Annotated in this window: 44 protein-coding genes (2 of these 44 only partly in view); 12 read left to right on the top strand and 32 right to left on the bottom strand. The window is 63.1% G+C overall.

All coding sequences use genetic code 11. The features are described from left to right. Both FA94_RS12330 and FA94_RS12335 read right to left on the bottom strand, forming a co-directional pair. Positions 1-930, bottom strand: partial view of a 2-hydroxymuconic semialdehyde dehydrogenase gene (locus FA94_RS12330; protein WP_035551382.1) — the 5' portion only. 570 nt of this gene lie to the left of the window's left edge; the window shows 930 of its 1,500 coding nt (coding positions 1-930); the start codon lies at positions 928-930; the stop codon falls past the left edge of the window. 124 nt (positions 931-1,054) lie between these two features. Further along, positions 1,055-2,032, bottom strand: coding sequence for a LysR family transcriptional regulator (locus FA94_RS12335; RefSeq protein ID WP_035551384.1), 978 nt, complete (start codon positions 2,030-2,032; stop codon positions 1,055-1,057). Positions 2,033-2,236: 204 nt separating this feature from the next. Between FA94_RS12335 and FA94_RS37950 the strand changes: the two genes are divergently transcribed. Continuing rightward, positions 2,237-2,398, top strand: coding sequence for a DUF1328 domain-containing protein (locus FA94_RS37950; RefSeq protein WP_035551387.1), 162 nt, complete (start codon positions 2,237-2,239; stop codon positions 2,396-2,398). A 153-nt stretch (positions 2,399-2,551) separates the two neighbouring features. Here FA94_RS37950 and FA94_RS12345 read toward each other — a convergent pair whose 3' ends face one another. Continuing rightward, entirely contained in the window at positions 2,552-3,181 is a 630-nt protein-coding gene (locus FA94_RS12345) for a GNAT family N-acetyltransferase (protein ID WP_035561954.1), read from the bottom strand. 80 nt (positions 3,182-3,261) lie between these two features. Then, positions 3,262-4,134 carry a LysR substrate-binding domain-containing protein gene (locus FA94_RS12350; RefSeq protein WP_035551390.1) on the bottom strand — a complete coding sequence of 291 codons (873 nt, stop codon included), beginning with the start codon at positions 4,132-4,134 and terminating at the stop codon, positions 3,262-3,264. Positions 4,135-4,242: 108 nt separating this feature from the next. Between FA94_RS12350 and FA94_RS12355 the strand changes: the two genes are divergently transcribed. Continuing rightward, on the top strand, positions 4,243-5,130 hold the full coding sequence (locus FA94_RS12355; protein ID WP_035551393.1) for an EamA family transporter: 888 nt from the start codon (positions 4,243-4,245) through the stop codon (positions 5,128-5,130). Between the two features lie 48 nt (positions 5,131-5,178). On the opposite strand, the gene rfbC is transcribed toward FA94_RS12355, so the two are convergent. Next, complete coding sequence (gene rfbC, locus FA94_RS12360; RefSeq protein WP_035551396.1) at positions 5,179-5,730, bottom strand: dTDP-4-dehydrorhamnose 3,5-epimerase; 552 nt, start codon at positions 5,728-5,730, stop codon at positions 5,179-5,181. 120 nt (positions 5,731-5,850) lie between these two features. Then, positions 5,851-6,846: a GlxA family transcriptional regulator gene (locus tag FA94_RS12365; RefSeq protein ID WP_035551399.1), complete on the bottom strand. Its 996-nt coding sequence runs from the start codon at positions 6,844-6,846 to the stop codon at positions 5,851-5,853. A 181-nt stretch (positions 6,847-7,027) separates the two neighbouring features. Between FA94_RS12365 and FA94_RS38580 the strand changes: the two genes are divergently transcribed. The 7 genes from FA94_RS38580 to FA94_RS12395 all read left to right on the top strand — a co-directional run bounded on the left by FA94_RS38580 (position 7,028) and on the right by FA94_RS12395 (position 16,150). Beyond that, positions 7,028-7,261 carry a hypothetical protein gene (locus FA94_RS38580; protein WP_156126618.1) on the top strand — a complete coding sequence of 78 codons (234 nt, stop codon included), beginning with the start codon at positions 7,028-7,030 and terminating at the stop codon, positions 7,259-7,261. A 345-nt stretch (positions 7,262-7,606) separates the two neighbouring features. After that, positions 7,607-7,981: a hypothetical protein gene (locus FA94_RS12370; RefSeq protein ID WP_035551401.1), complete on the top strand. Its 375-nt coding sequence runs from the start codon at positions 7,607-7,609 to the stop codon at positions 7,979-7,981. A 324-nt stretch (positions 7,982-8,305) separates the two neighbouring features. Next, positions 8,306-9,229, top strand: coding sequence for a LysR family transcriptional regulator (locus FA94_RS12375; RefSeq protein WP_035551403.1), 924 nt, complete (start codon positions 8,306-8,308; stop codon positions 9,227-9,229). Positions 9,230-9,245: 16 nt separating this feature from the next. After that, positions 9,246-9,920 carry a response regulator transcription factor gene (locus tag FA94_RS12380; protein ID WP_035551406.1) on the top strand — a complete coding sequence of 225 codons (675 nt, stop codon included), beginning with the start codon at positions 9,246-9,248 and terminating at the stop codon, positions 9,918-9,920. Between the two features lie 243 nt (positions 9,921-10,163). After that, entirely contained in the window at positions 10,164-13,421 is a 3,258-nt protein-coding gene (locus FA94_RS12385; protein WP_035551409.1) for an efflux RND transporter permease subunit, read from the top strand. Then, a complete protein-coding gene (locus FA94_RS12390; RefSeq protein ID WP_035551412.1) occupies positions 13,411-14,613 on the top strand; it encodes an efflux RND transporter periplasmic adaptor subunit in 1,203 nt (400 codons plus the stop codon). Before FA94_RS12385 ends, FA94_RS12390 begins: the two co-directional genes overlap by 11 nt. Positions 14,614-14,650: 37 nt before the next feature. After that, complete coding sequence (locus FA94_RS12395) at positions 14,651-16,150, top strand: efflux transporter outer membrane subunit (protein WP_035561956.1); 1,500 nt, start codon at positions 14,651-14,653, stop codon at positions 16,148-16,150. Between the two features lie 139 nt (positions 16,151-16,289). Here FA94_RS12395 and FA94_RS12400 read toward each other — a convergent pair whose 3' ends face one another. Next, positions 16,290-17,468, bottom strand: coding sequence for a porin (locus tag FA94_RS12400; RefSeq protein WP_035551415.1), 1,179 nt, complete (start codon positions 17,466-17,468; stop codon positions 16,290-16,292). A 326-nt stretch (positions 17,469-17,794) separates the two neighbouring features. Here FA94_RS12400 and FA94_RS12405 point away from each other — a divergent pair, with 326 nt between their 5' ends. Then, positions 17,795-18,073: a DUF4148 domain-containing protein gene (locus FA94_RS12405; protein WP_051980545.1), complete on the top strand. Its 279-nt coding sequence runs from the start codon at positions 17,795-17,797 to the stop codon at positions 18,071-18,073. A 324-nt stretch (positions 18,074-18,397) separates the two neighbouring features. Here FA94_RS12405 and FA94_RS12410 read toward each other — a convergent pair whose 3' ends face one another. The 4 genes from FA94_RS12410 to FA94_RS12425 all read right to left on the bottom strand — a co-directional run bounded on the left by FA94_RS12410 (position 18,398) and on the right by FA94_RS12425 (position 23,346). After that, positions 18,398-19,495: a porin gene (locus tag FA94_RS12410; protein ID WP_176058420.1), complete on the bottom strand. Its 1,098-nt coding sequence runs from the start codon at positions 19,493-19,495 to the stop codon at positions 18,398-18,400. A 1,007-nt stretch (positions 19,496-20,502) separates the two neighbouring features. Beyond that, positions 20,503-21,222, bottom strand: a complete 720-nt coding sequence (locus FA94_RS12415) for a response regulator transcription factor (RefSeq protein ID WP_035551421.1) — start codon at positions 21,220-21,222, stop codon at positions 20,503-20,505. A gap of 35 nt (positions 21,223-21,257) precedes the next feature. Then, on the bottom strand, positions 21,258-22,655 hold the full coding sequence (locus tag FA94_RS12420; protein ID WP_051980547.1) for a sensor histidine kinase: 1,398 nt from the start codon (positions 22,653-22,655) through the stop codon (positions 21,258-21,260). Positions 22,656-22,668: 13 nt separating this feature from the next. Next, positions 22,669-23,346: a response regulator transcription factor gene (locus FA94_RS12425; protein WP_035551424.1), complete on the bottom strand. Its 678-nt coding sequence runs from the start codon at positions 23,344-23,346 to the stop codon at positions 22,669-22,671. Between the two features lie 383 nt (positions 23,347-23,729). Here FA94_RS12425 and FA94_RS12430 point away from each other — a divergent pair, with 383 nt between their 5' ends. After that, complete coding sequence (locus FA94_RS12430) at positions 23,730-24,095, top strand: DUF4148 domain-containing protein (RefSeq protein WP_051980548.1); 366 nt, start codon at positions 23,730-23,732, stop codon at positions 24,093-24,095. Between the two features lie 122 nt (positions 24,096-24,217). Here the strand turns inward: FA94_RS12430 and FA94_RS12435 are convergent, their stop codons facing one another. The 16 genes from FA94_RS12435 to FA94_RS12510 all read right to left on the bottom strand — a co-directional run bounded on the left by FA94_RS12435 (position 24,218) and on the right by FA94_RS12510 (position 45,310). Next, positions 24,218-27,427, bottom strand: a complete 3,210-nt coding sequence (locus FA94_RS12435; protein WP_035551425.1) for a multidrug efflux RND transporter permease subunit — start codon at positions 27,425-27,427, stop codon at positions 24,218-24,220. A gap of 12 nt (positions 27,428-27,439) precedes the next feature. Further along, positions 27,440-28,009 carry a GNAT family N-acetyltransferase gene (locus FA94_RS12440; RefSeq protein WP_035551427.1) on the bottom strand — a complete coding sequence of 190 codons (570 nt, stop codon included), beginning with the start codon at positions 28,007-28,009 and terminating at the stop codon, positions 27,440-27,442. Continuing rightward, positions 28,006-28,575, bottom strand: a complete 570-nt coding sequence (locus tag FA94_RS12445; RefSeq protein ID WP_353611440.1) for a GNAT family N-acetyltransferase — start codon at positions 28,573-28,575, stop codon at positions 28,006-28,008. Before FA94_RS12445 ends, FA94_RS12440 begins: the two co-directional genes overlap by 4 nt. Positions 28,576-28,618: 43 nt before the next feature. Then, positions 28,619-29,980, bottom strand: coding sequence for a TldD/PmbA family protein (locus tag FA94_RS12450; protein ID WP_051980549.1), 1,362 nt, complete (start codon positions 29,978-29,980; stop codon positions 28,619-28,621). Then, positions 29,980-31,416 (bottom strand): TldD/PmbA family protein, encoded by a 1,437-nt coding sequence (locus FA94_RS12455; protein ID WP_035551431.1) that lies wholly within the window; start codon positions 31,414-31,416, stop codon positions 29,980-29,982. Before FA94_RS12455 ends, FA94_RS12450 begins: the two co-directional genes overlap by 1 nt. 31 nt (positions 31,417-31,447) lie before the next feature. Continuing rightward, entirely contained in the window at positions 31,448-33,097 is a 1,650-nt protein-coding gene (locus FA94_RS12460) for an ABC transporter ATP-binding protein (protein WP_035551432.1), read from the bottom strand. Next, positions 33,094-34,209, bottom strand: a complete 1,116-nt coding sequence (locus tag FA94_RS12465; protein WP_035551433.1) for an ABC transporter permease — start codon at positions 34,207-34,209, stop codon at positions 33,094-33,096. Before FA94_RS12465 ends, FA94_RS12460 begins: the two co-directional genes overlap by 4 nt. Beyond that, positions 34,163-35,215, bottom strand: a complete 1,053-nt coding sequence (locus tag FA94_RS12470) for a microcin C ABC transporter permease YejB (protein ID WP_035551435.1) — start codon at positions 35,213-35,215, stop codon at positions 34,163-34,165. Before FA94_RS12470 ends, FA94_RS12465 begins: the two co-directional genes overlap by 47 nt. A gap of 8 nt (positions 35,216-35,223) precedes the next feature. Next, positions 35,224-37,104 (bottom strand): extracellular solute-binding protein, encoded by a 1,881-nt coding sequence (locus FA94_RS12475; RefSeq protein WP_051981215.1) that lies wholly within the window; start codon positions 37,102-37,104, stop codon positions 35,224-35,226. Positions 37,105-37,419: 315 nt separating this feature from the next. Further along, entirely contained in the window at positions 37,420-40,155 is a 2,736-nt protein-coding gene (locus FA94_RS12480; protein ID WP_035551437.1) for a TonB-dependent receptor, read from the bottom strand. A 378-nt stretch (positions 40,156-40,533) separates the two neighbouring features. Beyond that, positions 40,534-41,109, bottom strand: a complete 576-nt coding sequence (locus FA94_RS12485) for a helix-turn-helix domain-containing protein (RefSeq protein ID WP_035551439.1) — start codon at positions 41,107-41,109, stop codon at positions 40,534-40,536. A gap of 302 nt (positions 41,110-41,411) precedes the next feature. After that, positions 41,412-42,617: a tetratricopeptide repeat protein gene (locus FA94_RS12490; protein ID WP_035551440.1), complete on the bottom strand. Its 1,206-nt coding sequence runs from the start codon at positions 42,615-42,617 to the stop codon at positions 41,412-41,414. A 9-nt stretch (positions 42,618-42,626) separates the two neighbouring features. Continuing rightward, the gene (locus FA94_RS12495; protein WP_035551441.1) at positions 42,627-43,055 is read right to left on the bottom strand and encodes an ExbD/TolR family protein; all 429 of its coding nucleotides are present in this window, start codon (positions 43,053-43,055) and stop codon (positions 42,627-42,629) included. A 163-nt stretch (positions 43,056-43,218) separates the two neighbouring features. Next, the gene (locus FA94_RS12500; protein ID WP_035551443.1) at positions 43,219-43,641 is read right to left on the bottom strand and encodes an ExbD/TolR family protein; all 423 of its coding nucleotides are present in this window, start codon (positions 43,639-43,641) and stop codon (positions 43,219-43,221) included. A 12-nt stretch (positions 43,642-43,653) separates the two neighbouring features. After that, a complete protein-coding gene (locus FA94_RS12505) occupies positions 43,654-44,571 on the bottom strand; it encodes a MotA/TolQ/ExbB proton channel family protein (RefSeq protein WP_035551446.1) in 918 nt (305 codons plus the stop codon). A gap of 76 nt (positions 44,572-44,647) precedes the next feature. After that, positions 44,648-45,310: an energy transducer TonB gene (locus FA94_RS12510; RefSeq protein WP_051980550.1), complete on the bottom strand. Its 663-nt coding sequence runs from the start codon at positions 45,308-45,310 to the stop codon at positions 44,648-44,650. 538 nt (positions 45,311-45,848) lie between these two features. Between FA94_RS12510 and FA94_RS38585 the strand changes: the two genes are divergently transcribed. After that, the gene (locus FA94_RS38585) at positions 45,849-46,175 is read left to right on the top strand and encodes a hypothetical protein (RefSeq protein WP_156126619.1); all 327 of its coding nucleotides are present in this window, start codon (positions 45,849-45,851) and stop codon (positions 46,173-46,175) included. Between the two features lie 227 nt (positions 46,176-46,402). Here FA94_RS38585 and uvrA read toward each other — a convergent pair whose 3' ends face one another. The 5 genes from uvrA to FA94_RS12535 all read right to left on the bottom strand — a co-directional run. After that, positions 46,403-52,300, bottom strand: a complete 5,898-nt coding sequence (gene uvrA, locus FA94_RS12515) for an excinuclease ABC subunit UvrA (protein ID WP_051980551.1) — start codon at positions 52,298-52,300, stop codon at positions 46,403-46,405. Between the two features lie 287 nt (positions 52,301-52,587). Continuing rightward, positions 52,588-54,216 carry a cysteate racemase gene (gene cuyB / locus FA94_RS12520; protein WP_081935885.1) on the bottom strand — a complete coding sequence of 543 codons (1,629 nt, stop codon included), beginning with the start codon at positions 54,214-54,216 and terminating at the stop codon, positions 52,588-52,590. A 160-nt stretch (positions 54,217-54,376) separates the two neighbouring features. Further along, positions 54,377-55,690, bottom strand: a complete 1,314-nt coding sequence (locus FA94_RS12525; RefSeq protein ID WP_035551451.1) for an MFS transporter — start codon at positions 55,688-55,690, stop codon at positions 54,377-54,379. A gap of 70 nt (positions 55,691-55,760) precedes the next feature. Beyond that, positions 55,761-57,032 carry a CaiB/BaiF CoA transferase family protein gene (locus FA94_RS12530; RefSeq protein WP_051980552.1) on the bottom strand — a complete coding sequence of 424 codons (1,272 nt, stop codon included), beginning with the start codon at positions 57,030-57,032 and terminating at the stop codon, positions 55,761-55,763. After that, on the bottom strand, positions 57,032-57,671 hold the 3' portion of the coding sequence (locus FA94_RS12535) for an acyl-CoA dehydrogenase family protein (protein ID WP_035551453.1). 1,124 nt of this gene lie beyond the right edge of the window; only the last 640 of its 1,764 coding nucleotides appear in the window; its start codon lies beyond the right edge, outside the window — the gene reads right to left on this strand; the stop codon is at positions 57,032-57,034. The genes FA94_RS12530 and FA94_RS12535 overlap by 1 nt, the downstream gene beginning before the upstream one ends.

Raw genomic sequence — 57,671 nt, forward strand, 5'->3', positions numbered from 1 at the left:
CCGCTCGACGTACACGCGCTCGCTGCACAGACACACCTGGCCCGCATTCGTGAAGCTCGACTTCAGCACGCCCGCCACGGCTTCATCGAAGTCCGCATCGGCGAACACCACGGCCGCGTTTTTACCGCCGAGTTCGAACGAGATTTCCTTCACGCCGTCGGCAACCGTTTTCATGATCGTGCTGCCGGTGCGCGATTCGCCGGTGAACGTGATCGCGCTGATCTCCGGATGACGCGTCAGGAATTCCCCCGCCGCATTCGGCCCATGACCGTGAATCAGATTGAACACGCCAGGCGGCAGACCAATGTCGTGCATCACTTCGGCCAGCAACGTGGCCGAAGTCGGCGTTTCCTCCGAAGGCTTGGCGACGACGCAATTACCCATGGCGAGCGCCGGCGCGACTTTCCACGTGAACAGCAGCAACGGCAGATTCCACGGCGAAATAATGCCGACCACGCCGAGCGGTTTGCGCGTCACGTAGTTGATCAGTTCGCTGCCGTCGGCGGCGTGGGTTTCGAAGAACTCGCTATGGGCGGTGCGGATCAGATCGGCAAACGTGCGGAAGTTCGCGATGCCGCGCGCGATATCGAGCTTGCGAGCCTGTTCGAGCGGACGGCCGGTGTCGGCGACTTCGGCGGCGACGAAGTCGTCGAAACGCGCCTGGATACCGTCGGCAATCTTGTGTAGCCAGTCGGCGCGCTGCGCCGGCGTGGTGTTGCGCCAGCCGGCGCGTTGCGCGGCGACGGCGGCACGCACGGCGGCGTCGACCGTGGCGGCGTCGGCCTCGCAGACCTGCGCGAGTTCGCGGCCGTCGACCGGACTGATGTTAGGAAAAGTGCTTGCGGTGGCGACGAATTCGCCATTCACGTAATGGCGAAGTAACGCACCTGAAGATTGAGCGCGCTGCGCGGCGGCCGGGGTGAAGGTCACAACGTCTCCTGCTCGATTGAAGTATTGGCAGGAGTCTAAGGTCGAGGCCTCGCGCGGCGGTAATCAAAGATTGGGTGGTGGGTATGCTAAAGGGGAATACCAGAAACAGGCCGTTCAGGCCGGCTCAAACCGCCGCATCGGCCACGGGCGCGGCCACGCTGACGGCCTCGCGCAGGCATTCCACGAAGGCCTGACAGGCGGCGCTCTGCTCCTTGTGCGAGCGCACCGAGAAGCCGACCGTGCCGAATGCGCCGCTCTCCGGCAGATCGAGAATCCGCAGCAAACCGGCGTCTTCGAACTGCTGCGCCGCAACGCGCGGCATCAGCGCGATACGCGGCGTGTCGAGCAGCAGACCGATGTTCGTCAACAGCGACAGCGACTCGACGATATCGGTCGGCAACGGCAAGCCGGCCGCGCGAAACAGATGTTCCGCCGACAGCCGCGCGGGCGAATCGGGCGTGGGCAGAATCCACGGCGAGCCGACCAGCGCCGCCAGATGCGTGACGCCCGCCGGCGCCGGGCCATAGCCCTTGCCGACCACCACGCACAGGGATTCGTCGAACAGCGCCTCGTGCGTCAGCGGAAACGCGCTGGCAATCGGCAATTCACGCTCGGGCAGGCGGCCGACCACGATATCGAGGTCGCCGGTGGCCAATGCCGGGAACAGATGCGCGGTAGTGCCTTCGCGCACTGTTATCAGCACGTTCGGCGTGCGCGCCTTCAGCATTGCGATGGCGGTGGGCAAGAGCCGCGCCGACGCCGAAATCAGTGTGCCGACGATCACATGACCACTGGTGCCGAGGCGAAAATCGTTCAGCTCGTCGGTCATATAGCGCAGTTCTGCCATCAGCGATTTGACGCGCCGCCCGAGCAGCAGGCCGAGATCGGTGGGCACCACGCCGCGATTCGAGCGCGCGAACAACGCGCCGTCGAAACAGGACTCGAGTTCGTGAATGACCTTGGTGACGGCTGGTTGCGTCAGGCGCATTTCATTGGCCGCACGCACGACGGAACGCGTTTCCAGCACACGTTCGAAGATCATGAGCTGATTGAGCTTCAGCTTGCGGATCAGGGAAATCTCGCTGAGCGGATTGGATTGCATGGCGAAGGAGCGCGGAAATCGACGATCCGCGATGGTAACAGCACAAAACCACGCGGCCGATCCGGGGCAGCCCCTGGTTCGACAACGCTGGGCACATCTATTGCTCTATTCCGCTCGCCGGCACACACCCCGTCAAAGCACGTCGTGCCCACAACGCGTGGCCGTTTTCGAGTTCAATCCAGCAATCCATCGGTGGGAGGCCCCATGCTTCGATACGCTGTCATCTTCTTCATCATCGCCATCATCGCCGCAGTGTTCGGTTTCGGCGGCATTGCCGCCGGCGCCACGGAAATTGCCAAGGTGCTGTTCTTCATCTTCGTGGTGATCTTCCTCGTCACCTTGCTGATGGGCGTGATGCGGCGCTGAGCGCCCTTAGCCCATCGGCGTCCGACTCTTCAGGTCGGATGACCCCGCCCCGGTGCGCGCGTCAGCGCTCGTTGCGGCTTCATTGCAATAATTGCCACACGGTATTGCAATAGTTGCTGCGCGCACCGGGGCTTATTCTTTTCAGCGCATCGTTCAAGCGGCGCGCGCGACCGGCGCCGGCACACTCAATCGATGCGACCAGTTAGCCAGCGTACGCGTCGCCACCGGCGGCTTGCTCAGGATCGCGCTGTCGTACTGCTTGCCGTCGAAGCGCACGAAATCGACGATCCGAAACCCCTGCCCACGATAGAACGCGATCAGATGCGCGGCCGGCTGCGGCGTATCGAGCGCGAGCTCCGCATAACCGCGCGTCGCGGCCCAATGATCGGCGAACGCAATCAGCAAGGTGCCGATACCGCGCGCCTGCCACGCGGGTTCCACGGCGAACTGCCGCAAGCTGGCGATATCGTCGCGCCGGTAGAGCTCGCAGGAAGATTCACGCTCCGGCGCATAGAGCGTCATCGTGCCGACGAGGCGGCCCTCGCACACCGCGACGTAGCAGTCGCCGCGCGTGGCGCGCGAGCGGGTGGTGTCGACCGTCTGGTTTACACAGGTGCAATTGAGACCGGCCTGGCCTAGCGGTGCAAAGGCGCGATGCAGCAACGCCGTCAACGCGACAAATGAATCGCGCGCCGGATCGAAGCGGCGCAATTCGACACGGCCGACGCCGTGATACACGTAGTCGATACGAACGGATTGCTGCTGCGTTGCACGTCGCTTCACGGTGAGCACCTCAGGCTTGTCAGGATGCTCGAAGTGTAGATTTGGGGTAGCAGCGTCTCAAGAAAAAATGTCGTAAAAACTCACTGAGGACCGAGATGCAACTCCTCGCATAGAAACGTGTGCAAGGTTTGAACCGCGGCCGCATGCTTGCCCGGCACTTGCCGCATGAAGAGCCCAAAGTCCGCCGTGGGCGCATCGGGCAAACCGTCGGCCTGACCGAGCACGCGCATCGACTCCGGCCGGATATTGCCGTCGAGCAGCACCGACACGCCCAGCCCCGCCTCCACCGCCGACTGCACCGCGGGCAAACTGGTGCTGGTGCAGACAATGCGCCACGCGATCCCCGCGCGCCGCAGCGCGGTCAGCACCAGTTGCTGCCACAGACATGTGCCACCAAACGCCACCACCGGCAACAGCGCGTCCGGCTCGCGACTGAAGCCGCGCGCACCGACCCAGAAGAGCGGCTGGGTCCACGTGAGCAGCGGCGTCGCATCGATCAGCGCGGGATCGCCGACCACCACGTCGAGACCGCCCTCGCCGAGCCGGTTCGACAACGCCTCGCTACTGTCGACGACAATCTCCAGCGCCACCTGCGGATACGCCGTCGAAAAGCGCCGCAACGCGCGCGGCAGACGTCCGACCGCGATGTCTTCAAGCATGCCGAGGCGCACGCTGCCGGAGACTTGCCCCGCACTCAACGCGCGCCGTGCATCGGCGCCCGCCCCGAGGATGGTATGCGCGTACGGCAACAACACATGCCCGGCCTCGGTGAGTTGCACGCCACGCGGCGAGCGGTCGAGCAAACGCTGCCCAAGCTCCTCCTCCAGCCGTTTCAACTGCATGCTGACGGCCGCCTGGGTGCGCGCGAGACGTGCGGCCGCCACGCCCACCGCGCCGGTTTCCGCCACGGTCACAAACGCGCGCAGCAGACTGCTGTCCAGATCTCGGGTCATCAGCTTTCCTGAAGTGGGCATAAGAAATATCAACTTATCTTAATACCCGCCACGCCGCTAAGATAGCGGCCACGAACCCGAACCAACGGCGATAAGCGACCTACGACGATGCAGGACACCACCCTCCAACCGGCGCTGAGCCCCGCGCAGCCCGCGCTAAAACCCGCCGGCTCCCCGTGGGCCGCCTTGCTGTGCATGCTGTCGATGGCGAGCGTGCAGTTCGGCGCCGCGCTCTCCGCGCCGACCATGGCCGCCTACGGATCGCTCAGCACGACGTGGCTGCGACTGAGCTGGGCCGCCCTGGTGTTGGCTTTGCTGGTGCGCCCGCGCCTGCTGAGCTACTCGCGCGCGCACTGGTTCGCGGCCGGCGCGCTCGGCGCGGCGATGGCCGGCATGACCTTGTGTTTCTTCTCGGCATTGCAGCGCATTCCCTTGGGACTGGCGGTCGCGATCGACTTTCTCGGACCGCTCGCCGTCGCCACCTTCGCGGTGCGCCGCCTGCGGGCGCTGCTGTGGCCATTGCTGGCAATTGCCGGCGTGGTGCTGCTGTCGCGCGATCGCGGCGGCTGGATCGGCGAGCCGCTCGGCGTGCTGCTCGCCTTCGGCGCGGCGCTCGGCTGGGGCAGCTACATCGTGCTGATGAAGAAGACCGGCGCGTTATTCGCGGGACTAGAAGGACTGTCGGTGTCGCTGCTTGCCGCGGCGCTGATCGCCACGCCGTTCGGCCTGGCGCAAAGCGGCGGCCACATCGCCGGCGCGCAGATCGCCGCCACGGCGGGGCTCGCGTTGCTGGTGCCGTTGCTGCCGTACGCACTGGAAATGGTGGCGCTGCGGCGCATGCCCGCCGCGTCATTCGGCATCCTGATGAGCGTCGAACCGGCGATCGGCGCGGTGGCCGGCTTCGTCGTGCTGCATCAGCCGATGGGAGTCTTGCAGATCGCGGGGACGCTGCTGGTCGTCACCGCGAGTGTCGGGGCGGTGGTGGCCACGGGTTGAAGGTGAAGGCCTGTGCCGTCGCGGTCACGATCGCGGCTACATTCCCTTTCACGCGATGTTTTCCGCTTCATAAAGCCGCCGGCCCGCGGCGTCTTTCGTGCCTAGCGTCGGCGCGAAGTCGATCGGCCAGTCGATGCCGATATCCGGATCGTTCCACACGATGCAGCGCTCGAGTTCGGGAAACCAGTACTCCGTGGTCTTCCACAGACACTCCGCCGCCTGCGACAGCACCACGAAACCGTGCGCGAAGCCCGGCGGCACCCACATCTGCCGATGATTCGCCGCGCTCAGATACGCGCCAGTCCATTTGCCGAAGTTCGGCGAATTGAGCCGCACGTCGACGGCGACGTCGAACACCTCACCGACCGTCACGCGCATCAGGCGGCCTTGCGGACGCTGCACCTGATAGTGCAGTCCGCGCAACACGCCACGCACCGCGCGCGAATGCCGGTCCTGCACGAACGTGAAGCCGGGCGCGACGTCGTCGGTAAACTCGTCGGTGCTGAAGCTCTCGAAGCAGAAACCGAACTCGTCGCAAAACACTTCGGGCTCGATGAGCTTCACCTCCGGCAATGCCGTCGCGATGACCTTGTTGCCCATTGCCGCTGTACTCGTAAAAAGCCTGCCCGGCGCGATGACGACCGCCGTTGCGGCCGCGCCAACCGGTCATGAGGCGCACCGCCGGCGCGCCTACCCTCGCTTGCGCGAGTTGAAAGAACGCTAGACCTCCGACGCCACCCGGCTACGCGCGCGATATTCGGTCGGCGACAATGCCATCCGTTTGCGGAATATTTTGGCGAGGCGATCGCCGTTGCCGGTGCCGCTGCGCCGCGCGATCTTGTCGACCGGCAATTCGGTTTCGGTCAGGAAATTGCAGGCAATCCGTAGCCGCACCTGCAACAGATAGTCCGACGGCGTGAGCTGCATTTCGTGCTTGAAGCGCCGCAGGAAATTGCGCTCGCTCATGGCGGCCACTTGCGCGGCATCCGCCACCGAGACCGGGCGATCGCAGTTCGCTTCCATCCAGCGCGCCGCCGCGCGGATCTTCTCGGCCACGCTGAGCGTGCCGCCTTCCGCGGGTAACGGCACCCACGTTGCGGCCATGCCGGGCATGACGCGGTCGGCGACGCTGCGCGCCAGTTCCGCGCCCAGGTCGCGCTTGATGAACATCAGCGCGCTGCGGGCGCAGTCGTTACGATCACTGGAGGCGCCGAAGGCGCTGTCGGCCGACGCGCCCGCAGGGAAGCGATTGAGTTGCGGCCCGGTGGATTCGGTCGGCCCGGCGGCGTCCAGCACAAGCCGTCCTTCGCCGATCGCTTCGATGGTCCGGGTACGCGTTTGCACCGAACGCAGCCAGCTGAGCAGCCGCTCGTCGTGCGCGGCCGTCTGCGCGCCCTGGCCACCGGCGATATACAGCACGTCGAAGCCGCTGCCGTAGCGCGTGTCGATACGGTCGGTCCAGATCCGCACGGACGACGAACTGGCGACGCTGCCGCCGTCCATGGACAGAAACTGCACCTCGTAGGGCGGCTCCTCGCCGGCTCGCGAACCCGCGAGTTCATTGGCGGTCTGGAACATTTCGATCACCGTGCCCGGCCCGAGCAGCCAGAAGCCGTTGAACAGCACCACGCCGATTCGCCGCGCCGCACTACGCACGTTCAATGTCGGCGTATGGAGCCAGGTGATCCTCGCGGTATCCAGGTGCATCTGCGGCATGATCTTTCCCCAAACTAGCCTACGTTGTGGACCCCGATGCCCCGTTAGCGCCCATATCAGCAAAATGCGTTATTAAGATTGAAACCGCCGATAACGCCGCTTAACGGATTAAGCGTGATGTTAGCGGAATGCTTCGCTATAGTAAATTTGAAAAACAAATCCGTATCGAGAAACGCAAGGTATGAAGAAAAACATTATCTGGCGTTTCATCCGGCAGACGGCCTGTCGCGGCGTGGTGGCGTGGCGAAATCCCGGTGCGATTTTGCCGTCTGCCTGCGCAGCCGCGTGCAGACTCGCATTTCAGCCGCTTGGCCGCCGGCTGTACGCAAGCCAGCGTGGGTTTGATTTACCGTCCGGGGTGATTCACGATGCGGCGAAAAGTGTTTCAAACCTGAACTCGACACTTCGCGAATAATGACAATCCAATCGCATTTTTATTCGCAAACCGGGAATTTATCTACGCTTCCATTGATACCGGCCCCGATATCATACGAATCCGTTCTTTAAGCATTTTTCAGTCCATTTCTTACCGACAGAAAATGTTTCGATATTGAAACATCCGGCGCCTTTACGTCTGACTTAAACGGCTTCCAATCCCCACGGCTCAAGAAAAAACCTCAGACGATTGAACCCTGCGGCGACGGGCAGGTCGTGCGGCGTTCTTAAACAAAGTTTCATGCCCCGATCGTGCACTTTAAGGATCGTCTAAGAATCGCGGGGCCATAATTTGGGCATCGTGATAGCCGCAAGGAGCAGAGCCATGACGCGCCCCATGAACATCGAAAGAGTCAACGAGTATGGACAGCAGGCGATCCGCATCGACATTGAAGGTCGCGCGGTGCTGCTCGACGTGTCCGATCTGGACGCCATGATCGAACATCTCGGCGCACTGCGCGCGATGATGCGCCCGGAAGTGCCGAAAGAGCCGTTGCGCACACATCAATATGTGGTCGAGGTCGATCCCTGCTGGCACACCGAGAAGCATCCGCTGCACGATGGCGCCGTGGTGTTCCTGCGTCATTCAGGACTCGGCTGGGCCGGCTTCGCGCTGCCGACCGACAGTCTCGCCAAGTTGCATCACGCGCTGACGCAACATCTGGAAGCCTCGCTCGAAGTACACGGCATGCTCAACTGAATATTGCGCTGCGCGCACAACAGCGTTTCAGAATGCGCGCGCAACGCGCCACCCATCCCACCTATACTGTGCCCAGCCGCGTGGCAGCGGCTACTTTCTTTCAAGTCTTTTTTCCGAAGCGCGGCTCCGTCCGCGCTCTTTTTTTGTCCGCGCTTTCCCATTACTTAGGTTTCCAGATGTTTTCACCCAGGCATGACGGTCCTGCGTAATCTGCATTGTTCATGAACATTTCATAAAATTAAAAAAGACTTAATCCACCTAGCTGTCCGGTTTTACTCGCCATCGCCGATGATGCATCCCATCGCCCTTCTCTACTGTTCCACTATGAACCAGCTACAAGCGATGCGTGTCTTCACACGAGTAGTCGATCTCGCCAGCTTCAATCTTGCGGCAAGACAGTTAGGCATGTCCGCGGCCGCGGTCACACGCAGCGTCGGCACGCTGGAGGCGCATCTGAACATGCGTCTTCTGAATCGCACCACGCGCAGTCTGTCGCTGACCGACGTGGGCCGCGAGTATCTCGACGGTTGCCGCGCGATCATCGAAAAGCTCGACGAGATGGAATCGACGCTGCTGGAAACCACCCGCGACCCGCAAGGCACGCTGCGCATCGCGACGCCCATGACGTTCGCCAGCGCGGGCCTCGGCGCACTGCTGGCCTCGTATCGCACGCTGCATCCACGGGTGGACTTCGACGTCACGACGTTCGACACGCACATCGACCTGGTGGAAGGCGGTTTCGACGTCTGCTTCTCCGACGACCGCCGGCTCACCAACTCCACGCTGGTGAGTCGATTGCTGACCAGCGTCGACGAAATCACGGTAGCGTCCCCCACGTATCTCGCGCGCAACGGCACGCCGCGCGATCCGGCCGCGTTGAACCGACATGGTCTGCTGACCGTGTCCGACGGTTCGTCGCGCACCTGGGAGTTCACCGACGCCGACGGCCTTTACCGCGTCAACACCGGCAGCGCGCTCACCGCGACGAGCAGCGCGATGGTGCGCGTAGCGGCGTTAAACCATATGGGTATCGCGCTGCTGCCGTTGCCGATCATTGCCGACGACCTCGCGCGCGGCGCGCTCGTGCCCGTGCTCGAACAGTTCGAGATCAACGGCGGACCTCGCCTGGTGTCGATTCTCTACTCCGGCCGCAACTATCTGTCGATGCGCGTGCGCAGCTTCATCGACTTCGCGGTCGGCCAGTATCGCGCGCCGGACCGTCAGGTCGCTTTGCGCGCGGTCGCCTGAACCGGGCTCGCGCATCATGCCCAAAATATTGACCATAGAAGATGACGAGCTGATCGCCCACGACATCGTGCGCACGCTCACCGCCAGCGGCTTTTCCGTCGAGGTGGCACGCACTGGCCGCGAAGGCATGGCGAAGGTCATGGCGGGCGACTACGACGTCGTGACGCTCGACCGCATGCTGCCCGATCTCGACGGCCTGACGATCGTCGCGACCATGCGCGGCGTCGGCATGGAAACGCCCGTGCTGGTGATGAGCGCCATGTCCGACGTCGATCAGCGCATTCAGGGTCTGCGTGCCGGCGGCGACGATTATCTGACCAAGCCCTTCTCGCCCGAAGAAATGTTCGCGCGCGTCGAAGTATTGTTGCGACGCCGCCCACGTCACGCGAAAGCCGAGACGCTGCTGCGCAGCGGCGCGCTGGAACTCGATCTGGTCCGCCGCAAAGTCATGCACCGGCAACGCGAACTCGACCTGCAACCCACTGAATTCCGCGTACTCGAATTCATGATGCGTCACACCGGCCAGGTGCTCACGCGAACGATGATTTTCGAAGCTGTGTGGGGCTGCCGTTTCGATCCCGGCACGAACCTGATCGACGTCCATGTAGGCCGCTTACGCAAGAAAGTGGACACGCCCGGCGAGCGTCCGTTGATCCGCACGATTCGCGGTTCGGGTTATCTGTTCGGCTGACGCATTCCAACCGTTGCGGTGAACGAACTTTAGCGCTGCCTGCAGCGCTAAAGTCGTTGCGGCACGCGTGCCGATGCGATGACGGACCACGCGCCGCTTCCTAAAACTAGTTTCATTTGATTAGTCCACGCCTGTTAGGCCCCGCTCTCCAGAATGCCGGTACCGGGTCGCGCCATCAGGGCGAGCCCCACTTGACACACGCCCGCGCAGATTCAATCGCGCCTCTGAACGGAGCAGCCTTCGATGTTAAAAATAGTCCGGTTGGCTTTAACCCGGCCCTACACGTTCATCGTGCTGGCGCTGCTGATCCTGTTGATCGGCCCGCTTGCCGCGTTGCGCACGCCGACGGATATCTTTCCCGACATCCGCATTCCCGTGATCAGCGTGGTGTGGAACTACGCCGGCCTGCAACCGGACGACATGTCCGGGCGGATCGTCAGCTACTACGAACGCACGCTCGGCACGACCGTCAACGACGTCGCGCATATCGAGTCGCAATCGTTTCGCGGCTACGGCATCGTTAAGATTTTCTTCCAGCCGACCGTGGATATCCGCACCGCCACCGCGCAGGTCACCTCCGTGTCGCAGACGGTGCTCAAGCAGATGCCGCCCGGCACCACGCCGCCGCAAATTCTCAACTACAACGCGTCCACGGTGCCGGTGCTGCAACTGGCGCTCACCAGCAATACGCTCGACGAACAGAAACTCGCCGACTACGCGACCAACTTCATTCGTCCGCAATTGCTCAGCGTGCCGGGCGTGGCGATTCCGACGCCGTACGGCGGCAAGACCCGTGAAGTACAGATCGACCTCGATCCGCAGGCCTTGCAGGCGAAAAAGCTCTCGGCGAACGACGTTGCCACGGCGCTCGCGCAGCAGAACCAGATCATTCCCGCCGGCACCGAAAAGATCGGCCGCTTCGAATACAACATCAAGCTGAACAACAGTCCGCTCGCGCTCGACGAGCTCAATGCGCTACCGATCAAGACCGTGGATGGCGCAACCATCTACATTCGCGATGTGGCGCACGTGCGCGACGGTTATCCGCCGCAAAGCAACGTGGTCCGCGTGGACGGGCATCGCGCGGTGCTGATGAGCATTCTGAAGAACGGCTCGGCGTCGACGCTCGACATTATCGCGGGCGTCAAGGCGCAACTGCCGCGTATCGAAGCAACCTTGCCGCCGAGCCTGAAGCTCGTCACGATGGGCGATCAGTCCACCTTCGTGAAAGGCGCGGTCAGCGGCGTGGCGCGCGAAGGCGTGATCGCCGCCGCGCTGACCTCGCTGATGATTCTGCTGTTCCTCGGTAGCTGGCGCTCCACGGTGATTATCGCGGCGTCGATTCCGCTCGCGGTGCTGGCCGCGATTGCCGGCCTTGCCGCGATGGGCGAAACACTCAACGTGATGACGCTCGGCGGCCTCGCGCTGGCGGTCGGGATTCTGGTCGACGACGCCACCGTCACGATCGAGAACATCAACTGGCATCTGGAACAAGGCAAGGACGTGAGGAGCGCGATTCTGGACGGCGCCGCGCAGATCGTCGCGCCTGCGTTCGTGTCGCTGCTGTGTATCTGTATCGTGTTCGTGCCGATGCTGCTGCTGAACGGCATTGCGCGTTTTCTATTCGTGCCGATGGCCGAAGCCGTGATCTTTGCGATGATCGCGTCGTTCATTCTGTCGCGTACGTTTGTGCCGATGATGGCGCAATACCTGTTGCGTCCGCATGCATCGGGCGGCCACGCGTCGGGCGAACTCGCCGCCGTGATGGACCCGCACGGCGGCCACTTCCACGCGCCGCCGTCGCGCAATCCGCTGGTGCGTTTCCAGCGCGGCTTCGAACATCGTTTCGAGCGCGTGCGTGGCGTGTACCGGATCGTGCTGGGTCTCGCGCTCACCCACCGCAAGCGCTTCGTGACGGGGTTTCTGATCGTGGTCGGCGCGTCGTTCCTGCTCGCGCCGTGGCTCGGCCGCAATTTCTTCCCCAATATCGACTCGGGCGAAATTGCGATCCATGTACGCGCACCGATCGGCACACGGATCGAAGACACGGCCGCGCAATTCGATCAGATCGAAAACGCGGTGCGCCGCGCGATTCCGCCGGATCAACTGCGCAGCATCGTCGACAACATCGGCTTGCCGAACAGCGGTATCAATCTGACCTATAACAACAGCGGCACGACCGGCCCGCAGGACGGCGACATTTTCGTTTCGCTGAACGAGGACCATCAGCCGACCGCGGACTACGTGCGCACCTTGCGCGAAACATTGCCGCGCCAGTTTCCGGGGACGACGTTCGCGTTCCTGCCGGCCGATATCGTGAGTCAGATTCTGAATTTCGGTGCGCCCGCACCGATCGATCTGCAGGTCGCCGGGCCGAACCAGGCGGCGAATCATCGCTACGCCAACGAAGTGATGCGCCAGATGCGGATGATTCCCGGCATCGCCGATACGCGGATCCAGCAAGCTTCCACCTATCCGCAATTCACCGTCTCGGTGGACCGCTCGCGCGCCGATCAGCTCGGCATTACCGAACAGGACGTCACCAACTCCGTGGTGGCGAGCCTGTCCGGCACGAGCCAGGTGTCGCCGACTTACTGGCTCAATCCGAAGAACGGCGTGTCGTATCCGATCGTGGCGCAAACGCCGCAATACCGGATGACGTCGCTGTCGAACCTCAGCAATCTGCCGGTGACCAGCAAGGCCGGCCAGGCGCAGATTCTCGGTGGCATTGCGACGATCACACGCGGCGTGGGCGATGCGGTCGTGTCGCACTACAACATCGAGCCGCTCTACGACGTGTTCGCGACGACGCAAGGTCAGGACCTCGGCGCGGTCGCCGCGAAGATCCAGACCATCGTGCACGCCACCGCGAAAGACGTGCCGAAGGGTTCGATCGTCACGCTGCGCGGCCAGGTGCAAACCATGAACAGCGCGTTCCTCGGTCTGTCGCTCGGCCTGCTCGGGGCGATCCTGCTGATCTTTCTGCTGATCGTCGTGAATTTCCATTCGTGGAGCGATGCGTTCGTGATCGTCACCGCGTTGCCCGCGGCACTGGCCGGCATCGTCTGGATGCTGTTCACCACGCACACGCCGCTCTCGGTGCCGGCGCTGACCGGCGCGATTCTCTGCATGGGCGTGGCGACCGCCAACAGCATTCTGGTGGTGAGCTTTGCGCGCGAACGGCTGGCGGTGACCGGTAATGCGCTGGTCGCCGCAATGGAAGCCGGCTTCACGCGCTTTCGCCCGGTGCTGATGACCGCGCTCGCCATGATCATCGGCATGGCGCCGATGGCGCTCGGCCTCGGCGACGGCGGCGAACAGAACGCCCCGCTCGGTCGCGCCGTGATCGGCGGTCTGATCTGCGCGACGTTCGCCACGCTGCTGTTCGTGCCCGTCGTCTTCAGTCTCGTGCACCGGCGCGATGCCGCCGGGCACGATCATTCGCCCGCTTCTTCTCACGACCACTCTTCATCCGAACCCGGAGCCCATCATGTCCACTGAGATCGAGATCAATTCGCCCAAACGGCTGCGTCATCTGAGGCTCGTCGGTATCGTCGCGCTGCTGGTCGCGGCGGGCATCGTGGCGAGCGGTATCGCGAGTCGCGTCCACGCGAAGCAGGAGTTGACCACCTGGTCCGCGCAGCAAGCCGTGCCGACGGTGGTTGCGTACACACCCAAACACGACGCCGACGCGCAGGCGCTGGTGTTGCCGGGACGTCTGTCCGCCTTCGTCAACGCGCCGATCTATGCGCGTGTGTCCGGCTATCTGCACGCGTGGTACGCGGATATCGGCACGCATGTCAAAGCCGGCCAATTGCTTGGGGTGATCGACACGCCGGACCTCGATCAGCAGTTGCAGCAGGCGCGCGCCGATCTGCAGAATTCGGTGGCCAATGAAAAACTCGCGGCGTCCACCGCGCACCGCTGGACGGAGATGCTGAAACAGGACTCGGTTTCGCAGCAGGACGCCGATGAGAAGACCAGCGACCTCGTCGCAAAGCAGGCCACGGTCGCCGCGGCCCAGGCGAATGTGGGCCGCCTGGAAGCGCTCGAATCGTTCAAACGCATTACCGCGCCGTTCGACGGTGTCGTCACCGCACGCACGACCGATATCGGCGCGCTGATCAACGCCGGTGGCGGCAATGGGCCGGAGCTGTTCTCGGTATCCGACGCGCGCCAGTTGCGCGTCTATGTCAGCGTGCCGCAGGATGAAGCGGCCGCGATCCAGCCCGGCATGAGCGCGACGCTCACCGTGCCGGAACGTCCGGGCGTCAAGTTCAACGCCAAACTGGTCGATACCGACGACGCGATCACGCCGTCGTCCGGTACGTTGCTGGTGCAACTATCGGTCGACAACAAAGACGGCGTGTTGATCCCCGGCGAGTACACCGAGGTGCATTTCGATTTGCCGACCAATGCCCACGCGTTGTCGATTCCCGCGAGTTCGCTGATTTTCCGGCAACACGGCTTGCAGGTCGCCGTGGTCGGCAACGACAACCGCGCGGTGCTGAAACCCGTATCGATCGCAACCGATCTCGGCACGCACGTCGAGATCGCGTCGGGTCTGAACCCGAGCGACCGCGTGATCGACAACCCGCCCGACTCACTCGCCTCGGGCGATGAAGTGCGGCTGCAAGGCACCCCGGGCACGGCGCTGGCGGAGCGCCGCGCGGCGGAGAGCACCCATGGATAAACGCCGCTTGCGCGTTGCGAACGTGGCGAACGTTGCAATGGTTGCCTTAGCTGCCGCGCTGCTGGTGAGCGGCTGTTCGTTCGCACCGGTCTACCATGCGCCGGCCGCCAGCATTCCCACCACGTTCAAGGAAGGCGGCGCCTGGCAACTCGCGCGGCCGGCCGACCGCGTGCCGCGCGACGCGTGGTGGACCGTGTATCGCGATCCCGTGCTCGATCATCTGGAACAACAGGTGGCAGCGGCCAACCCGAATGTCGCGGCCGCGATGGCGCGTCACGACGAAGCCACTGCATATCTCGCGCAGGCCCGCTCAGGATTGTTGCCAACGATCGGCGCGGAAGCGTCGGTCGAACGTCAGCGGCAGTCGGATAACCGCCCGCTGCGGGGCGCGGGACAGCCTTCGGTGTACGGCACCAATAACGTCGACGTCGGCATCAGCTACGACCTCGATCTATGGGGCAAGATCCGCAACGAAGTGGCCGCGGGCAACGCGGCGGCGCAGGCCAGCGAGGCCGATCTCGAATCGGTGCGCCTGAGCTTGCAGGCGGATCTGGCTAACGCGTATTTCAATCTGCGCGGGCTCGACGCGCAACAGCAGTTGCTCAACGATACGATCGCCACCTACCAGCGCGCCCTCACCCTCACCATGAGCCGCCATGCCGGTGGGATTGCGTCGGACCTCGACGTGTCGCGCGCGCAGACGCAACTGGACACCGCGCGCGCCTCCGCCGACGATATCGCCGCGCGCCGCGCGCTCTACGAACATGCGATCGCCAGCCTGACCGGCCAGCCCGCGTCGATTTTCGCGCTGGCGCCGGTGACGGCGACGACCTATCTGCCGTCCATTCCGACCGGCGTGCCGGCCGCGTTGTTGCAGCGGCGGCCCGATATCGCGGCGGCCGAGCGACGCGTCGCGCAAGCGAACGCGCAGATCGGCGTGGCCAAGGCGGCGTTCTTCCCGGATATCTCGCTCGGTCTCGACGGCGGTTATCAAAGCGACACGCTTTCGCCATGGTTGATGGCGCCCAACGAAATCTGGTCGGTGGGTCCGAGTCTCGTCCTCACGCTGTTCGACGGTGGCCGCCGTGAAGCGATGACCGATCAGGCGCGCGCCAAGCTCGCCGAGAACGGCGCGAAGTACAAGGCGACCGTGTTACTCGCGTTCCAGCAGGTGGAGGACAACCTCGCGCAACTGCATCATCTCGGCGATGAAGCCACGCAGCAGAACGCCGCGCTGATCGCCGCACAACGCACGTTGACGCTGTCGATGTCGCGCTATCGCGACGGCGTGGTCAGCTATCTGGACGTGGTGACCTCGCAGACCACCGAGCTGACCACGCAGATCGATGCGTTGAACCTCGAAACGCGGCGTTTGCTGGCTTCCGTGGGCTTGATCGAGGCGTTGGGTGGCGGCTGGTCGGCGGACGGCGCCAAGGCCGCGCCTGAGGTTGAGGCGATGCCACTTCGGGCGATGCCGGTTGCCGTGGGCGCTTCCAGTACTTCTGGCGCCTCTGCCGCAGTCGCCTCCGCAGGTTAAACGAGCGACTGCCTTCAACAACGTTTTGTCGCAAACCGTTGCGGCCGCAAACAAAAAAACGTCGTGGGTTCTCTGAACCCGCGACGTTTCTTTTTCTTCTTTCAGGCGCGCCCCTTCAGAGCCGCGCCTGTGGCACGCCTTAGAACCGGTGCCGCACGCCCACCGCCACGACCGCTTGCCGGTCGCTCGACGAAGCCGCCAGCGAATAGATCGACGCATTACCCAGCACCGCGATCCCATCCGCGCCCGTCACGTGCTGATAGGTGCCTTCCAGATACAGATCGGTGCGGCGCGACAGCGCGTAATCGGCCTGCAGCATGAACTGGTTCCACTTCGGCGAGTAGCTCTGGCCGCCCGTGCTGAAGTGGCCATCCGTGAACGTATACGAGCCCCCCAGCGTGAACGCCGGCGTGATCGCGTAGCGGGCGTTCAACTCATAGTTGTTGAAGGTCAGCAGATCGCCGTTGAGCGTCGAATACGCGCCGCCCTGCGTGATCTGATGCGGGTCGTTGAGCATGGTCCGCGTGAAAACGAGGCCAAGCGTCGCCGCGCCGAACGTATAGCGTCCCGCCGCGCCGAGCACGCGCTGACGCGCACCGGTGAACACCGCGTCGCCGTCGCTGCTGCTCACCGCGCCGCCGGTATTGGCCGGCTGGTTGACGCCGCCCGGCTGGTTGATCTGCAGGTACGCGACCGCCAGGTTGAACGGACCGCCCGCCCACTGCGCGCCGAGGCTGTAAGCGTTGTTGTTGCTGAAGCCGCCCGCCGCATTGCTGAACGCGTACGCGCCGCCGACGGTGACCCCGTAGTAGGTCGCGCTGCGGTATTTCACCGCGTTGTTCATGCGCAGGTCGTTGTTCAGGTTGTCGTTATCGAACGGATGATCGGCGATATTGCCGCCGAAGCCCGAACCGGTCGCCGACAACGGCGCCACGAAGTCGACCAGGAAGTCGTATTGACGGCCCAGCGTCACCGTCCCCCACTGCTTGCTCGCGATCCCGACCCACGCCTGACGACCGAACTCATCTCCGCCGTTGGAGAACTTGCCGCTGTCGATATTGAAACCGTTCTCCAGATCGAAGACCGCGCTCAATCCGCCGCCCAGATCTTCGTTACCGCGCAGGCCCCAGCGGTCGGTACTCACGTTGCCGCTTTCCATCATCCAGTTGCTTTTGCCGCCGTTAGCCGACTTCTGATTGCTGATGTAGTCGAGGCCGGTGTCGAGCGTCCCGTAGAGCGTCACGCTGCTTTGCGCGTGTGCCGCCGCGCCGAGGGTGCTGGCCAGCGCGACGAGTGTGGTTGCGAATGCTTTATTCATGTTTGATTCCGGGTAAGAGAAGGCACCGGTCCGCGCAAGAACGGACTGGTCCCGCACACCGTACGGGTAGCCGCAATGTAAATAGCGGCGGTGACACACCCGTGATCAAAACCGGTCGTTTCATGAAACGTTTTTTATGTTCATGACATGTCCGCGACGGACCGATGAATCAGCGCCTCGCCGACGCTCCAGCAGATAAATTTCTTTTCATGCACACACGGCCGATCCGCTAACGCCGCTTGACTATCCTTCTCATCAACCGATCCACGAAACCCTTGAGGTTCGCGCATCGGTGCCACCCAACCTGATTTATGAGGATTACGAACATGAAATCTCTGACGCTCGCCATCGCTTTCATCGGTGCAACCGCAACGGCTTCCGCCTTCGCTCAATCGACCACTGCGCCGACGCAACAGAACGCCGCGCCGGCCATGCAAGTGGCGGCGAACACCACCAGCACCACCGGCAACGTGACGGGCTCGTGGGTCGCGCCGTACGGCCAGGCCACGCCCGGCAAGACTCGCGCTCAGGTTTATCGCGAACTGGTGCACGCCGAGAAGGACGGTCAACTGGCGTATCTGAATTCGACGATTTACGCGCACTGAGATGCTTCTGCTGAACCCCAGCCGACGGCGCGCCATGTGGCCGCTGTCGTCTGGACTCGCTTGACTGCCCATCGCAACGCTCTGTATTGACACCCCCATATCGATGACTCTTCGCACCGCGATCAAACGAACCGCTTCGTTCGCCGTCGCCGCCGTGGCTGCTGGACTGCTGTTATCCGGCTGCGCGACGAGCACCACACCGACCTCCGCCGACAATTGCGTCGGGCCGCCCAGTTACTGCAACATTTACTTTGGTTCATGAAAAAAGAGAGCGCTACCCTTTCGGGCAGCGCTCTCTTTCATTTGGTGCGAGTACTTTGTGTTTTAGAACGAGTGACGCAGACCGACGCGGCCCACCACCTGCTTACCGTTCGACGATGGATCGAAGCCGGCGATTTGCGCGACCGCGCCGCCACTGGCTTTTTGCAATGCCGCGAGTGCGTAGACGGCGGTGCGTTTCGACAATTCGTATTCCGCGCTCAGGTTGAGCTGCTGGTACTTCGGTTCCTGGTTGGTCGCGTGATCGCGGCCATCCGTGTACGTGTAACCGGCCGCGAGATTGAGCTGGCTGGTGGCGGCGAAGGTGCCCGCGAATTCATAGTTCTGGAACTTGACGTCCTGACCGGCATCGCCTTGCTGGAAGTCGACGTTAGTGAAGTTGCCCATCAGCTTGAACTTGTCGAACTGATAGGACGCACCGGCCGCGAAGATGCCCTGGCTGCGCGCATTGGCCAGGTAGTTGCCGTACACCGCGTTGGTGAAGCCCGAGCCGTTCTGATAGCTCTGGACAGCCTGTTCCGGGTCGTTGACACGCAGATAGCCGGCGCCGATCGAGAACGGTCCGTTCGTGTACGACGCGGCCGCGCTATAGGCGGAGTTATTCGAGAACTGGCCGGCCTGGCCGCCGAACGAATAGAGTGCTTCGCCGGTGAAGCCGCCGATAGTGGGACTCGTGTACTTCACGGCATTGCTGATGGCGAAGCCGTTATCGAGGTTGTCCATATCGTTCGGGTGGGAGAAGTACCAGCCGCCGTAGCTGTCGTTGAGCGAGTACGGCTCGATCAGGTCGACGAGCGGATCCCATTGACGGCCGAGGGTGACGGTACCGAACGTCTGGCTGTCGAGACCCACGTAGGCATTACGGGAGAAGGCGAGGCCGCTGCCGAGGTTGCCGTTGCTCGAGTTGAAGCCGCTTTCCAGATCGAAGATCGCGTCGAGGCCGCCGCCCAGATCTTCTTTACCTCTCACGCCCCAGCGGCTGCCGGCGCTGACGCCGCTGGCCATCTGATAGAGGTGGTTGCCGTTGACGTTGCTGGCGAAGTCGATACCGGTATCGAGAATGCCGTAGAGCGTGACGCTGCTTTGCGCGTGCGCGGTGGTTGCCAGGCCGGCGCATAGCAGGGCTCCGAGCAAGTGTGCCAGCTTCATCTTCTGATTCATGAATCACCTTTCGTTTAAATAGGATGCCTGATAGCTGTGGGGGCTTGTTTTTTCGCTGCCACGGGGGTGAATATAGCTATGCTGGAAAGCGGTGCCGCTGTAAGACAGAATTTCACTTTGTGCGTTGGGTTTTTCATTAATTGATCATTGACCATGGGGTTTTGCCAGGTTTTGGTTTTGGGTTTTTTGCTTGGTTTGTTGGTCTTTTTTTTGGCCTTTCCTTGTGTTGGTAGTGGTCTATTAGCGATCCCCCTGTGCGGGGGGCACCTACTTTTCTTTGCCTGCCGCAAAGAAAAGTAGGCAAAAGAAAGCGGCTCACACCGCTAATTCTGAAGTGGGTTTCGTGGTCCACCACCGGGAGTGGCGCATCTGGAATCCGTGCTCTCGCACACTCCGCTTTCGTGACAAAGGCGTCATTCATCCCGCCTCGCGCAATGCGCTCGCCGGAACGGTCGGCATTGAACCGGACGCTTCGCTTTTGTGTGGTGGGAGTCGTCGGCTTCGCCTCGGCGAAGCGGCAAGAATGGACCGGCATGGCCCGAAAAGTACTACCGGCTTCGTGAACGACCGCGACGGCGCGCGTAGCGCCGCCGGAAGAATGACTGCTGTGTCACGAGGGCGGAATGTGCGAGAACACAGATTCCAGATGAGCCACTACCGCGGCTGCGCGGGAGACCCGCTTAGCAGGGGCCATGCTTGAACGACCGCCGCGGCGCGCGCAGCGCCGCCGGAAGAATGACGCCTTTGTCACCGGCGCGGAATGTGCGAGAACACGGATTCCAGATGAGCCACTAACGTGGCTGTGCGAGAAACCCGCTTAAGAGTTAGCGGTGTGAGCCGCTTTCTTTTGCCTACTTTTCTTTGCGGCAGGCAAAGAAAAGTAGGTGCCCCCCCGCACAGGGGGATCGCTAATAGATCACTACCAACACAAGGAAAGGCCAAAGCAGCAGAAACCAAACCCAGACCGCCGAGCAGGCCAAAAAGCCCCATCAAGCACCAACAGAAACCTGATACCCAAACCGACTAACAGTCTCAATCCGAACCTCAGGCACAACCCCAAGAATCTTCCTCCGAAGCCTGGACACAACAAGATTAACGCTAGAAGGATCAACATCATCCTTCTCCGGCCACGCATAGCGAATCAGCTGATCCCTGGCAACAGGCGCATTCACCTGCCGCAGCAGGCACTCCAGCAAAAGAAACTCCCGCCGCGTAACCGCCACCCTACGCCCCCCAAAAACAAGTTCCCGAGTTGCAGCATCGAGCGAAGGCACTTCAACAGAAGAACCCCCAGCGACAGACATAGAAGCCCCGGAAGCCGAGCCCCCACCAACACCGCCACCGCGTCCCACCCTCTGTAAAGCCTGCATCCGCTCATGCATTTCAATAAACGAATAAGGCTGACAGAAACACGCATCCGCACCAGCCCGCAAAATCTTCGTCCGATCCTGCGCAGAAGCACCCCCCAAAACAGCCACAATCGCCGCCCCGCTCCCCGCACCCGCAAACTCCGCCACATACTCAAGCAGCGCAGAATAAGCGCCCCCATCCAGCACCATCAAAACAATCGCGTCGAACGACTCCTGCCCCGCAAGAAAAACCCCATCCCGCAGATCGTCGGCGCGCTGCAAACTATGCGCACTCTCCTGCAGCGCCTTGAAAAGCCACGCCGCTTCCGGATGCGACGGCCCCACAAACAGGACGCGCATTCACCCCCCCGTCATGACAAGAAAAGCACGCAAGCTCATGCCAACGTCCTCGACCAGCATTCGATGGAAATCTTCGCGCCCGGCTCCGCATTGCCGATCTTCATCGTGAAGTCATGCACCCGCATCACCGCGGAAACAATGCTCAACCCAAGCCCCGATCCGGACAGATGCCGCGTACTCTCGCCACGATAAAATCGCTGCAACACCGCGTCGCGTTCATCGGCGGCGATGCCCGGACCGTTATCGATAATATCCACCTGCGGCCCCGCGGACGTCTGCCGAAGCTCCATCCGCACCACACCCCCTGCGGGCGTGAACTTGATTGCGTTGTCCACCAGATTGCTCAACGCTTCGAACAGCAACGCACGATCGCCATGAATCGCTTCAACCGGTTGCGCATGCACCGAAAGTTGAATCGCCCGGCTCTCCGCGAGCGGCTCGTAAAGCTCGCCGACTTCCTGGATCAACGTCTCCAGTTGCACTTCACCAAATCCGCCGCGCCGCTGCAAGGTGCCAATCTCGGAGATCCGCAACATCGCACGAAAGCGGTCGAGCAACGCGTCAGTCTCGGTGCGGGCGCGCTCCACCAGCGTCGACAATTCGGCGTCGTCGAGCGTTCCGGTGTGCTCCGCCGCGTGCGCGAGCAAGGTCCGCACATGCGCCAATGGCGTGCGCAGATCGTGCGCGATGCCATCGCAAGCGCCCTTCACTTCGTTCATCAGGCGCTCGACTTCGGCCAGCATATGGTTCACCAGATGCGCGAGCATATCCACTTCGTCGCGCCCGCCAATCGGCAAACGCTGCGCGAGATCGCCCTGCGCAATACGCTGCGTGACGCGGCGAATCGCCTTGAGCCGGCGCATTTGCCGCACGCTCAACGCCAGGCCGCCGGCCACGCCTGCAAGCAGACAGACAATCCCGCCGCTCACCAGCGCGTCGATCACCGCCTCGCGAATCCGCAGAATATGCGTGAGATCGCGCGCGATCACGAGCGTCGAACCGTCCTTGCGTCGCTCGGCCATCGCGCGCACAACCGGCGCCTGATCGTTACGCCCCATCGAGAGCGCCAGATCGAGCGTCTTGCCTTTACGCGTGGTGGGCAACTGCGTCGGATACACCAGTACGTCGCCGGCAATCAATTGACCGTCCGGAGCGAACAGGCCGTAGTAATTCGTGTGCATGCGCTCGTGCTCGATGCGCCGGTGGATCGCATCGGCGATACCGGTGTCCGGCAGCGAGTCGAAGTAGATCAGTTGCCAGTCCATCACCACATCGGTTTCGCGCTCCATATCGCCGGTCACGGCCCAGCCGATGAAGCCCAGTAACAGCATCACCGAAAATGAAAAAATGACCGCGTAAATGGAGAGCAGGCGAAAGGTGGTGGAATGCCAGCGCCGCCCGAGCGCAGATTGAGCGGGGAAGGTTGTGTCCATCAGGAAGATTGGTTCATGCGAGGATATAGCCCGAGCCGCGCACGGTCTGGATCATTTGCGTCACGCCAGGTGGGTCGATTTTTTTGCGCAGACGGCCCATATGCACATCGATCAGATTGGTGCCCGGATCGAAGTGATAGCCCCACACCGCCTCGAACAGCATGGTGCGCGTAATGGTCTGGCCGGCATGGCGCATCATGAATTCGAGCACGCGGTACTCGGTGGGCAGCAGCACGATCTCTTCGCCGTCGCGCTGTACCTTGCGTGAAATCAGATCGAGTTCGAGCGGGCCGACCCGTAGATGAGTCTCGAGTTGCGCGGCCGGCGTTTGACTGCGGCGCAGCAGCACTTCGAGGCGCGCGGTCATTTCTTCGGGATCGAACGGCTTGGTCAGGTAATCGTCGCCGCCGGCACGCAGACCGCGCACCCTTTCGTCGACGTCGCCCAGCGCGCTCAGCATCAGCACCGGCGTTTGAATGCCGATGCTGCGCATGGTGGTGAGAATCGTCAGACCGTCCACGCCGGGCAGCATGCGGTCGAGCGTGATCACGTCGTAGTCTTCGCTGATCGCGCGCGCCATGCCGTCGCGGCCGTTGGCCACCCAGTCCACGGTGAAGCCGCGGCTTTTCAACTCACCGACAATTTCATTCGCGGTAATTTCGTCATCTTCGATCGTGAGTACTCGCGACATGATCAATGCATGCGCCGCAGCCAGCTCTACCGATGCAAGCGGCGGGCGCGACCGGTTATCAGTAGGAGGACATGATGCCATATTCGGCTTGCGCATTCAGTGCACGGGCGTGCGCTTCGGCGGCTGCCGACGCTAGCCGCGAGTGCATCCCAGCAGGCTACGCGGGGTCGCATGGCGGATGAATATCCGCTTCATGAAGAAATATTTAAGTTTGGCCGCAAGAACGCCGAAGGCGCTTAAACGCGGTTGAAACCTGCCACGCGCCTCGATAAAACATATTTCATTTTGCCGACGCCGCTTCGGTATACCGCCTCCACTAGCCTACAGCCATCCCGCCGATCGTACTGGCGGTCCGACTCGATCCTTCTCGTGGATGGTAAAAAATGAAACTCGCAACGAAGACCCTGCTCGCCTCCCTGTTGCTGATCGGCAGCGCATCGGCCATGGCCGCGCCCGGACTCACGCAGCAGCAATGCAACGATTATCCGTTCACCCAGCTAAAAAGCGAAGTGACGCACAAGCAATTGATGAACGAGCTGGGCGAACTCGAAGCGGTAGGCTACAGCCCCAGCAACGACGACGACGACTATCCGAGCGACCTCGAAGCCGCCCAGCAGAAGCTGCAAGCCGAATATCGCGCGGACTGCATGCCGGCCGCGCCGCATGTGTCGGCCAGCGCAACGCAGTCGCCGGTTGGCACGGCGACGCCCGCAGCGGCGCAGGCGGTGGCGAATCAGCCGGCGGGCTGAGCGTCGCATGAGGCGACGCCGTGTGGTTCAACGCATGGAACGCCTGGCGAAAGGCCTGAAGCTACACGAGCATCACGAGCTACATGAGACGTTGCGAACTGGTTGAGCCCGCAACGTCTCCGTCAACGCCCGTTCGTGAACTGCGCGCGTTCGTTCTCACCCGAACGCGCGCGCTGCGCACGCCTTTCGGCGCGCTTGCGATGCAGCGCTGCCAGCCGCTTTTTGCCGTGCGTGAGCGACGCGATCGCATGGAACGCGACCGGCGCGAACACCAGCCCGAACACCGTGGCCGCCAGCACGCCGCCGAACACGCCGGTGCCGATCGACCGGCGGCTCTCCGCCCCCGCACCGCTCGACAACACCAGCGGCACGACACCGAGCAGAAACGCCGCCGACGTCATCACGATCGGCCGGAAGCGCGCGCCCGCGGCTTCGGTCACGGCCCGCGACAACGGCATGCCGCCCTGATACAGATCGCGCGCGAACTGCACGATCAGAATCGCGTTCTTCGCCGCCAGGCCGATCACGGTGATCATGCCGACCTTGAAGTACACGTCGTTGGGCATGCCGCGCAACAGCACCGCGCTGACCGCGCCGATCACGCCGAGCGGCACGACCATCAGCACCGCGAGCGGGATCGTCCAGCTTTCGTACAGCGCGGCAAGCGCCATGAACACCGCCATCAGCGACAGGCCGATCAGCATCGGCGTGAGCTTCGCGGCCGCGGTTTCCTCGCGCGCCGCGTCGACCCAGTCGTAGCTGACGCCGACCGGCAACGACCCGGCCAGCCGCTCCATCTCCGCCATTGCCGCGCCGGAGCTATAGCCGGGCGCCGCGTGGCCGCTCACGTCAAGTGACGGGTAGCCGTTATAACGCGTCAGCATCACCGGGCCGATGGTCCAGTGACGCGTTGCGATCGCCGACAACGGCACCATGCCGCCCGTCGTGTTCGGCACGGCGAGCGCGAGCAGATCGTCTTCGGTCATGCGGGTGGCGGCGTCGGCGGAAATCACCACGCGCCGCATCCGGCCGCCGGCTGGAAAGTCGTCGATATAGGTGGAGCCGAAGGTGCTGCCCAGCACGTCGGAGAGGCGTTCGAACTGCACGCCGAGCGCGTACGCTTTGGCCCGGTCGATGATGAGCTCGACGCGCGGCGCGTCGGGCAGATCTTCCGAATGCACCGAGGCCAGCATCGGACTCGCCTTGGCCTGCGCGAACAGTTGCTCGCGCGCGGCCTTCAGCGCGTCGAGCCCCACCCCACCGCGATCCTCGAGCCGGAACACGAAGCCGTCCGAATGGCCGATGCCCGGCACCGCGGGCGGCAATTGCGCTTCGACGTCGCCGTCCAGAATCTTGTCGAACTTTTCGTTGAGACGGTCGCGCAACACCAGCGCGTCGGTGTCGCGCTTGTCCCAGTCCTTGAGCTCGACGAAGCCCATGGCCACGTTCTGCCCACTGCCGGCAAAGCTCCAGCCGATCACACTGGTGACGTTCGCAATTGCCGGCTCGGCATGGAGAATCGCTTCCATACGCTTCACCACGGCCAACGTACGCTCCTGCGTGGCGCCCGCGGGCAATTGCACCATGACCTGCAACTGACCTTCGTCCTCGCTCGGTAAAAAGCCGCCGGGCATGTGCCAATACAGCGCGCCGCACACGCCGACCAGCACGACATACACGGCCAGCATCGGCCCGATCCGGCGCAGCATGCGCGCGGTCAGCCCGCGATAGCCGCTCGCGGCGCGATCGAAACCAGCGGTGAAACGGCTTGCCGCGCGCGCCGCGAAGCCGAGCAGGCCACGCCGCGCCTCGCGCTGGTGCACCGACTTCGTGTGTGCCTTCAGCAAGTTCGCGCACAACGCGGGCGTCAACGACAACGCCATGAACGACGACACCAGCATCGACGCGATCATCGCCACCGCGAACTGCCGGTAAATACCGCCGACGCCGCCCGGAAAGAACGCCATCGGCACGAACACCGCGGTCAGCACCGCGGTCACGCCGATAATCGCGCCGCCGATCTGCGACATCGCCTTGCGGGTCGCCTCGCGCGGCGGCAGGCCCTCTTCTTCCATCACGCGATGCACGCTCTCCACCACCACGATCGCATCGTCGACGAGAATGCCGATCGCGAGCACGAGGCCGAACATCGTGAAGACGTTGATCGACAGGCCGCACGCGTACATGGCGAGAAACGCGCCCATCAGCGTGACCGGAATCACCACGGTCGGCACCAGCGTGTAGCGCAGATCGCGCAGAAACAGCCACATCACGAAGAACACCAGCACCACGGCTTCCGCGAGCGTGACGAGCACTTCATGAATGGCGATCTGCACGAAGTGCGCGTTGTCGAACGGAATTTCGACGGCGACGCCGCTCGGCAAGCCCTTCGACAATTCCGCGAGCCGCGCGCGAATCGCATTCGAGGTTTCGAGCGCGTTACCGCGCGGTCCCAGTTGAATGCCGACCGTGGCCGATGCCCTGCCGTTCAGTCGCGAATAGAACGTGTAATTGTCGCGCCCGAGTTCGACCCGCGCGACGTCGCGCAAACGCACCGCCGAACCGTCGGGCCGCGCCTTGATGACGATCTGGCCGAATTCCTCAGGCGAGATCAGTTGCCCTTTGACGCTCACCGAGGCTGTTAGCTGCTGCCCCGGCACGAACGGCGCGTCACCGATCGCGCCCGCCGTGACGGTGGCGTTCTGCGCGCTGATCGCGGCGTTCACCTCGGTCGGGCCGATGCCGTACTCGCGCAGTTTCATCGGATCGACCCACACGCGCAACGCTTCGTCGGCGTCCCACAGTTCGGCCGCGCCCACGCCCGGCGCGCGCTTCAGTTCGCGCAACACGTAGCGGCTCAGATAGTCGCTCAATTGCACCGAGTCGCGCGTGCCGTCCGTGGACGTGAGCGCGACCAGCATCAGGAACGTATTGGCCGCCTTGAAGACGCTGATGCCCTGCTGCACGACCTGCTGCGGCAAACGCGGCTCGACCTGCTTGAGACGGTTCTGGATGTCGACCAGCGCCAGGTCCGGATTGGTGCCGGGTGAGAAGGTCGCGTCGATTTCGAGGTTGCCGAGGTTGTCGCTCGTGGTCTCGTAGTACAGCATGTTGTCCGCGCCATCGAGACTCTCCTCGATGATGCTGCCGACGTTCCCATCCACCACCTCGGTCGACGCGCCCGGATAGCTCGCGGAAATGACGATGCGCGGCGGCGCCAGACGCGGATACTGCGCCACCGGCAGTTGCGGAATCGCGAGCGCGCCTGCCACGACAATGGCAAGCGCGACGATCCACGCAAACACCGGACGGTCGATAAAGAAGAAAGGCACGCGTTAGTCCTTTCAGGGAGGCGTGATTGGCGTGACAGGCGCGAAAGCGGGCGCCTCGGCGAGGCGCGCCATATGCAGCACATCGGCCAGCACGCCATCGCGCAGCGCATAGCCACGCGAACGGCCTTCTTCGACAAAGCCGAACTTGCGATACAGCGCGATGGCCGGAGCGTTGTCCGCGTACACCGTGAGTTCGATGCGACGCAACCCGAGCGCGCCGTCGGCGCTGTCGACCAGCGCCCGCACCAGCGCCGTGCCGACGCCCCGCCCATGATACGCGTCGTGCACGCAGATCCCGAGCTCCGCGCCGTGCGCGCGCGCGCGCGGGTAGACACTCAGCCCGGCGTGGCCGACCAGTTGCCCGTCCAGCCATGCGCCGACCGTCACGCCCTTGCCGAGGCGCCGCTCGTGCCACGCGGTGATCTGCTCGACGCTGCGATAGCCGAGCTGCAATGTACCGCGCCGTACGCCGGGCTGGCTCATGATCGCGGTGAACGCTTCCATGTCGGACGGCTCGCAGGCTTTGATCGCGATGCGATTGTCGAGCGCCGTGGCGTCGCTCTGCAACGTGTCGTTTGTCATGGCTTCGCTCCGTTGCTGTGCGTGGCGTCCGCTTTCAAAGCAGACGCAGCCGGGCCGGACATCAGCGGCGCGGGTTCCTGAAAACGCGCCATGATGAGACTGTCGATCAACACGCCGCGCCGCAGAACCACACCACGCTGACGCGCTTCGATCTCGAAGCCGAACTTGTGATACAGCGCCAGCGCCGCACGGTTATCGGCAAACACGTTCAGTTCGAGACGGCGCAGGCCGAGCCAGTTGTCGGCAAGATCGAGCAGTTCGACCATCAGGCGGCGGCCGATACCGCGCCCATGCCACGCGTCGTGCACGCAGAGGCTGAACGAGCCGACATGTGCGCGGCGTCCTTTCATGGGCGACAGTTGCGCCGACCCAACCAGCGTGTCGCCGACCGTGGCCACCATGGCAATCGTAGTGGGATCGATTTTGCTGATCGACTCGCGCGTCTGCGCGAGCGACTCGAACGGTACGTGCGGGTTGCCGTCGACCACCGCCGGCAACTGCAGCAAGGCGTGGTATTGCTCCGCATCGGTGGGACGCAACGCGCGCAGCGTCAGTCCCTCGGGCAAGCTCTCAGAATCTGATTTTGTTTTTGAGTGTTGATCCATAGGCCTATAACGTCAATTCAAAGGACCTCACCAGAATGCCGGGCAGTTGCATGCCGCCCGTCGCGCGCTCGCCCCACGTCGAGTCGCTCAATAGCAGTTCGGCCTGCGCGCCGAGTTGTTCGAGTTCGCTGCCGAGCAGCCGGTACAGACTGTCGTCGAAACGCATGGCTTCGAGCGGTGCGACGATCTCGCCGTTTTCCACCCAGAAGGTCGCGAAACGCGTCATGCCGGTCAGGCGGCAATTCATCCGGTCCGAGAAATTCACGTACCAGAGATTGCCGATATAGAGGCCGGTGCCGAGTTTCGCCAGCACGTCTTCTTCCGGCAGGTCGCCCGCTTTCATGGACAGCGCGACCGGCGACTCGCTCGCCAACGCGCCGTTCGGCGTTAAACCGTATTCGCGCGCGCTGCGTGCGTTGGTCAAACGTTCGGCGCTATGGCCGGCTTCGATCAGCGGGACGCTGTCGCGCAGATAGCCGTCGTCGTTGAAGCTGGGCGTAATGCCGAGACTCAGATCTTCGCTGATCGAAACGCGCGGGTCGACTACGATTTCTCCCACATGCAGTTTGTACAGCTCGCTGCGCGAACTCGCCTGCGCGCGTGCGGAAAAACCGCTCCACGACGCGACGCCGAGCAATTCGGCGAGCGCGGCGGGTGCGATCCACGCGCGGTAACGGCCCGGCTCCAAAGCGCGCGGTGTGCGCGCAAGCACTTCGAGACGCGCGGCGGCCTGCTCCACCTTGCGGTTGAACACGGCGTCGCTCCAGTCGTCGCCGGCATAACTCGTTTTGATCGCGCGGCCGCTCGGGTCGTACAGCGACCAGCTAAAGTTGAAGTTGTCGACTTCGTACCAGCCGCGGCTGCCGCTCGTGGATGCGAAGCCGCGCACGATCGTGCCGCCCGCGTAAAAACCCACGAAATCGAGGCCTTCCGCCGCTTGCGCGACAGTGCGCAACAAGCCGTCCGGTTCCGGCAATTTGCCGGAGCGTTGCGTGGCGCGCGACCATTTCGAGGTATCGAACAGCAGATGCGGATCGTCTGCGGCATCGCGCAAGCCTTCGCGCAACGTGGCGAGCGCGGCGCTCACTTCGTCGAGATCCTGTTGCAGATCGCCGCACACGGTCAGCGTGGAATACGCCTGACGCGCGCCGTCGATCAGGCGCAAGGTCAGCTTGCCTTGCGACACGCTGCCGGTCTGCCGCACTTTGCCCGTGTTGAAGCGGATAAAGTCGGACTGTTCACCGGCAAACGAACTGAGCGTGGTTTCGCCGTCTTGCTGCAGGCGCTCGATCGCGTCCGCCAGCGACGTGAAATGCGACTGCCAGTCGACCGACGTCGTGGCGCGCGAAGCAATGAACTGGTTCATCAGGCGCCTCCGAACACGTCGATATCGCTAAACACGCAAGCCGGTGAGGCATGCCCCACGCGAATGATCTGCGCCGGTTCGCCTTTGCCGCACATCGACGTGCCATACACCTCGCGCGTGCCGGTATTGCCGACCGCGCTCAGACTGCGCCAGAAATTCGCCGAGATGCCGCGATAATTCGGCTGCTTGACCACCTGCGTGAGCTTGCCGTTCTCGATCAACTGGCCGAATTCGCAGCCGAACTGGAATTTGTTGCGATGGTCGTCGATCGACCAGGACGTGTTGGTGCGCATCAGAATGCCGTGTTCGATATTGCCGATCATCTGCTCCAGCGAACTCTCGCCGGGTTCGATGTTCAGGTTCGCCATACGGTCGATCGGCGGACGGTTCCAGTTCGACGCCCGCGAGTTCGCCACGCCGGACATGCGCGCGCGTTGCTGCGACAGCGCGCCGCCCAGCGGCCGTTCGAGTACGCCGTTGCGAATCAGGAACTGCTTGTCGGCAACGGTGCCGTCGTCGTCGAACGCATACGAGGCGGCTTCCTCACGCAACTCGGGGTCGAAGGTCACGTTCAGCAGTTCCGAGCCGTAGCGGTAAGAACCGAACATGTCCTGCTTGACGAAACTCCAGCCCGCGAAATTGCGTTCGTCGCCGAGAATGCGGTCGAGTTCGAGCGGATGACCGATCGACTCGTGAATCTGCAGCATCATCTGATCGGGCATTAGCAGCAGGTCACGTTTGCCCGACGGGCAGTTCGGCGCGGCCAGCAATTGCAGCGCTTCATTGGCGACGCGCACGCCGGACCCTTCGAAACCGAAGCGCGCGAGCACTTCAATGCCGCCCTGCCCGAGCGTGCCGTAATTGCCGCCGAGCGTGCGCACCTGCGTGTCGCCGTTCGCATGCGCGGCCACACTCAGTTGCGGCATCACGAAGCGGAATTGCTGGTCGATCCGCACGCCGTCGCCGGTCATGTAGAGCTGGTCGGTATGCGTGATCTGCACGCCCGCCACACGCTCGACGATCTTCGCGTCGAGATTGGCGCTCGCGCATTCGGCGGCCAGCATGTCGAGCCATTCGGCACGACTCGGCAACGCGCGTTGCGCATTCGGCGACACGTAGTGGCCGCTCGCGGTGGGACGCGCCACCTCGCGATGATCGATCAGCGACAACGCCGCGCTCGCCTCCGCGCGCGCGGTGGCGATATCGAGCGCCGCCTGCAGGCCCGCCGCCGTGAGATTCGCGGTGGCCGCATAGCCCGAACCCGCGCCCACCCACGCAATCAACATGGCGCCGCGATCGCGCACGGTGCGCAACGGCTGCGCAATGTCGTTGCGGATCTCGTGATCGTCGATCTGCTCGTCCACAATGCGCAGCGACCAGAACGCCGCGCGGCTTGTCAGCGTACGGGCGGCTTGCGCCCAACGTTCGTCAATCATTCACGTGTCTCGTAGATCTCGTGGAAAGCGATCAGGCGGTCGGCTCCGGCACGATCATGGATGAGGCCAGCAGCGACTGCGTGTAAGGATGCGACGGGGCATGCAGCACGTCGAGCGTGTCGCCCGCTTCGACAATGCGGCCCGACTTCATCACGATCACGCGGTGCGCCATGGCGCGCATCACCGCGAGATCGTGCGTAATGAACAAATAGCTAAGCTTGTACTTTTTCTGCAGATTTGTCAGTAGATTCAGCACCTGTTTCTGGATCGACACGTCGAGCGCGCTGGTCGGCTCGTCGAGCACCAGCAGTTCCGGCTCCACAGCCAGCGCGCGGGCAATCGCGATCCGCTGACGCTGGCCGCCGGAGAACTCGTGCGGATAGCGCAGCATCGCGTCCGCGGGCATGCCGACTTCTTCGAGCAAGCCGCCGATGCGCGCGCGCCGCGCTTTCGCGTCGAGTTCCGGACTATGCATGACCAGACCTTCGCCGATGATCTGCTCGACCGTCATACGCGGCGACAGCGAACCGAATGGGTCCTGAAACACGACCTGCATGCGCGCATAGAGCGCACGGCGCGCTTTCGCTGTTTTCAGCGAGGCGAGCGGCAAACCGTCGATATGAATCGCGCCGGCCGCCGGTCGCTGCAGACCGAGCACGGTTGCCGCGAGCGTCGACTTGCCGGAACCGGATTCACCCACAATGCCGAGCGTTTCACCGCGCCGCACGCTCAGATCGACGTCCTGCACCGCGCGGAACGTCGAGCGGCCGAACAGCGAACGCCAGCCTTTCGCAGACATGCTGTAGTCGACCGCGAGCCCCTGCACTTCAAGCAGGCGCGGTGCGCCCGGCTCGACCGGCTCGACCGCGCGCTGCGGTTCGCTGTCCAGCAGGCGCCGCGTGTACGGATGCTGCGGATGGGAGAACAGCGCTTCGGTCGTATTGGTTTCGACGAGTACGCCCTTTTCCATCACCGCGACACGCTGCGCGAAACGCTTCACCAGATTCAGATCGTGCGTAATCAACAGCACGGCCATGCCGCGTTCCGCCGCTTCCTGCTCCTGCAACGAAATCAACAGATCGACGATCTGCTGACGCACGGTGACGTCGAGCGCGGTGGTCGGTTCGTCGGCCAGCAGCAAACGCGGACGGCACGCGAGCGCCATGGCGATCATCGCGCGCTGACGCTGCCCACCGGACAGTTGGTGCGGAAAGCTGTCGATGCGCCGTTCCGGCTCGGGAATGCCCGTGCGGCGAAGCAATTCGATGCCGCGCTGACGCGCCGCATTGGGCCGCAAACCTTCGTGCAAACGCAGGCTCTCGGCAATCTGCTTGCCGATCGTGAAGAGCGGATTGAGCGCGGTCATCGGCTCCTGAAACACCATCGCCACATCGGCGCCGCGCAGACCGCGCATCTGCTGCTCGGTTTTCTGCAACAGGTCTTCACCGTCGAGCAGCATGCGGCCGCTCAGTTCGGCATGTTCGACCAGACGCAGAATCGACAACGCGGTGACGCTCTTGCCCGAACCCGATTCGCCGACCAGCGCGACACGCTCGCCGCGCGCGATCGAGAGACTGAGTTCATGCACGGCGATCTTGTCGCCGAACTTGACGGAAAAGCGGTCGATTTCCAGCAAGGGCCGGCCGTTTTGCACGTTACCGGGACTCTGTTTGGCGCTCATCGCGGACCTCCACCGAAAGCGGAACCACGCGAACGGGTATCGAGCGCGTTACGCAAAGCGTCGCCCATGAAGGTCAGCAGCAACAGCGTGATCACCAGCGCAGCAAACGCCGACACCGAGATCCACCATGCGTCGAGATTGTTCTTGCCCTCCTGCAGCAACTCGCCGAGGCTCGGCGTCGGCGGCGGCACGCCGAGACCCAGAAAGTCCAGACTGGTCAGCGACAGAATCGCCGCGCTCATGCGGAACGGCAGGAACGTGATGACCGGCGTCAGGCTGTTCGGCAACACGTGGCGCCACATGATCTGCCAGTTCGACAGCCCCATCGTGCGCGCCGCTTTGACGTAATCGAGCGAACGGTTGCGCAGGAATTCGGCGCGGACGTAGTCGGACAGCACGAGCCAGCCGAACATGGACAGCAGAATGAACAGCAGCCACAGCGTCGGTTCGAAAATCGACGCGAAGATGATCAGCAGATACAGGTCCGGCATCGAACTCCAGATTTCGATCAGGCGCTGGCCGATCAGATCGGTGCGCCCGCCGTAGAAGCCCTGCACCGCGCCCGTCAAAACGCCGATCGCCACGCCGGACACCGTCAGCGCCAGCGCCATCAGCACCGACAGACGGAAGCCGTACAGCAGCCGCGCCAGCACGTCGCGGCCGAACTGATCCGTGCCGAGCCAGTTCGACGAGGTCGGCGGTGCCGGATACGGATTCGCGGCGAAGTAGTCGATCGTGTCGTAGTTGAAGTGATTCGGCGGATAGATCGCGAAGTTACCGTTCGATTCGAGCCGCGAGCGGATATACGGATCGAGGTAGTTCGCCTTGGCCGGGAAATCGCCGCCAAACAACCTTTCCGAATAATCCTTCACGATCGGAAAGTAGTAATGGCCGTCGTAACGCACCATCAGCGGCCGGTCGTTGGACAGCACCTCGCCGAACAGACTGATGACGAACAGCGTCACGAAGATCACGAGGCTCCAGTAGCCGAGACGCTGCCGCTTGAAGCGCTGCCACGTACGCCGCCAAGGAGACGGTGACGCCGCGTGCGCCGCACCGGACATGTCAGCGGTCCAGGCGGTTGAATTGGATGCGGGGGTCGACGAGGACATAGCAGACGTCTGCGATAAGTTTGGTTACGAGGGCGATCAGCGTGAACAGGAACAGCGAACCGAGTACGACGGGGTAATCACGGCGGATCACCGAGTCGTACGACAGTTGGCCCATGCCATCGAGCGAGAACAACGTTTCGATCAGCAGATTGCCGTTCAGAAACGCACCGACGAAGGCCGCCGGCAAACCGGTCAGCAGCGGAATCGCGGCATTGCGCAGCACGTGTTTCCACAACACGTCGCGCTCCGGCGCGCCCTTGGCGCGCGCGGTCAATACGTATTGACGGCCGATTTCTTCGAGAAAGGTGTTCTTGGTCAGGATCGTGACGATCGCGAAGTTGCCGACCACTGAAGCCGTGACCGGCAGCACGATGTGCCACAGATAGTCGAGTACTTTGCCGAAGGTACTGAGGTCGCTGAAGTTATCCGACGTGAGGCCGCGCATCGGAAATACCTGCCAGAAGGTGCCGCCGCCGAACAGCATCAGCAGCAGCACGCCGAGCACGAAGCCGGGAATCGCGTAACCGGCAAGCACCAGCACGCTCGTCACCGTGTCGAAGCGCGAGCCGTTGCGAATCGCTTTCGAGATCCCCAACGGCACCGATATCAGATACGTGAGCATCACCGTCCACAACCCGAGCGTGATCGACACGGGCAGTTTGGAGCGGATCACGCCCCAGACGCTTTCGTGCTCGTAGTAGGACTGGCCGAGATCGAAAGTCGCGTAGTGCTTGAGCATCAGCAGATAACGTTCGAGCGGCGGCTTATCGAAGCCGAACTGCTTCTTGATCTGCTCGATCTGTTGCGGATCGACGCCCTGGCTGCCGTGATAACCGCCGCCCCCTGCCCCCGCCTCTCCGCCACGGCCAGTGCCGTGGCGGAGTTGCGTCATCACCTGTTCGACCGGCCCACCCGGCACGAACTGCGTGACGACAAAGGTCAGCGTGACGACGCCGAGCAGCGTCGGCACCATCAAAAGCAATCGTCTGAGAATGTAGGCAAGCATGCGGGTCCTCAGTGGGCCGTGGCCGCTGATGCAGCGGCGGCAGCGGTGGTGTTTGAAGCGGACTGGGTGGCCGGGGCTTTGACGTACCAGTAGTTGATCACCCAGTCTTCGTACTGGTACGACATCGGCACGGTCTTCGGAAAGCCGAGCGTGGTCTTGTAGCCGATTCGCGCGCCTGGCGAGTAGTACTCGGGCACCAGATAGAACGAATAGATCAGGACGCGATCCAGGGCCTTGGTCGCGGCTTCCAGATCGTCGAGGTTGTCGGCGGACAGCGCAGCGTGAATCAGCGAATCGACGGCTTTCGAACGAATGCCCGGATAGTTCTCGGAGCCGATTTCCGACGCGGCCGCGCTGCCGAAACGGCGCGTCAGTTCCGCGCCCGGAATCGTCACCGGCGGATAGATGAACGTGGTCATGTCGTACTCGAAGTTGTTGAGCCGCTTCTCGTACAACGCGCTGTCGATCTCACGCATATGCGCCTGAATGCCGAGCGTGCTGAGCGCCTGCATATACGGCAGGATCAGGCGGTCCATGCCGGGCTGGTCGTCCATCACCTCGATCACCATCGGCGTGCCGTTCTCGTCGCGCAACGCGCCGTCGCGATAGTGCCAACCGGCTTGCGCGAGCAGATCGCGTGCGGCGCGCAGATTGCCGCGCAGCGAGTTCGGCGGAATCGTGTCCGGCTGCTTGAGCATCGGGCCGAATACTTCGGGCGGCACTTCGCCCTTCAGCGGCTCGAGCAACGCGAGTTCCTTCGGGCCCGGCATACCGGTCGCGCCGAATGGGCTGGCTTCGAAATAGCTGTTGGTGCGACGGTACTGACCGTAGAACATCATCCGGTTCATCCAGTCGTAGTCCAGCGCCATGGTCAGCGCCTGACGCACGCGCGGATCCTTGAACATCGGCTTGCGCAGATTCATCAGCATGCCCTGCATCTGCGCGGGACCGTCGCTGAAATCGCCCTTCTTCAACAAGCCGTTGTCGAAGTTCTTGCCGACGTATTTGCGTGCCCATTGAGTGGCGCTGTACTCGACGATCGCGTCGGCGTCGCCGGCCTTGAAGGCTTCGAGTTGCGTGTAATGGTCGCGGTACAGCTTGAACGTGATGCGCTCGAAACGGAACATGCCACGCCGCGACGGCAGATTCGCCGCCCAGTAGTCAGGATTGCGGCGATACGAAATCTGCTTGTCGTTCTTGCGGTATTCGATCAGATAAGGGCCGCTGCTGATCGGCGGCTGGGTCGCGATCTGGTCGAACGGCGGGCGTTTGCCGTCGGCCTGCATGCCCCACTTCGGCGAGAAGATCGGCAGATCGCCGGCAATCAGCGGCGCGTCGCGCTCGGCGTGTTTGAAGTCGAAACGGATCGTGTTCTTATCGATCACCGTCGCGCTTTTGATCACCGAGAACTGCGCGTTGAAAACCGGTGAAGCGTGCGAGCTCGTCAACGTGTCGAACGAATATTTGACGTCGGCGGCCGTGATCGGGTCGCCGTTGGAAAAGCGCGCGGCGGGATTGATATGGAAGGTCGCGGAGCTGAGGTCCGCGGCAACGTCGACGTTGTCCGCGATCAGCGGGTATTCGGACGCGAGTTCGTCCCAGCTACGCTGCATCAGCGTGTCGAACATCAGGTTCTGAATGTCGGGCGCAGGGGCGCCGCGTAACAGAAACGGATTCAGCGAATCGTAGCTTTGCAGTTCGTTGTAGTTCTCGAAACTGAGCGAACCTTTGGTCGGCGCGTCAGGATTCGCGTAGTCGAAGTGCGTGAAATTGTCGGGGTATTTCGGCTGATCGTATTGCGCGATCGACGGTTTCGCCTGCGCCACGTGCGGGATCGCAGCGAGCACGACCAAAGCGCCGAATGTGCCATTGGCTAGTGCAGTCGTCATTGACACGCGTGCGGCGCGGCGCATCGCGACGAGTGAACAGCCTAATGCGTCGTGCAGGCGCAGCAGTCCGGTTTTCATCATTCTTTTCGTCAGCCCATACAGTGCGCACCGGCTTGTGGCCCGAACGCGATTCAACCCGCGACCCGGCAACAGCCGGTCGCCATTGCCGGTGCGAGTCGATCCGTTGCAACGACAGCCCGTATGCACCGTCGTCGCAAGAAAAGTACTCGACCAGAACAACCCGCTCCGGTTCCTTGACTGCAAGAAACCGGAGCGGCAGATCCTTCATGATTCTTCAGCCTGATCGCTCAGACATCAGAACTTGTACGTCGCGCCAACCTGTGCAAAACGGCCGATGTACGAATAGATCGATTGGTCGTAACCATTCTGATCCAGCGTGCCGTTCGCGAAGATCGGATCATACGGAGGCGTGCGATTGAAGATATTGTCGATGCCGCCGAAGATCGTCCAGTGCTTGAAGCCCGTGTACGTCACCATCAGGTTGAACTGGCTGTACGAACCCACTTTGCTCGTGGCCGGCGACAGGTTCTGTGCGTACGGACCCGTGAACTGCCACGTGAGCGCCGCGTCGAACTTGTGGTACGACCAGTCCACAGTGGTGTTGCCCTTCCAGCGCGGGAAGCTGCCGCCGAACGGTTGCGTGAGGGTGTAGTTGTTACCCGCACCGTTGACCGGCGCCTTACCCGGGCTGCCGATCTTGAAGCTGTTCACGTAAGCCCAGTCGCCCGACAGGGTGAACGTACCCGCAGTCGTGGTCGGCAGTGCCTGGCGGAACGTACCTTCAAAGCCATTCGTGTCGAGGTAACCCAGGTTCGCGTACGGAATGACCTTGTACAGCAGGTTGCCGTTGGCATCGAGCACGGTCTGCGACGGCGAGCCCTGGCCGATCACGTTATCCACGCGAATCTTGTACCAGTCGAAGCCGATGTCGGTCGTGCGGGTCGGCGCCAACTGGAAGCCGATGTTCAGGTTACGCGTACGTTCCGGGGCGAGATTCGGATTGCCCTCGGTGATCGACGTGTAGTTCTGGCCCGACGCCTGGTCCACCTGGATACCCAGCGTTTGCGACTTGCTGTTTTCCACGAACGTCGGCGCACGGAAGCCGCGGCTGTACGACGTGTACATCGTCAAAGCCTGCACCGGCTGGTAGCGCAATGCGAAGCGCGGCGAGAACGCACCACCCACATCGCTGTAGTGGTCGTAACGGCCCGACTGGCTGAACGTCAGGTTGTGGATGATCGGAATGTCGACCTGGTAGTACACGGCCGCCACGTTACGCTGACCGTTCACCGTCTGCAGATTCGGGTTGATGACCTCACCCGTTGCAAATGCGGCGCCCGGGTTCATCACTTCGCTCTGGTGCGTGAACTGCGCGCCCATACCGAAGCCCACATCGCCGGCCGGCAGATGGAACAGCGTCGGCGTGGACAGCGTCGCATCAACCGTGTCGAGCTTCGAGATCGCCAGGTTGTTCGCGTCCTGATACAGACCGTTCAAGCCATTAGGCGTCGCCGACGGATTCGCGAAGTCGAACGTACCGTTCTGGTAGATGTTGGCCAGTGCATTCGCGTTCAGCTGGTTCGTATACGTGTTCGAAACCGTGCTTTGCGAGTGGCTGACCGACGTTGCCCAATCCCAATCGCCGTTCGGCAGACCGAACGAGCCCTTGAGACCGGTCGACGCGCGCCAGTAAGTGGCATACGTCTTTTCCGACACCGTGTTCGGGAACGCGTACGTAAGCGGCGTATCCACGCCGTACGGGTTGTACGGGCTGCCCGCCGGCACGTTGATGTTGAACGGCGTGAGCAGCTTCGTCTGCGGGTTCATGACCAGCGTCGGATTCTGCGGATTGCCGACCACGTTGCCCCACAGACCGTCATTCGTGGTGGTCGTGTTGCTGCTGATCAGGAAGTCGCCGAAGGCGGTCGTCTGATCGTTGATCTTGAAGTCGGCGTGAACCTTGGCGTTGAAGCGCTCCATCATCGGCGCGATCGACGTGCCTTCCGCGGTGTTATAGCCGCACACCGTGCCCGGCTGTCCCGCCGTCAGCGAGTTGGTGGCCGAAGGGTGCACCGAGCCGCCGAACCCGCAACCGCTCAGCGCCTGCGGGCCACCGGGCGTATTCCAGTACGACGGTGCGAGCAGCGAGAAGCCGCCCGGCTGATTCGTGAAGTCCTGGTTGCGCGTCGAGTCACGGTCGGCCAGCGTAAAGCCGTTCGACTTGTAATAGCTCGCAGCGGCCGTCACGTTGAAACGATCGGAGTTCAGGTCGCCGAAACCGCCCAGCACGCCGAACTTGGTCGTGCCGGCGCCGCCGCCGCCGTTGATCGCGCTGCCGTAGCTGCCGTCGAGTTGCAGACCCTGGAAGTCGTGCTTCGTGATGATGTTGACCACGCCTGCGACAGCGTCCGAGCCGTATTGCGACACAGCGCCGGTCTTGACGATTTCAATCCGGTCGATGTCGTTCAGCGGCAGCGTGTTCAAGTCGAAGAACGAGTCGACGCTGTTCGAGAAGAACGCGAACGGCGCGACACGTTGTCCGTCCACCAGTACCAGCGTGTATTTTTCGCTCAGACCGCGCAGTGCGATACCCGCAGCGCCTGCAGCGAAGTTGCCGGACTGGCCTTCGCTCCAGCTATTCGCCGAGTTGGCCGAGGTGTCGCGCAGAAAGTCCGCGACCGTCGTGGCGCCGCTATTCAGAATGTCCTTTTGCGTGACCGTCTGCACCTGATTGAAGCCGACCTTGTCGGAACTCCGGATCAGCGAACCGGTAACTTCGAACCGCTTCAGTTGCTGGACGTTACCCTTACCCGCGGCAGGCGCGGCGGTATTCGCCGACGGTGTCGCAGCAGCGCCCGACGCGGCAGCCGCGGGCGTAGCCGGCGTGCTTTCCGTAGTCGTTGCGCCTGCTGCCGCAGCCGTCGTGGCCGGCTGGCTTTGTGCGAACGCCGGTACGGCGATTGCGGCCGTCAATGCCAGTTCAGCCCAGATTATTCTTTTGATGGCCAGCGCCAATGCCCGTTGTTTCATTTTTCCCCTTCTCGCTCGTCAGTAAGGCCACAGCTGTATGTGAGAGAGATCTTGTGAATCTCTCTACTCGATATACGGCGATCTTGCGCCGCGCTCCGTTAAAGCCACTCCACTCTCTTCAAGGCTTCTCTAACCGGCGAAGACATGCCGGCACCGCAAGTTCAGCCAGACAGGCGGAGTACTTCAAATAAGTCAATTTTGGACTACCAAATTATTACAAACGAAATGCGCAGCGCTTTCTAATTGTTTTCACTTCTTATGTCGTACAACCTATACGGGGATGACAGGTGGTTTAACCCGCCCGAACAACCCTTCCAACCTTAAGTCATGCTTACAGATATGAATCGACTGATTTCGCGAGAAACTCCGAGTGCAGCACTAGAACAACCGCGGTGTGCCTACCCACACGAGTACCGCTTCTTCTCCGGCGGTATTGGCCCAGGCATGCGGCACAGTGGACTCGTAATGCGCGGTGTCACCAGCCTGCAACACGAACGTCGTACCTTCCAATGTGAGCGATATCTCGCCGCTCATCACATACAGAAACTCTTCCCCTGCGTGCGTCGTGACCTCCGACGGGTGCTGACCCACCGGCATTCTGACGAGAATGACTTCCAGCTTGCTGCCGACCGACAGGTTCGTCAGCCGTCCAAAAATATTCGCGCTTCCGTCGAAGCCGAAGTACTTCAATTCGTTGCCCCTGCGCACCGACCGGTCTTCGGTCGGCGTGTCGACGAAGTACTGCACCGTGACGCCTAATGCGCGTGCAATACCTACTAACGACGTGATCGAAGGTGTTGCATGACCACGCTCCACCTGCGACAGAAAGGGTTTGGAAATACCCGCAGTCTTTGCCACTTCATCCAGCGTGCGCTTGAGCCGTTGGCGAAGCGCGCGGATTTTGCTTCCTATTGAGACCGCTACCTGTGCCTTGTTATCGAGTGGCAAAACCATAGCAAGACAGAATCCCGTAGTCAAAAATAGTTTGATAGAAGCTAATTAAGTTCCATGATTTGCAACACTCTCCGTGAAGCACGCTGGGTAAGCGTGATGAGATGCCGCCACGAAACGCTCTATCAGGTTGGTTGACCTGAGACGTCCATGCTCTCCGTAAGCCCCGCGCTGGTTGCGCGTTCAACCTTGTCCAGGCAGCGGCGAGCGCGTGGACACTACACGGCGAGCGCGCCTCCCCGGAACCGCTAGAGGATTAATTCGAGCGCGCGTCGCCTGATCAAACACGGCGGCAAGACAGCTTCTTACTTCGACGCCACCAGCACCCACAAACGGGCGAGGTCGGCCGAGCCGTCTGTGCCCTTCACGGTACGGAAAGTCTGCAACGCCCGCGCTTTATCGCCCGCGACGTAGTACGCCACGCCGAGATGCAGTTGCGCCTGATCCGGGTGGTCGAGACCGCCCTTCGCGATGGCGGCGTCCATGGCGGCGAGACCTTGCTTGACCTGCCCCGCGAACACCTGGTTAAAGCCGGCATTCACCGGCGAGACCGGGTTGGCCGGGTCGGCGGGCGCTTGCGCGCGTTTCGCCGCGAGTGCCTGCAGGCGCTTCTCGCGATCCGCCTGCGCATCGTGTCCCAGCACGCCGGACGTAAAGCCCTGGTCGATCACCTGCTTGCCTTCGGCGGTTGTGCCCGCAACGATGGCGAGTTGGGTCATCTCCATGTAGTCGTCGGCGGTGGACAACGAGCCGGTGGCGCGACGCAGGCGATACGTGTCGATATCGAGCGCCGACGAATAGCCGGGCTTATTGCGAATCGCCGCGAACATGTCATCCCAATACGACTGCTTCGGATGATAGGCAACCAGCTTTTCAAGCGCGCCGCGATAGGTTGCGTCGTCCTTCACACGCTGCGCACAGGTGCCGAGCAATTGCAGTTGCGACTCGTCCGGTGCGTGACCGGCGCGCGCCTGCGCGTCGATGCCCGGTTTCAGCAAACTGACCACGCTCGCGCAACCGTTCGACAGGTAGTAGGACTGAACCAGCAGGACGCGCATGTCGGGATCGCCGCCACCCGCTTTCAGATAACGCTGCGCGACCTTGGCCGCTTGCGCGTAGTTCTTCTGCTGGAAATAGATGCCCGCGAGCGCCGCGGTCGTACGTTGCTCGTCCGCGCCGCTCAATTTGCCGGAGCTGAGCAGCGTTTCGTACGATTGCGCGGCGATACCGGATTCACCGGCGGCCGCCGCAGCCGCACCACGCATCTCTTCGATCATGGTGCTTTCATACGGCGTCTTGCCAGGCACCGCGGCCGCCTGATCGATCTTCGTCAACGCGTCCTTGTACTTGTGCGCGCGATACAGATCCTGCGCGGCGTTCAGCGGCTTCGCCACATCCGGCCGCAAGGTGTCCGCCGCATGAGCGGCGAGCGGCAGCATCGTGAGCGCGGACAGTCCGCCGACAGCGGCCGCAATCACAGCGCGCTTGAACCGTTGATGGATCGTTAGCATTGCCCTTTCCTATTGCATGTACTGCTCATTGCCGATCAGGCCGATTTTCGTCGCGCCCAGTCGCTGCGCGGACGCCATCACGGCCGCGACATCCTTGTACGGCACCAGCTTGTTGGGCCGCAGATGAATTTCCGCCTGCACCGGTTCCGCCGCTACCTGAGCGAGCCGCGATTCGAGTGCGGCGCGGTCCGGCACCGGTTGACCGTTCCAGGTCGTGGTGCCGTCGAAATCGATATCGATCTGCACGACTTCCGGCTGCGTGATCGGCGGCGGCGGGTTGCCGACCGGCAGATTCATCTTGATCGCGTGCGTCTGGATCGGGATCGTGATGATCAGCATGATCAGCAGCACCAGCATCACGTCGATCAGCGGCGTGGTGTTGATGTCGACCATCACATCCGGCTCGCTGCCGCCGCCCGACGATACGTTCATTCCCATTGTCGACTCCTTACTTCTGTCGACCAGACTTTGCGCTTTAGCGCTTAGTCTGGTCCCATGCAAAGCTGTCGATTGGACTTGGCGCTTTAGCGCTTAGTCCAATCCCATGCAAAGCTGTCGACCGGACCTGGCGCTTTAGCGCTGGGTCCGGTCCCATACAAACCTAGCCGCCGCGCGCCGGCGGCTCCGTGATAAACGAAACCTTGGCGATACCGGCGCGTTCGCACTCGGTGATCACGCGGCCGATGAATTCGTAGCGCGTCAACTGATCGCCACGAACATGCACTTCCGGCTGCGGTGTCTGCACCGACACGGTCTTCAGTCGTGCCAGCAGCGTCGGCGCATCGACCTGCTTCTCGTTCCAGAAGAAGTCGCCATCCTTGTTGACCGCGATGACGATGCTCTTCGGCGTGGTCTGCAGCGGCTGGATCGTCTCCTTCGGCAACTGCACCGGCACCGTGTGCGTGACCACCGGAATCGTGATCAGAAAGATGATCAGCAGAACCAGCATCACGTCGACGAGCGGCGTAGTGTTGATACTGGAGATGACCTCGTCGTTGTCGTCCTGCCCGACGCTCATTGCCATGACGGACTCCGCTTATTGGGCCAGCGAGGCTTCACGCGCCGTGGCGCGCGCCGAGCGGCGGCTGCCCGCCAGCAGGACGGTGTGCAGTTGTGCGCCGAATCCACGCACACGCTCCATCACCGACTTGTTGCGGCGAACCAGGAAGTTGTAGCCGAGCACGGCGGGCACTGCCACTGCCAGACCGATTGCGGTCATGATCAGCGCTTCACCCACCGGGCCTGCGACCTTGTCGATCGACGCCTGGCCGGCAATACCGATCGCCGTCAGCGCGTGATAAATCCCCCACACCGTACCGAACAGACCGACGAACGGAGCCGTCGAGCCGACCGTACCGAGGAACGCCAGACCGTCTTGCAGACGATTCGACACGTTGGTGATCGCACGTTCGACCGAAGTGTCGATCCACGTGTTGCGGTCCACTGCTTCGAGCAGCGCTTCGTCGTGATGTTCGCCGGCTTCGATCGCGGTTTCGGCGATGAAACGGAACGGCGAGCCTTCGTCGAGCAGCTTCGCGCCTTCAACCAGCGACGGTGCGGTCCACAGTTGTTCGTCGGCGCTCTTCGCACGGCGGTTCGCACGGAACTGCTCGAAGAACTTGGTGATCATGATGTACCAGCTGCCCATCGACATCAGCACCAGCAGGATCAGCACGAAGCGTGCAACAAAGTCGCCGTTCTTCCACAGTGCGCCGAGGCCGTACGGGTTGTTGACGGTTTCGGACGCGGCGGGCTGCGGCGGCGGCACGGCGTCGTCGGCGGCCGAGGCCGTTTGCGGCGTAGCGGTGGCGGCGGCCGAAGCCGGTGCGGCGGCTGCCGACGCGGTGGCGTCGCTAGCCTGTGCATTAGCCATATGCGGTGCTACAAAGGTATCCACCGTGGTTACGGCGAACAACAGGGTTGCCGCCAATGCGGCGAGAGTACGCTTCTTCATGCCTGCTCCATGTTCATTAGTACAACTTCTAAACCAAGACTGACAAATCGCTACCGGTACCGAACAGCCTGTGCACTCAGTTCAGGTTAAACGAGAACGGAACTTGCACACGGACAGCCTGGCCTTGGGAAACGCACGTGAACTGCTTGACCGCGTTGAACGCAGCGCGATCCAGTGAAGAATCTTCCGACGACTTGGCAACACGCTCATTCGTGATGTGGCCTTGCGGGTCGACCACGAACTCGATCAGCACATCACCCGTGACGTTGTTTTCCTGCGCCTCTTTCGGGTAATGAATCGACGAGCGAATCTGATCCGAATTCGGGCACACCACGCCAACTTCCGTGCTGACCGGCTTGGTCGGCGCGGGCGGCGCAACCACCGGTGCTGCCACAGCCGGCGCCGACACGACCGGTGCGGACTGGTGCGTGATGGTCTGCTGCGGCGGCGTCTGCACCTGCACTTCCGGCGGCGGCACGAACGGCGGCGGCGGCGGCGCGAATTTCGGCGGCGGCAACTCCACGGTCGGCAACGGCGGCGGCGGCGGCGGTTTCACCGGCTCGATGATCTTCGTTTCAATGGGATGCTGGATGACCTGCACGACCTTGGTGGCAAGGCCGTTGACGAGTGCATAAATCAGCACGACGTGCAGGAGCAGAACGGCTGCGATACCGCCGTAGCGGCGTACTGGGTTTTGCTGCTTGCGCCCGAACTCGCGGGGTCGTCCTGGCCTCTGCATCCGGGCCGCTGCTGCCGGAAATTGTCCTTCAACTTTCGTACCCACCTTTACTCCTCCGGCGTGAACCGTCCATTTCTGTAACTGCAGTGCGCTTACGACGCCCGAAGGGATTGCCCTCGGGGAACTGCAAACAACGCCCACTTCAGCCGAGCCCGTTGATCGGGCAGTGGTTTGTTTTGCAGTGCAAAACGACTGCCGTGCTTTCCAGCTCCGATTCGACGACACGTGCAGCCATGAGAAACAGCCGCAACAAGTCCCGCGACACTGATCGCTTAGTCTAAGTAGAACTACTAATAGATTAATTTCGTCCCGCGGATTTCTCTTTCGCATCCAACGCCGGTGACGAATTGGGCAGGGTCCGCGGTAGTGCCTGGAACTTTTTGCGCCAACGTCACATGCGTTTCATGGGAGGCAACGATAGCAGGACAAAAAATGCGCGGTCAAACTTTTTTTGATGGGAGCATACTAAGTTTAGAGAAAAGCCTCTAACTAATGCCGTATTCGCGACGCTTTAAAAGAATAAGCGTATGTCGAACAGATGCCGAATCGCCTGTCGCGACCCAGCATTGAGGATGCCGCCGCTCATGCGGGGCGCACCAACGGACACTCGAGCGGTTCACGAAGCCAGTCCGCGGCAAGGCGAAACGCCTTCCAGGCGGGCTTTCCGCGGTGGCTGCAGGCAGCCGGAGCGGAGCGGGAACAGCAGGGTCAACGTGATGATCGGCGCCGGAACGAGACCGCGGCCGAAGGCGAGAAGATAGCAGAAGGAAAAGCGTGTTTGAAAAAACTTTTTAGCGGTATTTACGACACTCTAAATGCGCATCTGGCTGGCGTCTTTTGTTTTATTACAAATACACTCAAATAAATTACATAAAGCTAACAGTCAAAATAATAGCGCGCAGTTAATGTCCGCGGGTTGCAACTATTAATATCCAGCGGGTTGCGACTATTAATATTCACTGGTTGCAACTATTGCCACCAACATCACGCGCGGCGTTTCAGACAGGTTGACACCGCAATACCAGACGCACGGGTCTAGCTGTCGAAACAGGGCGGCAACGACCCATTACGTCGCCCTGCCGCCCCACCATCTCAACCGTTCGTCCCTTCGCCCGCCGCGATCGCCGTGTTGTGCTGTGTCTGCGTCCGGGCAAGAACAGGCCGCAAGGCCACGCCGGTATGACTGGCCGCGACGCGCACCAGCCCTTCGGGATCCGTGGCAGCGACAATGCTGCCGCCGCCCACGCCGCCTTCCGGACCCAGATCGATGATCCAGTCTGCCTCGGCGATCACGTCCAGATCGTGCTCGATCACCACAACGCTATGCCCGCCGTCCGCGAGACGATGCAGCACGCGGATCAGCTTCGCGACGTCGGCCATATGCAGGCCGACCGTCGGCTCGTCGAGCACGTACAGCGTATGCGGCGGCTTCTGCCCGCGCCGAGTGATGTCATCGCGCACCTTGCTCAACTCGGTCACGAGCTTGATCCGCTGCGCTTCGCCACCCGACAACGTGGGCGACGGCTGACCGAGCGTGAGATACCCAAGCCCGACGTCTTTCATCAATTGCAATGGATGCGCGATGTTCGAGATCGGCGCGAAGAACTCGACGGCCTCGTCGATTTCCATGGTCAGCACGTCGCCGATATTCTTGCCGCGCCACGTGACCGCGAGCGTCTCGGGATTGAAGCGCTGCCCATGGCACACGTCGCAACCGACCTTCACGTCGGGCAGGAAACTCATGCCGATGGTGCGCACGCCCTGCCCCTCGCAAGCCGGACAGCGCCCCTCGCCGGTATTGAACGAGAAGCGCGAGGCCGTGTAGCCACGCGCACGCGCTTCGAGCGTGCCCGCGAACAGCTTGCGGATCGCATCCCACACGCCGATATACGTAGCCGGACACGAACGCGGCGTCTTCCCGATCGGCGTTTGATCGACCTCGAGCACACGGTCGATGGTTTCCCATCCGGTGATCGAATCGCAGCCTTGCCACGCATGCGTAACGTCCAACGGCGCGCGCGGCGCCGAGCGCGCCAGCACGCTCGAACGACGGTTCGCCGCCGGCTTCTCTTCCGCCGCCGCGCGCGCCCGCCGCGTGGCCGGCGACGACAGCACCGAGCGCCCGACCGCATCCAGCAGATTGGTCATCAGCACGTCGCGGGCAAGCGTGGACTTGCCTGAACCGCTGACGCCGGTCACCGCGACCAGTCTCGATAGCGGAATACCCACCGTGACATCGCGCAAATTGTGCAGCTTCGCACCGTGCACGGTCAGCCAGTTCTCCGGCACCGCGGGCGCACGCTTACTCGCCGCCGTCACTGCGCGACGCGGCTGCAACGGATGCACGATCGGATTGGCGAGAAACTGCCCGGTCAACGAATCCGGTTGCGCAGACAGGTCGCTCACACTCCCCTGCGCGATCAGCGTGCCGCCGCGTTTCCCGGCGCCCGGTCCGATATCGATGATGTGATCGGCACGCCGAATCGTATCTTCGTCATGCTCGACGACCACCAGCGTATTGCCTTTATCGCCTAGCTTACGCAGCGCGTTCAGCAGAATCTGGTTGTCGCGCGGATGCAAACCGATGGTCGGTTCATCCAGCACGTAACACACGCCCTGCAGATTGCTGCCCAGTTGCGCAGCCAGCCGGATTCGTTGCGCCTCACCACCCGACAGGCTCGGCGCCGCGCGATCCAGACTCAGATAACCGAGCCCGACTTCTTCGAGAAACTGCAGACGGCTGCCGATTTCGCTAATCACGTCGCGCGCGATTTCCGCGTCGCGCCCGCTCATTTTCAACGTCTCGATCCACGTGCGCGTATCGGACACGGTCCATTGCGCGACGTCGACGATCGCCTGCGCGTTGAACGTCACCGCGCGCGCAGTCGGATTCAACCGCGTGCCGTGGCAATCGTGACAAGGTTCGTCGACGAGGCCTTCCGGTTCCTGCTCTTCCGACGGCAAGCTCTGCTCGCGGCCGCGATTGTCGTCGGCGACGATCGTGTCGTCGTACGCGGCGCGTTGTTCACGCGTGAGTTCGAGGCCCGTGCCGACGCAGGTGGTACACCAGCCATGCTTGCTGTTGTACGAGAACATGCGCGGATCGAGTTCCGGATAACTGGTGCCGCACACCGGGCACGCACGTTTGGTGGACAGCACCTTCACCGCGCCCAGCTTCGCGGTCGGCTTGCCGCCGCTAATCGCGGCATGCAGACCGTCGAGCGGCGCCAGCAGATGCATCACGCCTTTGCCGATTTCCAGCGTCTGGTGAAGCGCCTCACGCAACTCGGCTTCATGATCCGCCGACACGATCAGGTCGGTCACCGGCAGTTCGATGGTGTGTTCGCGGAAACGGTCGAGCTTCGGCCACGGGTCCACCGGCACGAATTCGCCATCCACGCGCAGATGCGTATTGCCGCGCGCCTTCGCCCATTTCGCAAGATCCGTATAGACGCCCTTGCGGTTCACCACCAGCGGCGCGAGGAACCCGACATGCTGGCCCTTGTGATCGCGCAGCAATTGCGCCGCGATCGATTCGACGCTTTGCGAAGTGACCGGCGTGCCGTCGTGAATGCAATGCTGCAAGCCGAGCTTCACATACAGCAGACGCAGAAAGTGCCACACCTCGGAGGTCGTCGCGACGGTGCTCTTACGGCCGCCGCGCGAGAGCCGCTGTTCGATCGCGACGGTCGGCGGAATGCCGTACACCGCGTCGACCTCCGGCCGCCCGGCCGGTTGCACGATAGAGCGCGCATACGCATTCAGCGACTCGAGATAACGGCGCTGCCCTTCGTGGAACAGAATGTCGAACGCGAGCGTGGACTTGCCCGAACCGGACACGCCGGTAATCACGTTGAACTTGCCGTGCGGAATGTCCACGTCCAGCGCTTTCAGGTTGTGCTCGCGCGCGTTGACGATCCGCACTACGTCTTCGCCTTCGATCGCCCGCCGCGCGCGTGCCGCGCTCAACGCCTTTTGCAACGGAATGCCTTGCGACGCCGGTTCGGCCGCCGCGTCCATGGCGCGATCGTATTGCAGCAGCGCTACGCCCGTGTGCGACTCCGCGCACTGTTTGACCTCTTCCGGCGTACCCGCGCACAGCACGCGGCCGCCGCCGTCGCCGCCTTCGGGGCCGAGATCGATCAGCCAGTCGGCCGCCCGAATCACGTCGAGATTGTGTTCGATCACGATCAGCGAATGGCCGCTCGCGAGCAGCTTGCCGAACGCCTGCATCAGCTTGGCGATGTCGTCGAAATGCAGACCGGTGGTCGGTTCGTCGAACATGAACAGACGCTTCGCGACCGGTTTGTTCGCGCTGCGCGCGGTACTCGCCTGCGCCGATTCCGCGAGGAAACCGGCGAGTTTGAGCCGCTGCGCTTCGCCGCCCGATAGCGTGGGCACCGGTTGACCGAGCTTCACGTATTCGAGGCCGACGTCGACGATAGGCTGCAGCACGCGCAGGACTTCGGCGTCTTTCGCGAAATAAGCCGTGGCTTCGCTGACGGTCAATTCGAGCACGTCGGCAATGCTCAACGCACGCGCCGGTTCGCCGCGCTCGATCTTCACTTCGAGCAGTTCGGCGCGATAACGGCGCCCGTCGCAATCCGGACAACGCAGGTACACGTCGCTCAGGAACTGCATTTCAATGTGCTCGAAACCCGAGCCGCCGCAGGTCGGGCAGCGCCCGTCGCCGGAATTGAAGCTGAACATGCCCGGGCCGTAGCCGCGCTGCTGCGCGAGCGGCGCCTTCGAGAACAGCTTGCGGATTTCGTCGAACGCGCCGACGTAACTGGCCGGATTCGAGCGCGCCGTCTTGCCGATCGGCGACTGGTCGACGAACACGACATCCGTGACCTGGTCTGCGCCCGTCAGACTGCGGAATGCGCCGGGCGATTCCGTGGCGAGACCGAAGTGCCGCGCCATGGCCGGATACAGCACGTCCTGCAGCAGCGTGGATTTGCCGGAGCCCGACACGCCTGTCACGCAGACGAGCCGCTGCAACGGAATCTCTACCGTGACGTCGCGCAGATTGTGTTCGGTCGCGCCTTCGAGCACGATGCGCGGCGTCTTTGCATCCACCGGACGTTGCGACCAGTGGGCCGCGTCCGCCACATGCCGGCGACCGCCGAGGTACTCGCCGGTCAGCGTGCCGGACGAACGGATCGCCTCCGGCACGCCGTCGTAAATGATCGAGCCGCCGCGTTCGCCCGGCCCCGGACCCATGTCGATCAGCCGGTCGGCCGCGAGCATCACCGACGGATCGTGCTCGACCACCACCAGCGTATTGCCCGCGTCGCGCAGCCGATGCATCGCCTCGACGATCCGGTTCAGGTCGCGCGGATGCAGGCCGATACTCGGCTCGTCGAGCACGAACAGCGTCTTGGTCAGCGACGTGCCGAGCGCTGTAGTCAGGTTGATCCGCTGCACCTCGCCGCCCGACAGCGTGCGGCTTTGCCGGTCGAGCGTCAGATACCCGAGGCCGACGTCGCACAGATATTTGAGGCGCGTGCGCACCTCGGCGAGCAGCAGCTTGAGCGCGTCGTCGAGCAACGCGCTGGGCAGGCTGATTTCGTCGAAGAAACGGCGGATGCGCTCGATCGGCAGCAACATCAAATCGTGCACGGTCAGCCCGGGCAACGCTTCGAGTTGCGGACGGGTCCACTCGACGCCGCGCGGCATGAAACGCTTGCCTTCCGGCAGCACCTGGTCCGCATTCGCCTTGCTGCCGAGACGCCACAACAGCGATTCCGTTTTCAGCCGCGCGCCGCCGCAGGTCTCGCACGGCGTATAGCTGCGGTACTTCGACAGCAGCACGCGGATATGCATCTTGTACGCCTTCGATTCGAGATACTCGAAGAAGCGTTTGACGCCGTACCAATGGGTTTGCCACTTGCCGTTCCAGTCCGGCGAACCGTTGATGACCCAGTCGCGTTCAACGTCCGTCAACTCGCCCCACGGCGTGCCGCGACGGATGCCGGCCTTCGCCGCGTAGCGCATCAGATCGTCCTGGCACTCCTTCCACGCGGGCGTTTGCATCGGCTTGATCGCGCCTTCGCTCAACGTCTTGCGCGCGTCGGGAATCACCAGCCCGAGATCGACGCCGATCACGCGACCGAACCCGCGGCAGACTTCGCACGCGCCGTAAGCCGAGTTGAACGAGAACAGCGCCGGCTGCGGATCGGCATAGCGCAGATCGCTTTCCGGGCTATGCAAACCGGTGGAGAAACGCCAGATCACCGGCTCGGCCGCTTCGCTCTCCGGCCCTTCCGACGAGGCCGGCAGCACGTAAATATTCGCGCGCCCGCCACCGCGTTTGAGCGACGCCTCGATCGCCTCGACCACCCGCTGTTTGTCGACCGAACTCAGCCGGAAGCGGTCGGCCACCACGTCGAGCAGCTTGCGCCGGCCGGTGGGCGAATCCACCTCGCGCTGCGCCTGGACGCGCGTATAGCCGCTCGCCGACAGCCATTGCTCCACTTCCTGCTCAGAGGCGGATTCCGGCAATTCCACCGGGAACGTGACCACGAGGCGCGGTTCGGCGCCCTGCTGCGCGGTACGTTCGACGAGCTCGGCGTAAATGGTTTCCGACGTGTCGTGACGCACCTGCAGCGACGTCTGGCGGTCGAACAACTCCGCCGCGCGCGCGTACAGTAGCTTCAGGTGGTCGTTGAGCTCCGTCATGGTGCCGACCGTGGAGCGCGAGCTGCGCACCGGATTGGTCTGGTCGATCGCGATGGCGGGCGGCACGCCGTCCACCCGGTCGACCTGCGGCCGGTCCATGCGGTCGAGGAACTGCCGCGCGTAGGCGCTGAAAGTTTCGACGTAGCGCCGCTGCCCTTCCGCGTACAGCGTGTCGAACACGAGGCTCGACTTGCCGGAACCGGACGGGCCGGTGACGACCGTCATTTCGCCGGTTCGGATGTCGAGATCGACGTTCTTGAGGTTGTGCTGGCGCGCGCCGCGAATCTGGATGATGCCGTTAGATGCCAATTTTTCGACCGTTTGAAGGAGTGGGCCACCTCTCACGGACGCCTCGCGACCGCGCAAGTTCGGTGCAGTTGAGCCGGCGGGGACACACGCCGAAGCCCGGGTTGCAACGGGATACTATACTGTATATTTATACAGTTTTCCATGACACGAACAGGCTGACCAACCGGTCAGCAAGCGTTGTGCCGTCGTGAAACACGTATCGGGAAAACGCCGGAACCGGCGTCGGACGAAACAGGATGGCGAAACAGAACCGCGCCGGCTCACGATAACGCGCCGGCGCGGCCGGCCTAGCTAAATACACCTTCCACGCGAGTGCGAACCCGCGTGCGTGCGCCGCGCACGCGCTTCGCGTCCCGCGCGGCGGCTTGGGGCGCGGCTTGCGGCGCGGCGGATTCCGAAGCGAGCGCCGCCGGTGCGCCAACCTCCGGCGCGATCGCCTCGACCGCGCTTTCCAGCGTGTTGCTCGCACCCAGCGCATAAGCCACGCAGCGGCGCGCGAGCACATCGGTCGGATCGACGAAGCGCACCGTCTGCCCTTCTGTGCCACTCGCGCCACTTGCGCCACTCGGCGCGGTATCACCCATCAGCAGCGGCAACTCGGTGCATCCGAGCACGATCACCTGCACGCCTTGCGCGACCAGATCGTCGATCGCCGCGCCAAGATCCTCGCAACACTCGCCGGACCTGAAGCCCGCCTTCGCGCCGTTCGGCCCGTAGATCGCGTTCATCAGCCGCGTCTGCGCAGGCGCGCGCGGCGCGATCTGCACGAAGCCGCTCGCTGCGAGCGCGCTTTCGTAGACGCCGCTGGCGAGCGTGCCCGTGGTGGCCAGCACGCCGATCTCACGCACGTCGGGAAAAGCGTCGCGCAGATAATCGGCGGTACAGGTCAGCATATTCACGATCGGAATGGTCAGCGACGGCTGGATCTGTTCGACGAACGCATGCGCCGTATTGCACGGAATCGCGATCAGATCCGCGCCGCCGTCTTCGAGCGTCTTGCACGCGGCGTAGAGCGCGAGCGTCGGATCGATTCCGCGGCCGAGTAGCGCTTCGGTACGATCCGGAATCTGCGGATTCTGTTCGACCATGATCTTGATGTGATCCTGATCGCGCGCGGCGGGCGTGTTGCGCACCAGCTTGCTCATGAAATCGACGGTGGCCGCGGGGCCAACGCCGCCCAGCACGCCCACCTTGAAGCGCCGCTCCGGCTGCGTAAATTGCGCTGCGGCAACGTAGCGCGCGTAGACCAGATTGGCATCGACGAACGGCACCGGCAGCGTGTCGAGCGCGCGTGCCACCAGCGCGATTTCGGCGAGACCGGGCACGATGATCTCGGCGCCTTGCGCGACGAGGTCCGCACAAGCGGCGCGCAGCAACTCGATCGGCCGGCCGTAAAAATGACCGCTGCGGATGCCCGCGTCGCCGTACACCGCGCTGGTCACACAATCGACGCCCGCTGTGTTGAGCGGATGCAGCACGTCGAAGCCCGGGGCTTCGAAATAGCGCTCAAAGAGACCGTTGTCGCGGATCGCGTCGGACGTCAGCACGCCGATCCGGCGCACCGACGGAAACGCCTGGCGCACATGCGCCGATAGCGCGCTCATGATGTTCGCCACAGGTAGCGCGACGTTCGCCGACAGTTCGTCGATAAAGGTGTGACTGAGAAAGCACGGCAGCACGATTGCATCGACGCCGCGTTTTTCAAAAGCGCGCAGCGTGTCGAATACGTGAATCTTGAAGGTGGCGTTCGCCGCGCTCTGCGAAGCCGGACCGTGCCAGCTCCGCTCTTCGAGCACGAGATCGAACGGCTTCACCGCGCCGGGCCGGCGCCAGGCCGCGCTCATCCGGCACAAGACGTCGGCGCTGGCGAGTTGCGCCGCGCCGGTCACAACGCCCAGTGAACGATAGCGATTCATGATGACCTTCCCCTGTCATTTTTTTTCGTCCGCCTAAATGGCGGGCGAGTTCTGCGCGCTTGAGGATGACATTATGTCGCGCGAGTATGACGTGGGGTTAACCACGAAAAACAATTTCCATCTGTTTTCAGACCGGCGCGGCAACACGCCGGCGCGTCATTCAGACTGCTTCGACGACGGCCTGCGTCGTGCCTTGCTTGCGGCGTTCCAGCGTGCCGATGCACACCAGCGAAATCCCGGCCAGCACGCTATAGAACACGGCCAGCGGCCACCAGGCGCCCGGATAGCGATGCGCGAGCACGGTGCCGATCAGCGGCGTCAAGCCGCCGGCCAGCGCCGCGCACAGCTGGTACGACAGCGAGATCGCCGAATACCTCACGCGCACGGGGAACGCGGTCGACATGAAGCCGGCCATCACGGCATACGAACTCGACATGCACATCACCGCGAGCGCGATGCCGATCACGATCGCCAGCGGCCGGCCGGTCGAGACCAGCGCGAACATCGGATACGGCGACAGCATCGCCAGCGCCGCCGCGCCTTTCAGGAACCGTCCCGTGCCGATGCGCTGCGCGAACCAGCCCGAACCTAGTTGCGTGAACAACTGGATGAACGCGACCACGAACAGACAATCGAGAATCAGCGAGCGATCGAGGCCGAGCGTCTGCGTCGTGTAATTGAGCATGAAGGTGTTGACGAACCACGCACCGGCCACGCCGATCACGTTCGCGCCGAGACACAGCAGCAGCGTGCGCCACGCGTCGCGCACCACTTCGACGACCGGCAGCGCGGCGACCCGGCGCTGTGCCTTGAGCGCCTTGAATTCCGGCGATTCGTCGACGCCCACGCGGATCAGCAGACCGACCACCAGCAGCAGCGCGCTGGCGAGAAACGGCAGGCGCCAGCCCCAGCTGAGAAACGCGTCCTTATCCATCGACGCCACCGCGCGAAACGCGATCAGCGACAGAATCAAACCCGCCGGACTGCCGAGTTGCGCGAACGACGCGAAGAAGGTCCGCTTACCCTGCGGCGCATGTTCGCTCGCCATCAATACCGCGCCGCCCCACTCGCCGCCGATCGCGATGCCCTGCGCGACGCGCAGCAGCACCAGCAACACCGGCGCCCACACACCGGCGCTCGCGTAAGTCGGCAGAAAGCCGATGCCGACCGTGCCGACGCCCATGATCGCGAGCGTCGCCACCAGCGCTTTCTTGCGACCGATGCGGTCGCCGAGATGGCCGAACACCAGGCCGCCGAACGGTCGCGCGAAAAAGCCGACCGCGAAGGTGCCGAACGACGCCAGCGTCGCGAAGAACGGATCGCCGCCGGGAAAGAACAGCTTGCCGAAGATCAGCGCGGAGGCCGTGGCGTAGATGTAAAAGTCGTACCACTCGATGGTGGTGCCCACGAAAGCCGCCGCTGCGGCGCGCGTGGGTTGCCGGGCTGCGGCGTGGTCGTCTGGCTCGCGATTCATGGGTTTGTCTCCAAGGTCGTTCTTCTGGATGGCGCGGCTTCTGTGAGCCGTCGTCGGGGGACTGCGGTGATTAATCGGGTGGGCTCACGTTGAGCGCAGCGGGTTCGGGCTCACAGCCCTTCGGCATCTCGCCGCGCAACACACCCGCCTCGAACAACCTCTGCTGCGTCGCCGCGTCGATCCCCAACCCATCCAGCACCGCGCACGTATCGCCGCCGAGCGCCGGTGGCGCGCTGCGATACGTGGCCGGCGTGCGCGAGAGCTTGATCGGCGACGCCGTGCCGCGATACGCGCCCAGCTCGACTACCATCCCGCGATGCAACGTATGCGGATGGCGCGCGACCACGTCGACGGTTTGCACCGGACCACAGGGCACGCCCGCGTTGATCAGCGCCTGCGCGAGCGGCTCGCAGTCGTGCGCGGCGAGCAGGTTTTCGAGCGCCGCCTTCAAGGGCTCGCGATGCGCGCAGCGGCTGCGGTTGTCGACATAGCGCGGATCGTCGGCGAGTTCGGGCGCGCCGAGATGCGCGCACAGCCGCGCGAACTGCCGGTCGTTGCCGACCGCCAGAAAGATCGGCGCGCTCGCGGTGCGATAGCTGTCGTACGGCGTGATGTTGGGATGCGCGTTGCCGCTGCGCTGCGGCGTGCGGCCGGAGCCGAAATAATTCGGCAGATGCGGATGCAGCAGCGACACGCCGCAGTCGTACAACGCGATATCGATCGACTGGCCGCGTCCGCTGCTCGCGCGTTCGGCGAGCGCGAGCAGAATGCCGGCGAGCGCGTTCAGGCCCGTGACCATGTCGACGACCGGCAGGCCGACGCGCGTGGCCGGTCCGTCAAGTTCGCCGTTCACGCTCATCAGGCCGGTCATCGCCTGAATGGCGGCGTCGTAGCCGGGTAAGCCGCCGAGCGGGCCGTCGGGGCCGAAGCCCGAGACCGCGCAATGAATCAGCTTCGGGAAACGCTCGCGCAGATCGCGCTCGTAGTCCATGCCCCAGCGCGCGAGTGTGCCGGGTTTGAAGTTTTCGACCAGTACATCGGCGTCCTCGAGCAGTTTCCACAGGATCGCGCGGCCCTCGTCGCGCGACAGGTCGACGGCGATGCCCTGCTTGTTGCGGTTGACGCCCGCGAAATACCACGCGGTGTCGCCGTAGAACGGTGGACCCCAGCCGCGTGTTTCGTCGCCGTCGGGCGGTTCGAGTTTGATCACCTGGGCGCCGTGATCGGCTAGCGCTTGCGTGCAGTACGGGCCGCCGAGTACGCGGCTCAAGTCGATGACCTTGATGCCTTGCAGCGCGCCTCGGGTGCTTTGTGCGCTCTTTGCACTACTGGACGCCGTCATCACGCGCTCCCTTCCGGCAACACTTGCAGTGCCTGTTCGAGCGTCACGCTACGGCCGTTCACCAACGCGTCGATCACACCGGGTTCATCGGCCGAACTCCGTGGATTCAGCGGATCGATCGGCAACAACTTATGCCGCACCACCAGATGACTCAGCGCAAGACGCCGGTAATCCGGCGCGAGCCGTACGCCTTCGCACGCCATCAGCACCGCGGTGCTCGCGTGATACAACGCCGTGCCCGCCTGCCGGACCCATTCGTCGCGGCCGGCTTCCGCGACGCTCGCCAGTGCATCGCAGGCGCGCGTCAGCGTGGCGCGCAACAACGCGAGACTCGTCGCCGGCAAACCGGCCGCGCCGAGCCGGTCCAGCAAATACGCGCGCAACGGTTCAAGCGCGCCGTCGCGTTTCGCCGCGCGGGCGATGTCGAGCGCGACGATATTGCTGGTGCCTTCCCAGATCGAGCCGAGATGCGCGTCGCGCACCAGCCGCGCGTCGCTCCATTCTTCGATGTAACCGGTGCCGCCGCGCACCTCCATGGCGTCGCCAGTTACGCGGCGTGCGTCGCGGCAGGCGCGGAACTTGATCAACGGCGTGAGGATGCGCACGCATTTCGCCGCCTGATGGTCGCCGGCATCGGCC

This window comes from Burkholderia sp. 9120 (genome assembly GCF_000745015.1).
In the GTDB taxonomy this organism is placed as follows: Bacteria; Pseudomonadota; Gammaproteobacteria; order Burkholderiales; family Burkholderiaceae; genus Paraburkholderia.

Coding starts and splice junctions, on each gene's coding strand:
- FA94_RS12335 (WP_035551384.1), bottom strand. CDS start 2,032: ATGCAATCCAATCCGCTCAGCGAGATTTCCCTGATCCGCAAGCTGAAG.
- FA94_RS37950 (WP_035551387.1), top strand. CDS start 2,237: ATGCTTCGATACGCTGTCATCTTCTTCATCATCGCCATCATCGCCGCA.
- FA94_RS12350 (WP_035551390.1), bottom strand. CDS start 4,134: ATGACCCGAGATCTGGACAGCAGTCTGCTGCGCGCGTTTGTGACCGTG.
- FA94_RS12355 (WP_035551393.1), top strand. CDS start 4,243: ATGCAGGACACCACCCTCCAACCGGCGCTGAGCCCCGCGCAGCCCGCG.
- rfbC (WP_035551396.1), bottom strand. CDS start 5,730: ATGGGCAACAAGGTCATCGCGACGGCATTGCCGGAGGTGAAGCTCATC.
- FA94_RS12365 (WP_035551399.1), bottom strand. CDS start 6,846: ATGCCGCAGATGCACCTGGATACCGCGAGGATCACCTGGCTCCATACG.
- FA94_RS38580 (WP_156126618.1), top strand. CDS start 7,028: ATGAAGAAAAACATTATCTGGCGTTTCATCCGGCAGACGGCCTGTCGC.
- FA94_RS12370 (WP_035551401.1), top strand. CDS start 7,607: ATGACGCGCCCCATGAACATCGAAAGAGTCAACGAGTATGGACAGCAG.
- FA94_RS12375 (WP_035551403.1), top strand. CDS start 8,306: ATGAACCAGCTACAAGCGATGCGTGTCTTCACACGAGTAGTCGATCTC.
- FA94_RS12380 (WP_035551406.1), top strand. CDS start 9,246: ATGCCCAAAATATTGACCATAGAAGATGACGAGCTGATCGCCCACGAC.
- FA94_RS12385 (WP_035551409.1), top strand. CDS start 10,164: ATGTTAAAAATAGTCCGGTTGGCTTTAACCCGGCCCTACACGTTCATC.
- FA94_RS12390 (WP_035551412.1), top strand. CDS start 13,411: ATGTCCACTGAGATCGAGATCAATTCGCCCAAACGGCTGCGTCATCTG.
- FA94_RS12395 (WP_035561956.1), top strand. CDS start 14,651: ATGGTTGCCTTAGCTGCCGCGCTGCTGGTGAGCGGCTGTTCGTTCGCA.
- FA94_RS12400 (WP_035551415.1), bottom strand. CDS start 17,468: ATGAATAAAGCATTCGCAACCACACTCGTCGCGCTGGCCAGCACCCTC.
- FA94_RS12405 (WP_051980545.1), top strand. CDS start 17,795: ATGAAATCTCTGACGCTCGCCATCGCTTTCATCGGTGCAACCGCAACG.
- FA94_RS12415 (WP_035551421.1), bottom strand. CDS start 21,222: ATGCGCGTCCTGTTTGTGGGGCCGTCGCATCCGGAAGCGGCGTGGCTT.
- FA94_RS12420 (WP_051980547.1), bottom strand. CDS start 22,655: ATGGACACAACCTTCCCCGCTCAATCTGCGCTCGGGCGGCGCTGGCAT.
- FA94_RS12425 (WP_035551424.1), bottom strand. CDS start 23,346: ATGTCGCGAGTACTCACGATCGAAGATGACGAAATTACCGCGAATGAA.
- FA94_RS12430 (WP_051980548.1), top strand. CDS start 23,730: ATGAAACTCGCAACGAAGACCCTGCTCGCCTCCCTGTTGCTGATCGGC.
- FA94_RS12440 (WP_035551427.1), bottom strand. CDS start 28,009: ATGACAAACGACACGTTGCAGAGCGACGCCACGGCGCTCGACAATCGC.
- FA94_RS12450 (WP_051980549.1), bottom strand. CDS start 29,980: ATGAACCAGTTCATTGCTTCGCGCGCCACGACGTCGGTCGACTGGCAG.
- FA94_RS12455 (WP_035551431.1), bottom strand. CDS start 31,416: ATGATTGACGAACGTTGGGCGCAAGCCGCCCGTACGCTGACAAGCCGC.
- FA94_RS12460 (WP_035551432.1), bottom strand. CDS start 33,097: ATGAGCGCCAAACAGAGTCCCGGTAACGTGCAAAACGGCCGGCCCTTG.
- FA94_RS12465 (WP_035551433.1), bottom strand. CDS start 34,209: ATGTCCTCGTCGACCCCCGCATCCAATTCAACCGCCTGGACCGCTGAC.
- FA94_RS12470 (WP_035551435.1), bottom strand. CDS start 35,215: ATGCTTGCCTACATTCTCAGACGATTGCTTTTGATGGTGCCGACGCTG.
- FA94_RS12475 (WP_051981215.1), bottom strand. CDS start 37,104: ATGACGACTGCACTAGCCAATGGCACATTCGGCGCTTTGGTCGTGCTC.
- FA94_RS12480 (WP_035551437.1), bottom strand. CDS start 40,155: ATGAAACAACGGGCATTGGCGCTGGCCATCAAAAGAATAATCTGGGCT.
- FA94_RS12485 (WP_035551439.1), bottom strand. CDS start 41,109: ATGGTTTTGCCACTCGATAACAAGGCACAGGTAGCGGTCTCAATAGGA.
- FA94_RS12490 (WP_035551440.1), bottom strand. CDS start 42,617: ATGCTAACGATCCATCAACGGTTCAAGCGCGCTGTGATTGCGGCCGCT.
- FA94_RS12495 (WP_035551441.1), bottom strand. CDS start 43,055: ATGGGAATGAACGTATCGTCGGGCGGCGGCAGCGAGCCGGATGTGATG.
- FA94_RS12500 (WP_035551443.1), bottom strand. CDS start 43,641: ATGGCAATGAGCGTCGGGCAGGACGACAACGACGAGGTCATCTCCAGT.
- FA94_RS12505 (WP_035551446.1), bottom strand. CDS start 44,571: ATGAAGAAGCGTACTCTCGCCGCATTGGCGGCAACCCTGTTGTTCGCC.
- FA94_RS12510 (WP_051980550.1), bottom strand. CDS start 45,310: ATGCAGAGGCCAGGACGACCCCGCGAGTTCGGGCGCAAGCAGCAAAAC.
- FA94_RS38585 (WP_156126619.1), top strand. CDS start 45,849: ATGCCGAATCGCCTGTCGCGACCCAGCATTGAGGATGCCGCCGCTCAT.
- cuyB (WP_081935885.1), bottom strand. CDS start 54,216: ATGAATCGCTATCGTTCACTGGGCGTTGTGACCGGCGCGGCGCAACTC.
- FA94_RS12525 (WP_035551451.1), bottom strand. CDS start 55,690: ATGAATCGCGAGCCAGACGACCACGCCGCAGCCCGGCAACCCACGCGC.
- FA94_RS12530 (WP_051980552.1), bottom strand. CDS start 57,032: ATGACGGCGTCCAGTAGTGCAAAGAGCGCACAAAGCACCCGAGGCGCG.